The organism is uncultured Streptococcus sp., assembly GCF_963545685.1.
Classification (GTDB): Bacteria; Bacillota; Bacilli; order Lactobacillales; family Streptococcaceae; genus Streptococcus.
Genome location: NZ_CAUUKN010000002.1, coordinates 1 through 57,671, shown reverse-complemented (window position 1 = coordinate 57,671; position 57,671 = coordinate 1). Strand labels below are relative to the sequence as shown.

General features: G+C 41.2%; 53 protein-coding genes and 1 pseudogene (1 of these 54 running past the window's edge). 9 read left to right on the top strand and 45 right to left on the bottom strand.

Annotated elements, in window-relative coordinates; all coding sequences use genetic code 11:
* From RWZ99_RS00955 to dinB, 12 genes are all read right to left on the bottom strand, one after another.
* Nucleotides 1–96: the start of a class I SAM-dependent methyltransferase gene (locus RWZ99_RS00955; protein ID WP_314675816.1), read on the bottom strand. It extends 453 nt beyond the left edge of the window; 96 of the gene's 549 nt are visible here — the first part of the coding sequence; the start codon lies at nucleotides 94–96; its stop codon lies off the left edge, out of view.
* On the bottom strand, nucleotides 93–1,037 hold the full coding sequence (locus RWZ99_RS00950) for a TIGR01212 family radical SAM protein (protein ID WP_314675815.1): 945 nt from the start codon (nucleotides 1,035–1,037) through the stop codon (nucleotides 93–95). The genes RWZ99_RS00955 and RWZ99_RS00950 overlap by 4 nt, the downstream gene beginning before the upstream one ends.
* An 85-nt stretch (nucleotides 1,038–1,122) precedes the next feature.
* A complete protein-coding gene (locus RWZ99_RS00945; protein WP_314675814.1) occupies nucleotides 1,123–2,199 on the bottom strand; it encodes a SepM family pheromone-processing serine protease in 1,077 nt (358 codons plus the stop codon).
* Complete coding sequence (coaD, locus tag RWZ99_RS00940) at nucleotides 2,177–2,674, bottom strand: pantetheine-phosphate adenylyltransferase (RefSeq protein WP_314675812.1); 498 nt, start codon at nucleotides 2,672–2,674, stop codon at nucleotides 2,177–2,179. Before coaD ends, RWZ99_RS00945 begins: the two co-directional genes overlap by 23 nt.
* 31 nt (nucleotides 2,675–2,705) lie before the next feature.
* Nucleotides 2,706–3,305 (bottom strand): 16S rRNA (guanine(966)-N(2))-methyltransferase RsmD, encoded by a 600-nt coding sequence (gene rsmD / locus RWZ99_RS00935; protein ID WP_314675810.1) that lies wholly within the window; start codon nucleotides 3,303–3,305, stop codon nucleotides 2,706–2,708.
* Between the two features lie 90 nt (nucleotides 3,306–3,395).
* The gene (trxB, locus tag RWZ99_RS00930) at nucleotides 3,396–4,349 is read right to left on the bottom strand and encodes a thioredoxin-disulfide reductase (RefSeq protein ID WP_314675850.1); all 954 of its coding nucleotides are present in this window, start codon (nucleotides 4,347–4,349) and stop codon (nucleotides 3,396–3,398) included.
* 32 nt (nucleotides 4,350–4,381) lie between these two features.
* Nucleotides 4,382–4,606: a DUF4059 family protein gene (locus RWZ99_RS00925; RefSeq protein ID WP_002884393.1), complete on the bottom strand. Its 225-nt coding sequence runs from the start codon at nucleotides 4,604–4,606 to the stop codon at nucleotides 4,382–4,384.
* Between the two features lie 214 nt (nucleotides 4,607–4,820).
* On the bottom strand, nucleotides 4,821–5,564 hold the full coding sequence (locus tag RWZ99_RS00920; protein ID WP_314675809.1) for an amino acid ABC transporter ATP-binding protein: 744 nt from the start codon (nucleotides 5,562–5,564) through the stop codon (nucleotides 4,821–4,823).
* Nucleotides 5,564–6,310 carry an amino acid ABC transporter permease gene (locus RWZ99_RS00915; protein ID WP_314675849.1) on the bottom strand — a complete coding sequence of 249 codons (747 nt, stop codon included), beginning with the start codon at nucleotides 6,308–6,310 and terminating at the stop codon, nucleotides 5,564–5,566. Before RWZ99_RS00915 ends, RWZ99_RS00920 begins: the two co-directional genes overlap by 1 nt.
* Nucleotides 6,311–6,906: 596 nt before the next feature.
* Nucleotides 6,907–7,737 (bottom strand): transporter substrate-binding domain-containing protein, encoded by an 831-nt coding sequence (locus RWZ99_RS00910; RefSeq protein ID WP_314675808.1) that lies wholly within the window; start codon nucleotides 7,735–7,737, stop codon nucleotides 6,907–6,909.
* 281 nt (nucleotides 7,738–8,018) lie between these two features.
* The gene (locus tag RWZ99_RS00905) at nucleotides 8,019–8,909 is read right to left on the bottom strand and encodes a peptidase (protein ID WP_314675806.1); all 891 of its coding nucleotides are present in this window, start codon (nucleotides 8,907–8,909) and stop codon (nucleotides 8,019–8,021) included.
* Between the two features lie 107 nt (nucleotides 8,910–9,016).
* Nucleotides 9,017–10,120, bottom strand: coding sequence for a DNA polymerase IV (dinB, locus tag RWZ99_RS00900; protein WP_314675805.1), 1,104 nt, complete (start codon nucleotides 10,118–10,120; stop codon nucleotides 9,017–9,019).
* A gap of 265 nt (nucleotides 10,121–10,385) precedes the next feature.
* Here dinB and pflB point away from each other — a divergent pair, with 265 nt between their 5' ends.
* The 5 genes and pseudogenes from pflB to RWZ99_RS00875 form a co-directional block, all read left to right on the top strand.
* Nucleotides 10,386–12,698 (top strand): formate C-acetyltransferase, encoded by a 2,313-nt coding sequence (gene pflB, locus RWZ99_RS00895; protein WP_314675803.1) that lies wholly within the window; start codon nucleotides 10,386–10,388, stop codon nucleotides 12,696–12,698.
* A gap of 274 nt (nucleotides 12,699–12,972) precedes the next feature.
* Complete coding sequence (locus RWZ99_RS00890; protein ID WP_314675802.1) at nucleotides 12,973–13,755, top strand: carbonic anhydrase family protein; 783 nt, start codon at nucleotides 12,973–12,975, stop codon at nucleotides 13,753–13,755.
* An 84-nt stretch (nucleotides 13,756–13,839) separates the two neighbouring features.
* Complete coding sequence (locus tag RWZ99_RS00885) at nucleotides 13,840–14,220, top strand: GNAT family N-acetyltransferase (RefSeq protein WP_314675801.1); 381 nt, start codon at nucleotides 13,840–13,842, stop codon at nucleotides 14,218–14,220.
* A gap of 46 nt (nucleotides 14,221–14,266) precedes the next feature.
* A protein-coding gene (locus tag RWZ99_RS00880; RefSeq protein WP_314675800.1) for an IS3 family transposase occupies nucleotides 14,267–15,372 on the top strand; the annotation gives its coding sequence in 2 pieces (ribosomal slippage) (nucleotides 14,267–14,543 and nucleotides 14,543–15,372; 1,107 coding nt in all).
* Between the two features lie 35 nt (nucleotides 15,373–15,407).
* Nucleotides 15,408–15,515, top strand: a pseudogene (locus RWZ99_RS00875) (GNAT family N-acetyltransferase); the annotation flags it as partial.
* Nucleotides 15,516–15,531: 16 nt separating this feature from the next.
* Here the strand turns inward: RWZ99_RS00875 and RWZ99_RS00870 are convergent.
* The 3 genes from RWZ99_RS00870 to RWZ99_RS00860 all read right to left on the bottom strand — a co-directional run bounded on the left by RWZ99_RS00870 (nucleotide 15,532) and on the right by RWZ99_RS00860 (nucleotide 17,892).
* Nucleotides 15,532–16,077 carry a hypothetical protein gene (locus RWZ99_RS00870; RefSeq protein ID WP_314675799.1) on the bottom strand — a complete coding sequence of 182 codons (546 nt, stop codon included), beginning with the start codon at nucleotides 16,075–16,077 and terminating at the stop codon, nucleotides 15,532–15,534.
* Nucleotides 16,078–16,189: 112 nt separating this feature from the next.
* Nucleotides 16,190–17,137 carry a serine hydrolase domain-containing protein gene (locus RWZ99_RS00865; RefSeq protein ID WP_314675798.1) on the bottom strand — a complete coding sequence of 316 codons (948 nt, stop codon included), beginning with the start codon at nucleotides 17,135–17,137 and terminating at the stop codon, nucleotides 16,190–16,192.
* The gene (locus tag RWZ99_RS00860; RefSeq protein ID WP_314675797.1) at nucleotides 17,137–17,892 is read right to left on the bottom strand and encodes a CppA family protein; all 756 of its coding nucleotides are present in this window, start codon (nucleotides 17,890–17,892) and stop codon (nucleotides 17,137–17,139) included. Before RWZ99_RS00860 ends, RWZ99_RS00865 begins: the two co-directional genes overlap by 1 nt.
* 266 nt (nucleotides 17,893–18,158) lie before the next feature.
* Between RWZ99_RS00860 and RWZ99_RS00855 the strand changes: the two genes are divergently transcribed.
* The gene (locus RWZ99_RS00855; protein WP_314675796.1) at nucleotides 18,159–18,737 is read left to right on the top strand and encodes a CPBP family intramembrane glutamic endopeptidase; all 579 of its coding nucleotides are present in this window, start codon (nucleotides 18,159–18,161) and stop codon (nucleotides 18,735–18,737) included.
* Between the two features lie 88 nt (nucleotides 18,738–18,825).
* Here RWZ99_RS00855 and gla read toward each other — a convergent pair whose 3' ends face one another.
* Nucleotides 18,826–19,689 carry an aquaglyceroporin Gla gene (gene gla, locus RWZ99_RS00850; protein WP_314675795.1) on the bottom strand — a complete coding sequence of 288 codons (864 nt, stop codon included), beginning with the start codon at nucleotides 19,687–19,689 and terminating at the stop codon, nucleotides 18,826–18,828.
* Between the two features lie 120 nt (nucleotides 19,690–19,809).
* Here gla and RWZ99_RS00845 point away from each other — a divergent pair, with 120 nt between their 5' ends.
* Nucleotides 19,810–22,077: a Xaa-Pro dipeptidyl-peptidase gene (locus RWZ99_RS00845; RefSeq protein WP_314675794.1), complete on the top strand. Its 2,268-nt coding sequence runs from the start codon at nucleotides 19,810–19,812 to the stop codon at nucleotides 22,075–22,077.
* Here RWZ99_RS00845 and RWZ99_RS00840 read toward each other — a convergent pair.
* From RWZ99_RS00840 to RWZ99_RS00710, 27 genes are all read right to left on the bottom strand, one after another.
* Complete coding sequence (locus tag RWZ99_RS00840) at nucleotides 22,074–22,229, bottom strand: hypothetical protein (protein ID WP_314675793.1); 156 nt, start codon at nucleotides 22,227–22,229, stop codon at nucleotides 22,074–22,076. The two genes, RWZ99_RS00845 and RWZ99_RS00840, sit on opposite strands and share 4 nt — an antisense overlap.
* On the bottom strand, nucleotides 22,219–22,515 hold the full coding sequence (locus tag RWZ99_RS00835) for a bacteriocin immunity protein (RefSeq protein ID WP_314675792.1): 297 nt from the start codon (nucleotides 22,513–22,515) through the stop codon (nucleotides 22,219–22,221). The genes RWZ99_RS00840 and RWZ99_RS00835 overlap by 11 nt, the downstream gene beginning before the upstream one ends.
* A 782-nt stretch (nucleotides 22,516–23,297) precedes the next feature.
* Nucleotides 23,298–23,699: a hypothetical protein gene (locus RWZ99_RS00830; protein WP_314675791.1), complete on the bottom strand. Its 402-nt coding sequence runs from the start codon at nucleotides 23,697–23,699 to the stop codon at nucleotides 23,298–23,300.
* 1,461 nt (nucleotides 23,700–25,160) lie between these two features.
* Nucleotides 25,161–25,340 (bottom strand): Blp family class II bacteriocin, encoded by a 180-nt coding sequence (locus tag RWZ99_RS00825; protein WP_002891738.1) that lies wholly within the window; start codon nucleotides 25,338–25,340, stop codon nucleotides 25,161–25,163.
* Nucleotides 25,341–25,496: 156 nt separating this feature from the next.
* Nucleotides 25,497–27,242 (bottom strand): ABC transporter ATP-binding protein, encoded by a 1,746-nt coding sequence (locus RWZ99_RS00820; RefSeq protein ID WP_314675790.1) that lies wholly within the window; start codon nucleotides 27,240–27,242, stop codon nucleotides 25,497–25,499.
* Nucleotides 27,235–28,992, bottom strand: a complete 1,758-nt coding sequence (locus RWZ99_RS00815) for an ABC transporter transmembrane domain-containing protein (protein WP_314675789.1) — start codon at nucleotides 28,990–28,992, stop codon at nucleotides 27,235–27,237. The genes RWZ99_RS00820 and RWZ99_RS00815 overlap by 8 nt, the downstream gene beginning before the upstream one ends.
* A 49-nt stretch (nucleotides 28,993–29,041) precedes the next feature.
* The gene (locus RWZ99_RS00810; protein ID WP_314675788.1) at nucleotides 29,042–29,488 is read right to left on the bottom strand and encodes a hypothetical protein; all 447 of its coding nucleotides are present in this window, start codon (nucleotides 29,486–29,488) and stop codon (nucleotides 29,042–29,044) included.
* A gap of 102 nt (nucleotides 29,489–29,590) precedes the next feature.
* The gene (locus RWZ99_RS00805; RefSeq protein ID WP_314675787.1) at nucleotides 29,591–30,118 is read right to left on the bottom strand and encodes a VanZ family protein; all 528 of its coding nucleotides are present in this window, start codon (nucleotides 30,116–30,118) and stop codon (nucleotides 29,591–29,593) included.
* Nucleotide 30,119: 1 nt separating this feature from the next.
* Nucleotides 30,120–31,229, bottom strand: coding sequence for a 23S rRNA (adenine(2503)-C(2))-methyltransferase RlmN (gene rlmN, locus RWZ99_RS00800; RefSeq protein WP_096832658.1), 1,110 nt, complete (start codon nucleotides 31,227–31,229; stop codon nucleotides 30,120–30,122).
* Between the two features lie 63 nt (nucleotides 31,230–31,292).
* Nucleotides 31,293–32,021 carry a YutD family protein gene (locus RWZ99_RS00795; protein WP_314675786.1) on the bottom strand — a complete coding sequence of 243 codons (729 nt, stop codon included), beginning with the start codon at nucleotides 32,019–32,021 and terminating at the stop codon, nucleotides 31,293–31,295.
* Nucleotides 32,022–32,075: 54 nt separating this feature from the next.
* Entirely contained in the window at nucleotides 32,076–33,431 is a 1,356-nt protein-coding gene (locus tag RWZ99_RS00790; protein WP_314675784.1) for a metallophosphatase, read from the bottom strand.
* A 264-nt stretch (nucleotides 33,432–33,695) separates the two neighbouring features.
* Nucleotides 33,696–33,938 (bottom strand): hypothetical protein, encoded by a 243-nt coding sequence (locus RWZ99_RS00785; RefSeq protein WP_314675783.1) that lies wholly within the window; start codon nucleotides 33,936–33,938, stop codon nucleotides 33,696–33,698.
* A gap of 388 nt (nucleotides 33,939–34,326) precedes the next feature.
* Nucleotides 34,327–35,670: a DEAD/DEAH box helicase gene (locus RWZ99_RS00780; protein WP_314675782.1), complete on the bottom strand. Its 1,344-nt coding sequence runs from the start codon at nucleotides 35,668–35,670 to the stop codon at nucleotides 34,327–34,329.
* Nucleotides 35,671–35,744: 74 nt separating this feature from the next.
* Entirely contained in the window at nucleotides 35,745–36,767 is a 1,023-nt protein-coding gene (mraY, locus tag RWZ99_RS00775; protein WP_314675780.1) for a phospho-N-acetylmuramoyl-pentapeptide-transferase, read from the bottom strand.
* 1 nt (nucleotide 36,768) lies between these two features.
* Nucleotides 36,769–39,036 (bottom strand): penicillin-binding protein PBP2X, encoded by a 2,268-nt coding sequence (pbp2X, locus tag RWZ99_RS00770; RefSeq protein WP_314675778.1) that lies wholly within the window; start codon nucleotides 39,034–39,036, stop codon nucleotides 36,769–36,771.
* 3 nt (nucleotides 39,037–39,039) lie between these two features.
* Nucleotides 39,040–39,360: a cell division protein FtsL gene (ftsL, locus tag RWZ99_RS00765; RefSeq protein ID WP_314675777.1), complete on the bottom strand. Its 321-nt coding sequence runs from the start codon at nucleotides 39,358–39,360 to the stop codon at nucleotides 39,040–39,042.
* Between the two features lie 2 nt (nucleotides 39,361–39,362).
* Nucleotides 39,363–40,313: a 16S rRNA (cytosine(1402)-N(4))-methyltransferase RsmH gene (gene rsmH, locus RWZ99_RS00760; protein ID WP_314675776.1), complete on the bottom strand. Its 951-nt coding sequence runs from the start codon at nucleotides 40,311–40,313 to the stop codon at nucleotides 39,363–39,365.
* Nucleotides 40,314–40,427: 114 nt separating this feature from the next.
* Nucleotides 40,428–41,462 (bottom strand): hypothetical protein, encoded by a 1,035-nt coding sequence (locus tag RWZ99_RS00755; protein WP_314675774.1) that lies wholly within the window; start codon nucleotides 41,460–41,462, stop codon nucleotides 40,428–40,430.
* A gap of 17 nt (nucleotides 41,463–41,479) precedes the next feature.
* Nucleotides 41,480–41,914, bottom strand: coding sequence for a Wzz/FepE/Etk N-terminal domain-containing protein (locus RWZ99_RS00750; protein WP_314675772.1), 435 nt, complete (start codon nucleotides 41,912–41,914; stop codon nucleotides 41,480–41,482).
* A gap of 141 nt (nucleotides 41,915–42,055) precedes the next feature.
* The gene (locus RWZ99_RS00745) at nucleotides 42,056–42,451 is read right to left on the bottom strand and encodes a DUF805 domain-containing protein (RefSeq protein WP_314675770.1); all 396 of its coding nucleotides are present in this window, start codon (nucleotides 42,449–42,451) and stop codon (nucleotides 42,056–42,058) included.
* A gap of 87 nt (nucleotides 42,452–42,538) precedes the next feature.
* Nucleotides 42,539–42,937, bottom strand: coding sequence for a DUF805 domain-containing protein (locus tag RWZ99_RS00740; RefSeq protein WP_314675769.1), 399 nt, complete (start codon nucleotides 42,935–42,937; stop codon nucleotides 42,539–42,541).
* A 99-nt stretch (nucleotides 42,938–43,036) separates the two neighbouring features.
* Nucleotides 43,037–43,453, bottom strand: a complete 417-nt coding sequence (locus tag RWZ99_RS00735; RefSeq protein WP_314675768.1) for a DUF805 domain-containing protein — start codon at nucleotides 43,451–43,453, stop codon at nucleotides 43,037–43,039.
* A gap of 98 nt (nucleotides 43,454–43,551) precedes the next feature.
* Nucleotides 43,552–43,944 (bottom strand): DUF805 domain-containing protein, encoded by a 393-nt coding sequence (locus RWZ99_RS00730; protein ID WP_314675767.1) that lies wholly within the window; start codon nucleotides 43,942–43,944, stop codon nucleotides 43,552–43,554.
* 92 nt (nucleotides 43,945–44,036) lie between these two features.
* Nucleotides 44,037–45,287 (bottom strand): glutamate-5-semialdehyde dehydrogenase, encoded by a 1,251-nt coding sequence (locus tag RWZ99_RS00725; RefSeq protein WP_314675766.1) that lies wholly within the window; start codon nucleotides 45,285–45,287, stop codon nucleotides 44,037–44,039.
* Nucleotide 45,288: 1 nt separating this feature from the next.
* Entirely contained in the window at nucleotides 45,289–46,092 is an 804-nt protein-coding gene (gene proB, locus RWZ99_RS00720) for a glutamate 5-kinase (RefSeq protein WP_021146442.1), read from the bottom strand.
* Between the two features lie 118 nt (nucleotides 46,093–46,210).
* Nucleotides 46,211–47,800, bottom strand: a complete 1,590-nt coding sequence (locus RWZ99_RS00715) for an ABC transporter permease (RefSeq protein ID WP_314675765.1) — start codon at nucleotides 47,798–47,800, stop codon at nucleotides 46,211–46,213.
* A gap of 2 nt (nucleotides 47,801–47,802) precedes the next feature.
* Nucleotides 47,803–48,534, bottom strand: coding sequence for an ABC transporter ATP-binding protein (locus RWZ99_RS00710; protein WP_314675764.1), 732 nt, complete (start codon nucleotides 48,532–48,534; stop codon nucleotides 47,803–47,805).
* A 273-nt stretch (nucleotides 48,535–48,807) separates the two neighbouring features.
* On the opposite strand from RWZ99_RS00710, the gene RWZ99_RS00705 reads away from it, so the two are divergent.
* The gene (locus RWZ99_RS00705) at nucleotides 48,808–49,539 is read left to right on the top strand and encodes a DUF554 domain-containing protein (protein ID WP_314675763.1); all 732 of its coding nucleotides are present in this window, start codon (nucleotides 48,808–48,810) and stop codon (nucleotides 49,537–49,539) included.
* A 393-nt stretch (nucleotides 49,540–49,932) separates the two neighbouring features.
* Here the strand turns inward: RWZ99_RS00705 and addA are convergent, their stop codons facing one another.
* A complete protein-coding gene (addA, locus tag RWZ99_RS00700; RefSeq protein WP_314675762.1) occupies nucleotides 49,933–53,586 on the bottom strand; it encodes a helicase-exonuclease AddAB subunit AddA in 3,654 nt (1,217 codons plus the stop codon).
* A complete protein-coding gene (rexB, locus tag RWZ99_RS00695; protein ID WP_314675761.1) occupies nucleotides 53,576–56,896 on the bottom strand; it encodes an ATP-dependent nuclease subunit B in 3,321 nt (1,106 codons plus the stop codon). The genes addA and rexB overlap by 11 nt, the downstream gene beginning before the upstream one ends.
* Nucleotides 56,897–57,223: 327 nt before the next feature.
* Between rexB and RWZ99_RS00690 the strand changes: the two genes are divergently transcribed.
* Nucleotides 57,224–57,671: transposase family protein (locus RWZ99_RS00690; protein WP_314675760.1), on the top strand; the 448-nt coding region annotated here is incomplete at its 3' end.

Genomic DNA, 57,671 nt, shown 5'->3' with positions numbered 1-57,671 from the left:
ATTGCCATTTCCCATAGTCGCATCAACAGCTGTACTCTCATCATCCAGCACTTCTGCTAGAAAGTCATGAGACAGATGAATGGGACGCTTAATCATGCTTTTTCCTCCTTCTTGCTAACTACTTTACATCCTTGCCATGAGTCACGACGTTCCATCTCTTTGTCAATGGCATTAAGGACTTCCCACTTGTTGAGACTCCACATAGGCCCAATCAACATATCTCGCGGTGCATCACCAGTAATCCGATGAATGACGATATCCTTAGGGATGATTTCCAACTGGTCACAGATGATGGACACATACTCTTCCTGACTCAGCAATTTAAGACGCCCCTCGTGGTAGTCTCTCTGCATACGGGTATTGGTCATCAAGTGGAGCAAATGGAGCTTAATTCCTTGAATGTCATTATCAGTCACACAACGGCGGACATTCTCCACCATCATCTCGTGAGTTTCTCCTGGCAAGCCATTAATCAGGTGCGATACAATTTCAGCCTTGGGCGCACGCTCACGCACACGCTTAACCGTCTCTACATAGAGTTCATAGCTGTGTGCTCGGTTAATGAGCTCTGACGTTTCTTCATAAGTCGTCTGCAAGCCAAGTTCAACCGTTACATGCATTCGTTCGGTGAGTTCTGCCAGATAATCAATCACATCGTCTGGCAAACAGTCTGGTCGAGTACCGATATTGATCCCAACAACACCAGGCTCATTGATAGCCTGTTCGTAGCGGTCCTTGATAACCTCAAGCGGTGCGTGGGTATTCGTAAAGTTTTGAAAATAAACCAGATATTTTTGAACTTCTGGCCACTTGCGGTGCATAAAGTCAATCTCATGGTAAAACTGCTCACGAATCGGTGCCTCAGGAGCTACAATAGCGTCCCCAGACCCCGATACCGTACAAAAGGTACAGCCACCGTGAGCCACTGTTCCATCACGGTTGGGACAATCAAAACCAGCATCTATAGGAAGTTTGAAAATTTTTTCGCCAAAAAGCTCACGATAGTAATCATTGACTGTTCTATAACGTTTTTTCATAAGGACTATTATAACACTTTGACCTAAAAAAGAGGGTAAGACAGAGACAAAAATCATGGATTTCTGTCTGTCCTACTCCCTCTTCTTATTTAGTCTTTTTCAAATAATCAATGGCTTCCTGAGCTGTTTTAACAGGAACGATTTTCATCTTGGTTCCCAGTTTCTTGGCAGCTTCCTTGGCCTCTTGATAATTAGTCTTGGCATCCGGATCAGCCTTTTTCATTTCCTTCGTTACTGGATTATTTGGTACGAAGAAAATGTCTGCGCCACTATCAGCCGCTGATTTCACCTTAAGGTAGGCACCACCGATATCACCGACAGAGCCATCTTTTTCAATAGTTCCTGTGCCAGCAATCTTGCGGCCAGCCTTGAGATCTTGATCAGACACCTGATCGTAAATAGCCAAGGTAAACATAAGACCAGCACTTGGTCCACCGACACCATCAAGTTTAAACTTAACATTCTCAGGACTCTTGACCTCGGTATGGTCCGTTAGGCCGATACCAATACCATTTTTGCCATTAGCAATCTTAATAATCTTACCAGTAGCAGTCTTTTCTTTGTCATCTGCCGTATAAGTGACCTTGACCTTTGAACCCAGCTTAAGTCCCTGAACGTATTTAATCAAATCAGCCGAATTATCAAAGGTCTTGCCATTAACTGCCGTCACCGTATCAGCGATATTGAGGACGCCCTTGAAGCTAGAATCATCAGCAACCTGAAGCACATAGACGCCCATATACTCCAAACTAGCCTCTTTACCAGCCAGAGTCAAACCCTGATAAATCGCTTGGTTTTGAGAAGTCTCCATGTAAAATTGGTTGATTCGCATGAAATCTTCATCAGAGTAATTTCCGGTTGCCTCTTCAGCCGTTTGAAGCTTTGCAAAATCATTAAACTGAGCATAGAGCATCAAGGCCAAAGTCGCCTTGGTTTGAGCCACCGCCACAAAATTATAGGATCCCTTAGAATCATCAGCTTTCTTATCTACAGTCAAGACTTCCTTGGTATCAAAAGCACCACCCGGAAGCTCCACATAGTAACTATTGAGCGGGAAAAAGAGGGCAAAAAGGAGGAAAAGTACCGTAAAAATACCTAAGAGCCACCACTTAATCTGCCACAATTTTCCTAATAGCGATTTAGATTTTGTCTTGTTTGCCACGCTTGGCCTCCACTTCTTTAACAACTGCTTGCGGAACATAAGAGCTAATGTCCCCCTCAAAATAAATCAACTCACGTACACGACTCGAAGAGACTGGTGTCACTTCATGACTAGCAATCAAATAAACCGTTTCTAATTCAGGCGCCAAACCTTTATTGAAATAGTCCATATTAGCCTCATAGTCAAAATCTGTCGCATTGCGAAGGCCTCGAACCAGATAAGTCACACCAAGGTCTCTGGCGACATCTACAGCCAGACTATCGTGAGCCGTTATGACCTTGGCATTGGGAAAATCTGTCACAACCTCATCCAAAATACGCTTGCGAGTCGCAACATCCCAGAAGCCCTGCTTGTTTTTATTATAAAAAAGACCAATATAAAGCTCATCAAAGAGCTTGCTGGCTCTGGTAATAATATCCATATGCCCATTTGTAATCGGATCAAAAGACCCCGTAAACATAGCAATCTTGGTCATCGCATTTCCTTTCTACACCTTTTACAGGTACCTAGCGCACATAAACGGTCACCTTACTGATACCATAGGTTTTCTGCTTCCAAATCCCAAAGTTTGAAATTTCTTCAGGCAAGTCCACAGCCTTATCTGTCTCACAAACCAACATCACCTCTTCAGCCAAGAGCCCTTGCTCCTCTAACTGAGTAATATTGGCCACAATCTGCTCTTTGGCATAAGGCGGATCTAAAAGCACCAAATCAAACTGTCCTGTCAATTGTGTCAAGGCACGCGCCGCATCCATCTTCAAAAGCTGGAACTGCTTCTCACTCTTAGTCATCTTGATATTTTCCTGAATAACAGCCTGTGCTCGACGATCCTTTTCCACGAGGACAGCAGACGACATGCCACGACTAATGGCCTCAATGGCCAAACTACCACTCCCAGAAAAAAGATCCAAAACACGTCCTCCATCAAAGAAAGGACCAATCATATTGAAAATGGCACCTTTGACCTTGTCCGTTGTTGGACGAGTCGTTTTGCCTTCTAACGTTTTAAGCGGACGCCCGCCAAAATCACCTGCTACAACACGCAAGTCGATCACCTCGTTTTTACTGATTTTTAGTAAGACTTTTCTATTATAACAAAAAATCACACATAGATGTTGACTCAAAGGAATCTAGACAAACTAAAGACCATCACACAAACACAAAAAACTCGAGATTTTCCCGAGTTTCCATGCATGTTATTTATCACCAAGTGCAGTCACGTAGTTGTAAGCCTCGATACCGGCTGTGGCACCATCCCCTACGGCTGTTGTAATTTGGCGAAGGTCTTTCTGGCGCACATCACCAATGGCAAAGATACCTGGAATACTTGTCGCCATCTTATCATCTGTAATTACCCAACCATCTTGGTCAGTGATGTCGAGGCCTGTCAAATAATCTGAAACTGGATCAAGTCCAACATAAACAAAGACACCGCCAAATTCGTGGTTAGTCACCTCACCAGTTTTGACATTCTTGATATCAACACTGCGAACCTTGATGTCATCACCCTTGATTTCTTCAACGACTGAATCCCAGATAAACTTGACCTTTTCATTGGCGAAGGCTCGGTCTTGAAGGACCTTTTGGGCACGCAATTCGTCACGACGGTGAACAATGGTCACGCTATTGGCAAAGCGTGTCAAATAAATTCCCTCTTCAACAGCAGAATCTCCACCGCCAACAACCAAGAGGTCTTGATTGCGGAAGAAGGCACCATCACACACCGCACAATAAGAAACACCACGGCTATTGTACTCTTCTTCACCAGCAACACCAATGTGACGATGTTTGGCACCAGTCGCAATGATAACTGTCTTGGTTTGGTACTCCTCGTCACCAGTTTTGACAACTTTATAATCACCCTTGTCTTCGATACCAGACACGATACCATAAAGATTTTCAACACCTAATTTTTCCAAGGGCTCAAACATCTTCATTGACAATTCTGGACCAGAAATACTTTCAAAACCAGGGTAATTTTCAATATCAGATGTGTTATTCATCTGTCCACCAGGAGCACCTTGCTCCAAAGTTGCTACTTTAAGGTTGGCACGAGCTGCATAAAGTGCTGCAGTCATCCCCGCAGGACCAGCTCCAATAACAATTGTATCGTACATGAGTAACTCCTTATATGATTTTCTTGTAGAGATATCTTACACCTAATGTGCCAACAAAGCTAGAATTATGCATTCAGTACGATAAGAATCGCCATAAAAGCAAATGCCAAAACTGGAATCGAAACCATTGACATCATAATCGCATCATAGAGGGCACCTTGACGCTCCTTAACGGTTTTGTCTGCACGACGTAGAGCACGCCATCCAAGCCAAATGGCACCAATCACCAAGCAAACAAAGAAAGCAATCACAAGGCCTAAGAGATAAAATTTAAAAATATTTAATAACATAAATCATCCTAAAGTGAAAAATAGAAAAGGCTGAGATAACATTCTCCAACCTCTGAATCCGAATAGTAATAACTGCGCGGTGTAGTATCTGATTGGACTCCTTAGTCGCCTTTGAAGTATTCAAAAGTTCCTAATCATCCTCATGGGACTTTGACTATGAACTAGAAATATAGTCCTATCCCATCACCTTTTCTATTGTAACAAAAATCCCATCTTAAAGATATTGTTTTGAATAAGAAGCGAAAAATTCTTTTGTTCGCTCTTCTTTTGGATGGTTAAAGATTTCATCAGGTGTTCCTTGTTCAAGGATATGACCTTTTTCAAGGAAAAGCACCTTGTCAGCCACTTGATAAACAAAGTTCATGTCGTGACTAACCAAAATCATGGTTTGACCTGACTTAGCCGCGTCTGCGATTGATTTTTCAACCTCACCAACCAACTCAGGGTCAAGAGCAGATGTTGGTTCATCGAGCAAGAGCACATCAGGCTTCATAGCAAGAGCACGAGCCAAGGCCACACGTTGCTTTTGACCACCTGACAAATGACGTGGGAAGTGATTTTCACGATTTGAAAGCCCAACCTTAGCGAGCTCTTCTTTCGCAATCTTGGTAGCTTCTTCGTCAGAAAGTTTCTTAACAATCTTAAGACCTTCCTTAACATTATCCAAGGCTGTACGACGCTCAAAAAGGTTAAACTGTTGGAATACCATAGCCAACTTACGACGAAGGGTAAGGATTTGCTCCTTGGTAATTGTTTCGAAATCCACCTTGAAATCGTCAATGGTAATGGTACCAGAATCAGGCTGTTCCAAATAGTTCAAGCTACGAAGGATAGTTGACTTACCTGCACCAGAAGCACCGACAAGAGCCACAACTTCACCTTTTTCAATGTCAATATCAATGCCATCGAGAACCTTTTGTCCTGAAAATTCCTTGATCAAATTTTTGATGCTAATCATTAGCGGTCACCTCCAATGCCAGAAATGTCAGTCGCTTCAGGAGCCTTAATGGCCATATGATTTTCAACTGAACGACCAATGTTCTCAATCAAGATTGAAATTAGCCAGTATACAAGAGCTACTGAGATAAAACGTTCAAAGTAACGATAGTCGGCACCACCTAGGATTTGAGCCTGTGCATACATTTCGACGATACCAGCACTGAAGGCAAGTGATGTTCCCTTAGTCAAACCAATTAAACTGTTAATCAAACTTGGTGTCGCAATAACAGCCGCATTTGGAATAATGACACGACGGTAAACCTGTGCTGATGTCATCCCAAGTGACCGGGCAGCTTCAATTTCCCCAGCATCAACAGCCTGAATTGCCGCACGAATAGTTTCACTCATGTAAGCCGCTTCGTTAAAGGCAAAGGCAGTAATGGCGAAGATAGCTGGTGGAACATCATTAATATTCCAATCTAAGCCGAACTCCCCATTCAAGTAACGAAGAAAGAGTGGAATACCATAGTAGGTCAACATGAGTTGTACAAGAATTGGTGTCCCGCGCAAGAAACTCACAAAAATAGCTTGAATCGGATAAAGGATACGTACTCGATTGATCTTAACAACCGCAAAAACAAGGGCCAAAATCAAACCGAAGAAGGCACCTGCAATGGTCAAGCCCAAGGTTACAGGCAAGCGTTCCACAATCTGAGGAACTGCGTCGAAGACAGCCTTCCATGAGAATAACTTACCAGCTGGCATCCAAGATGAGATTGCTTTGAAGACAATTGTAACCAATTGCAAAACATAGCCCCAGAGAATCTCCACTAACCAAGACAAAGGAATGGCTAAAGCAACGGCAACTACCAAACCAACCAGACCAATAATAACTTGGAGATACCAAGGTGACCGATTAAATGCTTCTATACTCTTTTTCACAATGTCGCCCTTTCTTTCTAAAAAAGTAGGTTAGCCAAGCGCTAACCATCTTTATTTCTTATATAAATTCTATAGTATTCATTTTAGCACGACTCGGAAAGTCTGTGAAATAGTCTTTTCTTATCATAGTGATAAGGAAATCATATCACTGATAATTCTGCCTTATCAGGACCAAAAAAGATTTGAACTAATTTCTTATATTACGAATCAAGCGAACATCAACCGAGGCTTTCTGCCGTGAGAAAAACACCTGAAACGTTAACATTTCAGGTGTTCGAAAAGTTTTAAGTTCTTAGGCTCAAAACTTAGTCATGGAACTTTGAAGAAGGTCGCTGACATCCGTCATCACCTAAGGAAAGCCTCAAAAGAAAACTTTTTTCGATCTAAAGCTGAGACAGCGACCTCACCTTTTAACCGTCTTATTTCAAATCACTGACATAATCACCACCGAAGTATTCCTGACTGAGTTTAGCAAGGGTTCCATCCTTCTTGAGCTCTTTGATACGCTTATTGACAAAAGTCTTAAGTTCCTTACCTTGCTTATCATTTGAGAATAGAAGATATTCAAGACCATCAGTCTTCATACCGATATCGTCTTTAATCTTGTTTACAGCTAGCTTATAGCCTTGATCTTTAACAATGTACTCAGACGAAATGGCATCATAAAGGATAAAGTCAATTTTTCCTTCTTGAATGTGTTGAATACGTGTTGAAAGACCAGTTGAGCTAGAAGCGTAGTTGATTGTAATTGGTGTCTTGTCCGCATTGGCATGGTTCCAATTTTCAAGCAACTGAGCATAGTTAGAGCCAGGAAGTACCTCTGTCGTCTTACCAGACAAATCGTCTAGACTAGTGTATTTGGTGCCCTCAGCACTGGTGATGGCATAGTTAGAACGTGAAATCGGATCTGAGAAAGCATATTTCTGCGCACGCTCTTCATTGTAGTTGAAATCATTAGCTGCAATCTGATAACGTCCAGAATCTACCCCTGTCAAGATGGAATCAAAAGGCGTCGTCACAAACTTGACCTCATACTTGTCTGAATCCTTGAAAATAGCCTTGACCAAATCAATATCATAACCCTTGAAGTCGTCACCTTCTTTGAAAGTGAAAGGCGCCGTATCAGAGTCTGTCGCAACAGTAATCGTCTGTTTTTCACCAGATGCCTTACTGTCATTCTTATTTCCACAAGCAGCCAAAGTTAAAACTGACAAGCCAAGAATCCCTAAACCTGCAAGCCATTTTTTCATATCTATCATCCTCGATACTTTCATTAATAGTTAGTGATAACAGTTTACCATCTTCATCCAAACTCGTCTAATAATAAAAACCTAAGAGGCGATAGAAAATGGTTATAGGGGTGAGGCTAGAAATAACAAGATAGAAAAGAGCCGCCACTGATGTGACAACTCTTTTCGCCTTTAACTTATTACATTATATTGACTGTCTAGCATTCATGTGAAATACTATCAACCTATCACCCCTATATAATCCCAAGAGGAGAATAAATAAAAATAATCTATTATCCACACTACTTGTCCTTGCCTGATGACTTACTGCTTGAGTCGCTACTGTCTTCAGGTTGATAGTCTGACAAATTCTTATGGATACGTTCGGCGTAAACGGCTCTGCTTCCTGACTCGTCATGATCGACCAAGGCTTCGGCAAGTTCTTTATAATCGGTTACAGAAATAGTCCAGTTACCACCATCATCTTTAGTAAGTTTGAAAGTCTTTTCCAAATTATCTGCACCTGTCAAAGGTGTATAGGACATTTCTTTATCAATATCCTTAAATTGTGTCAAATCTCCGTTAAAGTTTTCACCATAAAGAAACTTACTTGTAAGATCTTTGGCTTTTCCTTTTTCCTCATCGTTCTTATCAGCTTGATTCCACTGTTGCAACTTATCAATGTCGTTATCATAGAGGCTCATAAGGAGAGTACGAACGGCAGCTGCAGCTCCATAGGCACTGACAGATCGTGATGTAAAAGTAACCGTCGCCTCATTACCACTAACTTTAACATCCTTCAGTTTATAGTCCTGAATTTTCCCAATCATATTACGGCGAACCTTAAGAAATTTAGAGAGGACTTGGGTTGGTGTCTTAGCATCATAGCCTTCGATGTACTTATAGGTGTAATTTTCTTCAGGAGTGTAGCCTTCCTTCTCAATAGTATCTGCAACCTGTTTTTCAAAGACATTCGTTTCGGTCCATGTTTCGTAATTTTCCCCGTAGAGTTTTGAAAAACCGTTACTTGATTTTCCAAGCATGGTGTCAATCAAAATCGTCGCATCAGCCTTGGCACGTTCTGTCGAAGTTGGTTCGGTCTTTTTCTTTTCCGCTGACTTATTTGAAGTACAGGCTACAAGAACCAAGCAGGTTGCTAAAATCAAACCCAGATAAGTAAAAACTTTTTTCATTACTTTTATTCCCTCATTTCTATTACTTACTAATTAAGATAGCATAGGTCTGATGATTCTTCAAGGTCAACTAGCAACGGAAAAGGCGAAACTCTACTATTATATAATCACGCCAAATCGTCTAAGTCTAACTGTCTACCTTCTTGATCTTCCAAGCCTGTCAGCGTAACACCTAAGAGGCGAACACCACTGCTATTTTCCTCCAGCTGGTCGAAAATGGTGTGAGCAATTCTTTCAATAGTATCAAAGTCCTGGGTCGATTTGTCCAAGGTCATACGCTTGGTTAGGGTTGAGAAGTCCGAATAACGAACCTTGATAACAATGATACGTCCTACTTTTTTATTTTTCTGGGCGCTTTCCGCTACCCGTCTAGCATTCTTAGTCAACTCAGCCTTGATGTCATCTTCATTATACAGGAGCTTACCGTAGGTTCTCTCACTTCCGATAGATTTACGGACACGATTAGATTTTACTGGGCTATTGGAAATGCCTCTAGCCTTGCGAAAGAGGTCAAATCCAAAACGTCCAAAGCGGTCAATCAAGTCCATTTCGGAAATCTTTAAAAGATCGGCACCAGTGTAAATGTCCATATTATGAAGACGTTCAACTGACTTTTTACCAACACCATGAAATTTTTCAATAGGTAGCTTTTCCAAAAATTCCTGGGCCTCCTCGGGAAGGACTACCGTTAAACCAGCAGGCTTTTGAAAATCAGAAGCCAGTTTCGCAATGAATTTATTGTAGGAAACACCTGCCGAACAAGTCAGATGAAGTTCCTGCCAGATATCATACTGGATGAGCTTAGCCACCTTAACTGCCGACTTGATTCCAAGTTTATTGGTCGTCACATCGAGATAGGCCTCGTCAATAGACATAGGCTCAACCAAGTCCGTGTAGCGTTTAAAAATCTCACGAATCTGCATCCCTACCTCACGGTAATGGCTATAATTTCCTGAAATGAAGACAGCATTAGGACAACGTTCGTAAGCTTCCTTAGAAGACATGGCTGAGTGGACACCAAATTTTCTAGCCTCGTAATTACAAGTAGACACCACACCACGACCTCCAGTTTTTCTGGGATCATGACCGATAATAACAGGTTTGTCTTTAAGACTAGGATCATCTCTCATCTCGACCTGAGCAAAAAAGGCATCCATGTCAATATGAATAATCTTCCGACTGGTATCATTAATTAGAGGGAACTCTAGCATGGCTTCTTGCCTCCTTTCTCAGATTCGTCTCATTGTAAAGCTTTTCACATAAAACTTTGGGCCTACAAAGCATTCTCCCCCTATGATACCAAAATCTATCAAAAAACAGAAATTTATAATACAGATTTCTACTTTTCAAAACTGTATTATAAAAGAATGTCACTAAAAACGCAGTTTTAAAATTGTGTAAGCGGTTACTGTGTGATAGAATACTCTTAGAGAATGTAACAGATTATTTGTTACTAGAATTATAGGAGTACAAACTATGGCAACCGTAAAAACTAACACTGATGTTTTCGAAAAAGCGTGGGAAGGCTTTAAGGGAACTGATTGGAAAGAAAAAGCAAGTGTGTCTCGCTTCGTACAAGCAAACTACACACCATATGATGGTGATGAAAGCTTCCTTGCAGGACCAACTGAACGCTCACTTAAAATCAAAAAAATTGTAGACGAAACTAAAGCTGGCTACGAAGCTGCCGGCCGCTTCCCTATGGACACACGTCCAACGTCTATCGCTGACATCCCTGCAGGTTACATTTCAAAAGAAGATGAACTTATCTATGGTATCCAAAATGATGAGCTCTTCAAATTGAACTTCATGCCTAAAGGTGGTATCCGTATGGCGGAAACTACTTTGAAAGAAAATGGATACGAACCAGATCCAGCTGTTCACGAAATCTTCACTAAATATGTAACAACAGTTAATGACGGTATCTTCCGTGCTTACACTTCAAACATCCGTCGTGCTCGTCACGCTCACACTGTAACTGGTCTTCCAGATGCATACTCACGTGGACGTATCATCGGTGTTTACGCACGTCTTGCTCTTTACGGTGCAGACTACTTGATGCAAGAAAAAGTAAACGACTGGAACTCTATCGAAGAAATAAACGAAGAAACTATCCGTCTTCGTGAAGAAGTTAACCTTCAATACCAAGCACTTCAAGATATTGTTCGCCTTGGTGACCTTTACGGTGTAGATGTTCGTCGTCCAGCCTTCGATACTAAAGAAGCTATCCAATGGACAAACATTGCTTTCATGGCTGTATGTCGTGTTATCAATGGTGCGGCTACTTCACTTGGTCGTGTGCCAATCGTCCTTGACGTATACGCAGAACGTGACCTTGCTCGTGGTACTTACACTGAATCAGAAATCCAAGAATTCGTCGACGATTTCGTTATGAAATTGCGTACAGTTAAGTTTGCTCGTACAAAAGCTTACGACCAATTGTACTCAGGTGACCCAACATTCATCACAACTTCTATGGCTGGTATGGGTGCTGACGGACGTCACCGTGTTACTAAGATGGACTACCGTTTCTTGAATACTCTCGATAACATCGGTAACTCTCCAGAACCAAACTTGACAGTTCTTTGGACTGACAAATTGCCATACAGCTTCCGTCGCTACTGTATGCACATGAGCCACAAACACTCTTCTATCCAATACGAAGGTGTAACTACTATGGCTAAAGACGGATACGGTGAAATGAGCTGTATCTCATGTTGTGTATCTCCACTTGACCCAGAAAACGAAGAACAACGCCACAACATCCAGTACTTCGGTGCTCGTGTAAACGTGCTGAAAGCTCTTCTTACTGGTTTGAACGGTGGTTACGACGACGTTCATAAAGACTACAAAGTATTTGACATCGATCCTATCCGTGACGAAGTTCTTGAATTCGAATCAGTTAAAGCGAACTTCGAAAAATCTCTTGACTGGTTGACTGACACTTACGTAGATGCTTTGAACATCATCCACTACATGACTGATAAGTACAACTACGAAGCTGTTCAAATGGCCTTCTTGCCAACTCACCAACGCGCTAACATGGGATTCGGTATCTGTGGATTCGCCAACACTGTTGATACATTGTCAGCAATCAAATACGCTACTGTTAAACCAATCCGTGACGAAGATGGCTACATCTACGACTACGAAACAATCGGTGAATACCCACGTTGGGGTGAAGATGACCCACGTTCAAACGAATTGGCAGAATGGTTGATCGAAGCTTACACTACTCGTCTTCGTAGCCACAAACTTTACAAGAACGCTGAAGCAACTGTTTCACTTCTTACCATCACTTCTAACGTTGCTTACTCTAAACAAACTGGTAACTCTCCAGTCCACAAAGGGGTATACCTCAACGAAGATGGTTCTGTGAACTTGTCTAAATTGGAATTCTTCTCACCAGGTGCTAACCCATCTAACAAAGCTAAAGGTGGTTGGTTGCAAAACTTGAACTCACTTGCAAGCCTTGACTTCGGTTATGCAGCTGACGGTATCTCACTTACTACTCAAGTATCACCTCGTGCCCTTGGTAAGACTCACGACGAACAAGTTGATAACCTCGTAACTATCCTCGACGGATACTTCGAAAATGGTGGACAACACGTTAACTTGAACGTAATGGACTTGTCAGACGTTTACGAAAAGATCATGAATGGTGAAGATGTTATCGTACGTATCTCTGGATACTGTGTAAACACTAAATACCTCACTCCAGAACAAAAAACTGAATTGACACAACGTGTCTTCCACGAAGTTCTTTCAATGGATGATGCTTTGGGATAAAATGAATAAAGAGCTCGCAATAGCGAGTTCTTTTCTTTTTGTAAAACACTAGTTTTTCATTATAATTTTCTAAATAAACTATAATTTATATTTGACTTTCTTTCAGATTAGCTATAAAATATAAGCATTTCCGTTTGGTTTCTCCAAACACTTCACTCTCAGAAGCACCTCAGAGACACAACACTCTGTCACCGTCTGACGGCTAGTTTACAAATAACAGGTCAACTAGCATGCATGACAAAATAATTAAAGCGTATACGTATAGGGAGGAAAGATGAATAAGAAAAGTTTTAAGCTAATTGGATTATTATCTCTCATAGCAAGTACCATCCTACTCGTAGCCTGCCAGTCTGAAACTAAAAGCGAAACCTCTAAGTCTAAAGAGGTCCAATGGGGCTATACGGGTACAACTGGTCCTGAACATTGGGGTGACCTTTCTAAAGATTATGAACTCAGCAAGACGGGTAAAGAACAATCTCCGATTAATATCACCGAAGCTGAGGACGTTGATCTTCCAGAACTAAACCTTAATAATCAAGAATCAGAAGCCCAAGTTGAGAACAATGGTCATACCATTGAAGTCAGCTTTAAAAATCCAAAGAATACCCTAACGATTGGTAACGAAGTTTACAAGTTGCAACAGTTCCATTTTCACGCACCAGCTGAGAATGAAATAGATGGCAAAACCTATCCTCTTGAAGGGCATTTCGTCTACAAGACGGATAATGGAAAAATCACGGTTGTCTCAGTTCTCTATAACTATGGAGATGAAAACCAAGCCTTGCAATTAATCTGGGATAACATGCCTCAAGCCGCAAATACTGAGACGGATTTATCTCAGGCTATCTCACTTGATGATTTCTATCCTGAAAACAAGGACTATTACAACTTTGAAGGCTCATTGACAACACCACCTTGTACTGAAGGCGTTAACTGGATTGTCTTCAAAAACCAAGAAACTGTCAGCAAGGAGCAGGTAGAAGAATTCACCCAAACTCTTGGATTTGAAAACAACCGTCCTATCCAAGATACAAACGGCCGAAAAATTAAAGAATAAAAGCTATCAAAAGCTGGATGACTACTCCTCTCATCAAGCTTTTTTTCATTGACTATAGACTATAATCTTTGTTACACTGGTCCTATGATTATCAAACATACAAGAGATACACTTTCAGAGACTTATCTAGATGCTGTGGCGATTCGAAACACCGTTTTCGTTAAGGGGCAAGGAGTTCCTCACTCTATCGAGATTGACGCAAATGAAGCCTACTGCATTCACTTTGTCCTCTATGATGACAAGGGCCAGGCTGCTGCAACCGTGCGCTTACTGCCCAACAAGGATTTGACTCAGGTCACCCTCCAACGCATGGCCGTACTTGATGACTACCAAGGTCAAGGTCTGGGTAGCATCCTCCTAAAAGAGGCTGAAGATTTCGCTCAAGGACAAGGCTTCCAGACTATTTCTCTCCATGCTCAACTAGGTGCACTTAAGTTCTACCTTGAATCGGTTACACTAAACTAGACAGATTTTATAAAGTGTTCTACACTAAAGAAAAGAGGAGAACAATATGTCTAGAAAAACTCGCCGTCACTTCACAGATGACTTCAAACAACAAATCGTTGATCTTCATAATGCTGGTATGAAACGAAGTGAGCTTATCAAAGAATATGATTTAACACCCTCTACCTTTGATAAGTGGGTCAAACAGGCAAGAACGACTGGTTCCTTTAAGTCTGTTGATAATCTCACCGATGAACAACGTGAGCTCATTGTTCTTAGAAAGCGAAATAAAGAGCTTGAAATGCAATTAGATATCTTAAAGCAAGCGGCAGTGATTATGGCACAAAAAGAGAAGTAATCACTGCTAATAAGGATAAATATTGCATTTCAGCCATGTGTCGTTGCTTGAACATCCCTCGTGCTAGCTATTACTACAAAGCCATAGAACCAAAGTCTGAGGCAGAGCTTGAAGAAATGATTAAAACCATTTTCCGTGAGAGCAAGTCTAGATATGGTGCTAGAAAACTCAAGAAATGTCTGGAAAACGAAGGAATTATCTTGTCTCGTCGGCGGATTCGTCGCATCATGAAGCGATTGAATCTCGTATCCGTCTACCAGAAGGCTGCCTTCAAATCGAATTCTAAAGGGAAAAATGAAGCACCTATTCCAAACCTATTGGATCGACAATTTGACCAAGAAAAGCCACTTGAAGCAATTGTAACAGATTTGACCTACGTCCGTGTTGGAAATCGTTGGGCTTATGTTTGTTTGATCATTGACCTCTTCAACCGTGAAATTATTGGTCTGTCAGTTGGGTGGCACAAGACTGCAGAGCTCGTCAAACAAGCCATTCAAAGCATTCCTTACGCGCTTACCAAAGTCAAGCTGTTCCATTCTGACCGTGGTAAGGAGTTTGATAACCAGCTGATTGATGAGATGCTAGAGGCATTTGGCATCGCTCGGTCTCTAAGTCAAGCAGCTTGTCCCTATGACAACGCCGTTTCTGAGAGTACTTACCGTGCCTTCAAACTCGAGTTTGTCAACCAAGAGACCTTCCATTCGCTGAAAGAACTAACCCTTAAAACAAAGGACTACGTTTACTGGTGGAATCATCATCGCATTCACAGCAGTCTTAACTACCAAACCCCAATCGCTAAGCGAATCAGCTCTTAACAAAAAACACTTTATAAATTTTGTATAGAAAAGTGTTGCCTTTTCACCTAAATAATGGCTATCAAGAAGTCGGCCAAATCTTTGAAGAAGGTGGAATCCAACATATTACCGTTGAAAAATCCTTAATAAGTAAAAAAGCTTAAGCAGTTGACCTACTGCTTAAGCTTCTTCTTTTGTTAAAAATATCGGATAACCATGCTCGACAGCAAGGACTGTCACATTTTCTCTTTTCTTTAATGACTCTACAATCTTTTTCCAGTATTTCTGCCCTGTAAAAAGAAGGACAAACACTCCCATGTAGACCAAAAAACCAAGAAATCGTTTATGTTCAGAAGATGACAGTTTTGATTCTAGTTCTAGGAGCTTGGACACTTCTCTCAATAGAACTGTAAAGGTAATCATTATAAGACTAAGTCCACTAAAGTATCCTAAACATATAAGCAAATACCCTATTTGAAGCTTCTTGGAACGCTTCTTGTAGAGCAACTTATAGTCCTGACCGTACTTTTCAAATACAGGAACGTGGATATCAAACCCTCTTCTCATACGAATGACTTTCAAATCAGGCTGGGCACGATAACCAAAGCAATGAATCAATTTGTATAGTATCTCTCTTATCAAGATATAAGAAGAAGCGATTATAGGGGATACTATACAAGAAAATACAAAACTAAATAAAGAGAAGTAATCTTTATCAAATGCCAATTGGCCTACCATCACCCCAAAAAACATACCACAGACAAAGAGATTACTCCCGTTAAGCATGCAAAAGAGCAGACTCAGAAACCGAGAGACAAGCTTTCTTTTCTTAGAGTGTCTACTCGACCGTTTCACGAACCAACTCCTTCTTCATTATCTCAATCAAAGCATCTCTATCCTTAATCCATTGAGCCCTCTCATCCTTATAATAAGTACGATTACTGAGGAAAATCGCCGCACGTTGACGAGGGATATTGATAAGCACAAAGGTACCTGTATAACCAGTATGAAGAATCCAATCTCCTTGAAGGTCCCAAGCGACACTGCGCTCCTTCTCGGAGTGACTGATATTTTGCGTCAGATTTTTAGCAAAATCATCCGTCAAATAATGGTTAACAAAGATTTCCAAGTCCTTCAGGGTTGAAAAGAGACCTGCTGAACCTGTATGCTCTTTGAGCACTCGAGCCTTGGGATCGTGAACAGTTCCTCCCGGAATGCCTTTAACCGTTGGAACAGCTACATCAACTGGACCAAACTGTGTTTCAGACATACCAAACGGTTGAAAAACTTCGGAGTCAAAGAGCTTATCCAGACTTTGTCCAGATAGTTTCTCGAGCATCAGCCCTAAGAGAATAAAGTTAATATCGGTATACAAGAAAGGTTTATCAGACTTAACTTTGATGGCATTTATAGCAGCAATCAAGCCCTTTTGGTCTAATGCATCACGATTTGGAATAAAAGGATCAACCCCGCTACTATGAGACAAGAGCTGACGAAGGGTTAGCGTCTTGTCTGCTACTTCGGGATAATAGGTAGACAACTTCTCATCCAAATCCAATTTTCCTGACTGTAAGTAGAAGATACAAAGAGTCCCAACTCCCACCACCTTGGAGACACTAGCTAAATCATAGGTTAAATCTGGAACTACTGGATTCTCCCCATCCTGAGTACCACAATAGTACTCTTGCCAATTCTTTCCGTCATAAAGTGCAAGGCTGGCACCTGGGAAGATGTCAGCCTTGATGTAGTCTGTAATTGTTGACAATGTTTGTTTAAAGTTAGTCATTATTTTGTTAACCAAATCTCAATATTACTCATATCAGTCAGTGCGAGTAGGTTTCCTTTAGGATCTAGATAACTTGAGAACTGTTCCTTTTCAAGTTTCTCATGCAAGGCAGCCAAGTCGTAGTCTTCAGCTACCTTAAATTCTAGAATTTCCAAATCCCAAGTTTGGTCTGGACTTACTTGAAGGTCAGGACCTTCTGCCTTTTCAAAGTGGATAGATAAAGGCAATTCTTCGCCAAACAGATTATCGTAGAAAAAAGCCGCTTGAGCCGTATCAACAACATTCAAGGTCAAAGACTGAACAGTAAAGTCTGACACTCCTTTGAAATCTTCTTTTTCTTCAACATCTGCGTACTCGACTGTCTTTAGAGTTGATAAATCATCTTCAGCATGCATCAAAATAAGACCATTTTCAGGTGAGATAGTCTCAAAAGCATAACCATTTTCCCCTTGGAAAATAGCCTTAGCTTGATGATCATCACGCGCCAAAAGGTACTCAATCTCAAGTGGATTTGAAACCTTAATGACCACTTTATTAATTTTCTTAGGACCTTCAACTGCACGGCAACGGTAAGCTGGAGACTCCTCAATTACAAAAAGTGAGTTACGATCTCCCCAGTCAGTGAAGACAGTAAGAGCATTTTCCTCAGTCAAAAGCTTAAATCCTAGAGTATTTTGGTAAAAATCGATATTTTCTTGTCTATTATTCACACGAAAAATTGGTGTGTGAAACTTAAAATTCCCTGATTGCGTCATGACACCCTCCATTCTTCTCTATTTTATCCGAAAAGAGTCTGTGTGACAAGGATTTTCCTAAGAAAAAACAGGATTGTAATTTTTTCACATTCTTTCACATAAATTATGAAAATCATTATATTATCTTCACCTTAGGACTAGCTATTTACTCATTTTAGAGTATAATAGAGACTATGAAAACTTTCGTCAATCATTTGGTGTTTAGACATACCTATCAGGGATTCTTTTTACTGCTGATGATAGCTATTCCAAACCTCGCTTTAGGTATGACAACGTCATATAACAATCAGACTGGGTTGACCTTCACTAGCCTTGAGAGCTGGGGAATTATCGCTGTCAATCTCATTATTTTTTATATTACCTATCTTTGGGCTAAAAGTGAAGGTTTAGTTACTCGCTTTAGACTAGACTGCAAGGACACTAAAGCTATTATCTGGGGCTTTGTTCTTATTTTTCTGATGGGAGTTATTGGGAGCAATCTTATGCTACTAACCAACTCCAACTACCATGCAGAACTTCAAAGAACCCTTACGACAACGCCTATCCTCCCGGTAGCCATTGGCATGATGACTACAGCTTTCTTGCAAGAACTACTCTTTCGCAAATGGATTTTCACTTGGTTGGCTCCTTATTCGACAGTTGCTGTTTTTGTGAGTACCGCTCTCTTTTGCCTATTCCATATGCCTACTAACCTCGCCCACCTCTTCCTCTATATTGGAATGGGCTTGGCTCTCTCTATGGTCTACCAAAAAAGAGAAAATTTATCAGCGGTTATCTCGCTTCATATCCTATGGAATCTTTTCACCTTAGGTGCAACAGTCCTAGTCATAACTACTCCTATGTAACTGAGAAAACTTTCTCAGTTTTTTGTTACTTTCGAAACTTTATGCATAAAAAAATCTGAAGCATTGGCTTCAGATTTCTTGTTATTGATTAAAGGTAGAGGAACTTGAACAGAGCTACTGCCGAAAGTCCTGCAAGGATTGGAGCCACAACTGGTACCCAAGCATACCACCATTTAGAATCACCTTTGTGCTCACCAAGAACTGATGTTGGCAAGATGTGGTGAAGAAGACGTGGCATCAAGTCACGGGCTGGGTTAAGGGCTGGTCCAGTAGGACCACCGAATGAAAGAACCAAAGCGGCAACCAAGAAACCAACACCGATATGAGCTGTTTCAAGTGCTCCGTGGAATTGTGCATCAACCATTTCTTTAGTGTAACCAGCAGCAAGAGCTTGTTGTGCAAGCTTGTGACCAAAGTAGTTGTTTGTCAAGGCAAGGGCACCAAAGAAGAGGAGGAATGATCCTGCAAACTCATTGACAAAACCATTAGCCCAGGCACGATTACGGTTTTCTGGAGTGTCATCATGTTCGTCAACTGCTGAGATAGTTGAGAAGGTACCAAGAATATTGTTAGGGTTCTCAGTTTGTACATAGTAAGGTTGGTGTACCCAAACCACGATAGCTTGTCCTAAGAAAGCACCGAGAAGTTGAGCAATCAAGTAACCTGGAACGCCTACCCATGGGAATATGCCAAATGTAGCAAGTCCAAGTGTGAAAGCAGGGTTGATGTGGTTACCAGAAACATCACCAAACATAAGGGCTGGCATCATAACACCAAAACCATAACCAAGGGCGATTACAATCCAACCAGATTTGTTACCTTTTGTTCCCGTAAGCTCAACGTTAGCAACAGCACCATTACCAAGTGCTACAAGAAAAGCAGTCGCGATAAACTCAGTGAGGTATTTCAAAACCCATTCACTGGTGAACGCTTCTTTTAAAAAATCATTCATTTGTCTCTTTATTTCCTTTCGATTTTACAATAATTTAGACATCTATCATTTTATCAAGTATAATGTCTGATGTAAAGATATTTCTGAAATGTTTACGTATTATTTTTGAGGTTTTTAAATATGAAATTTAACCAGTTTAGTTACATCCCTGTAAGCCCTGAAAAGGCTTGTCAGGAACTCCGTTCTTTGGGGTTTGAAGTCTCTCTAGATGCTAGTGCCAAAGCTAATTTTGAATCCTTTGTTCGCAAGCACTTCCTTTTCTTTGAAGATACTGATTTGGCTTTGAAAAATTGGATTGCTGATCCAGAGACTGACCTCCTGAACTTCTTCCAGTCAGACCGTCCTTTGACTGCTGAAGTCTTTGGCTTGGTAGCCCTTCAACTACTAGGTTTTGTCCCAAACGTGGACTTTACCGACAGTGTTACTTTCCTTGAGAAAATGGCCTTCCCAATCACTTTTGATGGTAGCCTTAATAACCTCCACCAGTTGTTAGCGACACGCACACAATCTGGCAATACCCTAATTGATCAGTTAGTAGCCCAAGATTTAATCCCAATAAGTAATGACTACGTCTTCTTTAATGGTAAGAGCTTGGCCACATTTGACACTAATCAGCTTCACCGTGAAGTGGTTTATATCGAAACACCTGTAGATACCGACAAAGATGGGCTGTTAGACTTGGTCAAGGTTACTATCTTACGACCTAATGTGGACTTCCCAGTTCCAGCCATGATGACCGCGAGCCCTTATCAACAAGGGACTAATGAGCCTGCCTCTGATAAGCTCACCCACAAGATGGAAGGTGATTTGCTCGTCAAACCAGCAGGAGATATCTCTCTTAGCCATCCAGAAATTAAAACACCAGAGACAGACCTTACGCCTATCCAGCCTGTCACAAAGGCACAGGAGCGTTTTGCTCACACTGATACCTATACGCTTAACGATTACATGTTGGCTCGTGGTGTGGCTTCTATCTATGTATCTGGTGTCGGTACCCTCAACTCGGAAGGTTTCATGACCTCTGGAGACTATCAACAAGTTCTGGCCTATAAAGCTGTCATTGACTGGCTCAATGGTCGTGCACGCGCCTTCACTAGCCGTAGTAGACAGCATACAATCACTGCTGATTGGGCGTCTGGAAAGGTGACTACTACTGGACTTTCATACTTGGGTACCATGTCCAACGCCCTTGCGACAACTGGCGTTGACGGTTTGGAAATGGTTATTGCTGAAGCAGGTATCTCTTCTTGGTACGACTATTATCGTGAAAATGGACTCCTCGTTAGTCCTGGAGGCTACCCTGGTGAGGATCTCGATACCTTGACTGAATTCACCTATTCTCGTGCCCTATTAGCTGGAGAATACCTACGTCACCAAAAAGACTACGAGGCCTACCTCAAGGAGCTAAGCACAGCTATTGATCGTAAGCATGGGGACTATAGCCAGTTCTGGCATGACCGCAACTATGTGCAATTCGCAGACCGTGTCAAAGCTACTGTAGTCTTTACACACGGTAGCCAGGATTGGAATGTCAAGCCGATTAATGTTTATCAAATGTTCAGAGCCCTTCCTGACTCTCTTGAAAAACACCTTTTCTTCCACAATGGTGCCCACGTTTACATGAATGCTTGGCAGTCTATTGACTTCCGAGAAAGCATGAACGCCTTGATTTGTCAGAAACTCCTTGGTTTGGATAATGGCTACACACTGCCTACTGTTATCTGGCAAAACAACCAGTCTGAACAGACCTGGGAAGTTCTCGATAACTTTGGTCATGATAATGGTAAACACATTCATCTTGGTGAGGCTGAAGCTAGTATCGCTAACCATTATGAAGAGGAAATCTTTGCTAAGTACGGTAAGACTTACCAAAGCTTCAAGGACGACCTCTTTGCGGATAAAGCCAATGCCATTACCTTGGACTTTGAACTGGACCAAGACATCCAAATCAATGGTCGTGTCCACCTAGAACTCAAGGTCAGATCTAGCACAAACCGTGGTCTTATCTCAGCTCAGGTTCTGGAAATGGGAGATAAAAAATACCTAGCTCCAATACCTGAATTAAAACGTATGAGCTTAGACAACGGCCGTCTCTTCAAGGAGGAAGCTCTACGTGAATTGCCATTCAAGCAGGCAAAATACCGTGTCATTACCAAAGGACACCTTAACCTGCAAAATCGCAAAGATCTCCTTAGCATTGAGAATGTCACTCCAGATGAATGGATGACTGTCGGTTTGGACTTGCAACCAACCATCTACAAACTCAACAAGGGCGACAAACTCCGACTCGTTCTCTATACCACAGACTTTGAGCACACTATTCGCGACAATAGTGACTATGAAGTAACTGTGGACCTAAGTCAAAGTCAAATGACATTGCCTTATTAATCTTGATCACAAAAATTCCCATAGGATGATAAGTCCCATGGGAATTTTTCATTAACAGGTTGGAAAAGAACCTTTTTGCCCCATCTTTCTTTTCTCAATGGACAACTCAACCTTAAAACCAAGAAATCCTCTCTAATGACATCAATAGCCATAACGAATCGCTAGCAATTTTCGCAACTCTGCCATTCGCTCCTCGATAAAGGGAGACAAGGTTAGCTGGTCTTTTCTGATCACTTCGGATATTTCCAGTGACATCCTGCTTAAGATATAGGGAGTGGCTGAACGAGAGTCTGCAAGTTCCGTTCGGTAGGAGTGCAGGACCTGCTTCAAATCAGCATAATCTGGCTTATCTCCAATAGTTTCAATTACTTCATTGATGATAGCTACTGCTTGTTCTCGTCTCTCTTTGCCTCCTGCAAACCATTTAAGTCCTGTCATTAAGAAAACCTCCTTACTTCTTTCAACTAATTTTTCAATCACATCTTTAGTATAGCACCCTGATAGTCATTTAAAAGCCAGCGTCCCAAAAGTGGTTATATGTCCTAAATGGTAGCCAAATCCAGATTGGATGCTGACTAGATAGAGGATTTAAAGCTATATTCCCAATGACTACTCCTAAGATTGCTGATAGGAAACGTAACGAACGTAACACAGCAGAACTAAATTTTTGTAATATCACCATGGTGATTCCTTTTCTACTAGAGTCATTTACATAAACTAAACTACTAGGGCGTTATCTAAAGAATGATTGGCTATTATTCTGAATCTAGCATGGCTAAAGACACGAATCTGTCACTTTACATGCTGCTTAAAACAAATACATCACTTCTCATTTCTAAAAAACAGCTGACTAAGATCATCAGAGAACGATAAAGAAACATAAAGTGACAAGGTATAAAATAAAAATGTTCTTTCTTGATGCCAGAAAAATGTTATCACACATTGAATACATACAGCCAAGATAACTTGTAGGATAAATTTTATGTATTTTCTAGAAATAACAGATTGTTCCAATAGTAATCCTCCTTTCATGACATTTTTTGAAAACCCAGACCTTGCAGGTTTTGTCTATACGATAGAAGAATATCCTTCAAGCCATAGAAATCCTACTCTAATTTTCACATTTTTCATTAATCACTTTCTTATTATAGCGCTTTTATGCACTTTATGCACTTTATGCAACGTAAATTGAATAATGTCACAAATGGTTACTATATTTTCTATCTTTTAAAATATTTTTTGACTTGCAAGTAAGCTAGAAAATCACAGAAGATTAACAAAAGCATTAATACGGCTAGTACTATACGGTCTGTGGTATCACTGAATGTTAGTAAGGTGTAAAACTCTACACTAAGCACTAGAAATGTGATGACAAGAAAGACAATGAAGGACTGCCGTATTGTTAACAGATTTACTGAATCTGGACGCTTCTTAAGCATACGGTAGAGCAGACCATTTACCAAAATGACTACTAAAGCTAGTGCTCCGACTGCTAACCAAATCTCTGGAGAAGTCTTGCTTTTGTAGAGAGAAATACTGGTACTTATAAGGAAAACTCCCAATATAGCAGTAGCGACCCTAAAAAATCGCAATACTCTCGGACTAATATTCTTTAACTTCATGATAAAACAATTAAGCTATGAATAACCTCAGTCAGTCTTGTAAACCGAATAAGCTATTACATTTAACTCTATTCCTTTCTGTATTTTTTTATACTGCTGTAAGATCTCAAGTAAGCCCTTAGCGATTAAATTCTACTGGAGATGTAATACAATAGCGTCATTAGCACTGATATTTTAAATAAGCGAATATACATATCTTTATTTTTTCTATTACAAAAATATGCAATCAAATATAATACAATCTCCACTATCATTAGCAAGAATAATTTTACTTCGGGAACATCAAAAATAAGCATTTGCAAACACCTTACGTTCAAAGGAGACAAAAGTCACTTTTTAAACTGTACCCATTTTTTAAAAAGAAGACTATAAATAAGCAAGGTTAGTCCTAGCAAGTTAATGGTATGGTGGACTGCATCTAAACTTCTAAATAGATTAGCAAGGCCAATTCCTATGAGAATGGTAGCCAGTAAATACGGTTTTGAGTTTTTGAACATACTTTTCTCCTTAAAGTGTTTTTAGCGTTCTGTGTTCAAGCTATGATTTTCATTATAGAGTTGACTCCGATAAAAAAATAGTGACATAAATGTCACTACTTGTCTGACCTTATATCCTTGATAATCGTACACATAAGAAAGAGAAAAAGACATAACCCAATAATATTTAGGCATTGAAGTCCAAAACTCAGTTTTTCTCCCAAGTTATGTAAAGCAACAAGGACGAAGCCCATAGACATCATTAGAGACAGTAGGCGTTTTTTAGTCATGAGTACAAATACCTCTTCTTTTATGTCGAAATTGTCAACCATTATTCACATGCTATTCACAGACCAACAATTGACAAGGTATCTTAATTAGGAATTCTTTTTAGAGGAATTGGTAGCTTTATGTTTTTCAAGAAATGACATAATAGGCTTATCTAAAAAACTCATCACAGCCATGAAAACCATCCCTACAATATAACTTTTCAAATCAAACATAAGCCATCACCACCTTCAACGTTCCCAAGTGCTTCAGGGTCAAGGAGTCTAAAATTGTTCATTTTTTTTGTTGTCATAGCAACAACCTCCTAAAATAATTTTTAGCATTTTCTCTCAAGCTATGATTTTATTATAGGGTGGAAACTGATAAAAAAGTAGTGTCATTCATTTCACTACTTTTTTAAGAACTTTATATTCCGGTTTCTTTTAGCTGATGTTAGAGAAATAATATCCAAAAATATAATTTCTCAACTTACACAACTAATTCAGTTCCTAGGTTACTACTCAAAGGAATCCACCTATTTTTTGAGTCGCTCCCATTTACTAAAAATCAAACTAAAAGTGATTAATGTTAACCCTACCAAATTAATGATATGATGAACAAAATCTAAATTTCTGAAAAGGTTAGCAATTCCAAATCCTAAAAGGAAGATTGCTAGTAAATACATTTTTTTATCTTTAAGCATAGGGTCACCTAAATATTAGCAGAATGTAGCGTAACCAACTAAAGCTCCTCCCCAGTAACCTACTGGGCCTCCTGCTGATCCTACTAGAGCAGATCCGATTGTGCCGGCATAACACTTAACCCATCCGCCACCTTCAACGTTTGCAAGTGCCTCGAGATCGAGTGTTTCAAAATTGTTCATTGTTTGTGTTGTCATTCTAACAACCTCCTAAAATTTTTTTAGCTTTTTGTCTCAAGCTATGGTTTTATTATAGGATGGTAGCCGATAAAAAAGTAGTGACATAAATGTCACCACTCGATTTTGATTTTTAAGAAATATTTTCGAATATAAGAAGCTATGGTCTAGATTAGCTTACTCTCCTTCCATAGCGCCTGCTTGTAGGCTGTACATCTTGTGATAGGTGCCGCCGAGGGCTAATAGCTCCTCATGGCTACCATGTTCGATGATGCGGCCCTTGTCTAAGACATAGATGCAGTTGGCATCTTGGATTGTCGATAGGCGGTGGGCAATGGCAATAGTTGTGCGGCCTTGACGCATTTTTGCGAGAGAGTTTTGGACAATAGCCTCTGTCTCCGAATCAATATTGGCTGTCGCTTCATCCAAAATCAAGATTTTAGGCTGGCTAGCAACGGTTCTAGCAAAGGCTAGAAGCTGGCGTTGACCGGTTGAAAAACTTGAACCCCGTTCGGAAACTGGGGAATCATAGCCTTCTGGAAGTTTTTCAATAAAGTGATTGGCATCCACAAACTCAGCAGCGGCTTTAATCTCTTCATCAGTTAAATCTTGATACATAGCAATATTGGATTTGATTGTACCATGATAGAGAAAGGGTTCCTGAAGGACAAGACCAATGTTCTTACGCAGCTCTGACTGACTATAATCGCGAATATCCACACCGTCTAGGAGAACTCGCCCTGATTGAAACTCATAGAATCGCATGAACACATTGATTATAGAGGATTTTCCAGAGCCTGTAGAACCCACAAAGGCGATGGTTTCACCTTTATTGACAGAGAAGGAAATATTATCCAAAATCTGGTGCTTACCATCATAGGAGAAGGAGACATTTTCAAAACGAATATTCCCCTCAGTAACCTTGGCAGCTGTGTCTCTCTGTTCAGGCTCATAGGTACGCTCGTCAATCAAGGCAAAGACCCGACCTGCTGAGACCATAGAGGTTTGCAAGGTTGAGAAGTTTTGTGTCACTTCAATCAAAGGATTAAAGAGGCGATTAATGTACTGGATAAAGGCATACATGGTACCTGCTGTAATACCCAGATAGATGCCTTGATAGCCAAAATAGGCCATGAGAACAGCATAACCCAAAAGCTTCAATAAACTCATGGCTGGGCGTAGAAAGAGAGAATCCAGTGACATAGAACGACTGGCATAAATCAGGTGTTCCTCATTAATGGCATCAAATTCTTTTTTGAGACGCTTCTCCTGGTTAAAGGCCTGAATGATGCGAATCCCTTCGATACTCTCTGACAATTTGGCATTTATATCTGAAAGCAAGGCTCTGGTCTTTTCAATGATGACCACTGATTTTTTACGGTAGAGGTTAACCAAAAGGACAATCAGTGGGAGAAAGAGCACAATAAGCCCGGTCAGACGAATGTCCAATATCATCATGGTAAAAAGGGTGGTAACAAAGATAAAGATAGCCGAGATAAAGCTAGACAGAATCCCCGAGAACATCTCGCTAATGGTCTCAGTATCATTGGTCAAGCGAGAAACGATAGAGCCTGCTGGAGTTTTGTCAAAGTAAGACATCCCCAGTTTTTCCATATTGGCAAAGGTATCTCGACGAATATCTCTGACAATACTATAGGACACGCGCGCAAAGAAAAGATTTCCCAGATACTGGACTAGCGTCTGCAAGAGGTAGAGACCATAGTATCCAATCAGAATCATACTTGCCGTCTGATTCATATCATGGAGATAATGGTCAATAAAATAAGAGGCCACCAGAGGAATGATACTCTTGATAACCGTTGTGGACAAGAGGAAGGTCAAAGCTAGAAAGGTCAAGAACTTGTAGGGCTTGAGATAAGTCAAGAGACGCTTAAACACAGACCATTGGTTTTGATTAGGCATGAGCTTCTCCTCCTTCCATTTCTAACTGTTGAGACTCATAGGTCTTAGCATACCAACCACCTTGAGCTAGTAAGTCCTCATGACGGCCACGTTCAATGATACGACCATCTTGCATGACTAGGATGAGGTCAGCGTGCACCACCGCACTGAGACGGTGGGCTGTAATGATAGTTGTCTTGTCCTTTCGAGTATGCTTGAGATTATCAATAATAGCATACTCTGTCTTGGCATCAACCGCAGATAAGGAGTCGTCCAGAATCAAAATATCGGGATTCAAAATCATGGCCCGGCTCATGGCTAGACGTTGTTTTTGACCACCTGATAGGCTAACACCCTTTTCACCAATGATTGTTTCAAAACCTTCAGGCATATCCTTGATATCATCATAAACTTGAGCCAACTTAGTCGCTTCTTCCACCTTATCAATGGAGAGATCAGGATCACCAAAGCGGACATTGTCTAAAATAGAACTGGCAAAGAGAAACTGGTCTTGAGGAACATAACCCATCAAGCTACGCAAGTCTGCTAGGCGATAGTCACGTATGTCATGTCCATTCAAATAGATGGCTCCTTGATTGACATCGTGTTCTCGCAAGAGTAGCTTGACAAGAGCCGTCTTTCCTGAGCCAGTCTGTCCAACCAAACCAAGGGTTTGACCCTTGTCCAAAGTGAAATGAATATCTCGCAAAGTATCCTCATCTTCAAAAGCAAAGTAGTCAATCGCATAGTCTAAACGACCATTTTTGATACTTGGGAGGGGATGTGTAGGATCTTGAACATCTGATTCCTGCTCCAGAAGATTTTCAATACGTTGGTAGGACACATTTCCCCTCTGTGTGATATTAAAGAGGAAGCCAATGGCCATTAGGGGCCAAACCAGCATGTCCAAATAGGTAATGAAGGTTACCAAATTTCCGACCGTTATCTGACCGGCCTGAATCATAAAGGCCCCGACAAGGAGGGTCAAAACATAAGATGAGCCAACAAAGAGTAAGACCAAAGGGTCAAAAAGGCTGTCGTACTTCATCGTATGCATATTCTTTTCAAAAGTCATCTTATTGGTCTCTTGGAAGGACTGGAGCTCAGCCTCCTGATAGCCAAAAGACTTGGTTACCTTGATACCTGACACCGATTCTTGAACCTTATTATTAAGTTCAGAAAAAGCTGCCTGGGATGCTCCAAAAGCTTTGTGGGTCTTACGTCCCAAACGACTAGTCGCAAAAGCCATGAAAGGTAGGGGTAAGACAGCCACCAGAGTCATCTGCCAGGAAATGCTGAAGAACATGGTGATTAAAGTTACCAAGGCTGTGATAGACGCATCCACGGCTGACATAACACCCCCACCAGCCAAGCGGGTTAAAGAGTTGATATCATTGGTGGCATGGGCCATGAGATCACCAGTTCGGTACTTTTGATAAAAAGAAGGCGACATCTTGGTAAAATGCTCAAAAAGGCGTGACCGCATAATCTGTCCCAAACGATAGGACGTTGCCAAGATATACATCCGCCAAACATAGCGCAAATAGTACATTCCAAAAGCTGCCAAAAGCAAATAAACGAGATTCAAAAGCAAGATCTGATTGGTCAATTTTCCCGATGTGATAGCATCAATGACCCGCCCCATAACCATAGGAGGAATCAGATTGAGTACCGAAACCAAACTCAGTGCCAATATCCCGACAATATAACGGCGTTTTTCTAACTTGAAAAACCACCAAAGTTTTGCAATGATTGATTCTTTAAAAAACAAGTTACTCCCCCTATACTTACAAACCGATGATTATAATTCTAACGGAAGGTTATTTCCAATAGCGATAAATTGTACCATCTTCTAACTGAAAGTAACCAATATATGTCAATTTCCCAAAATCAGTAGATTCTGGTAATTGATAAGCAAAGGAGTCAAAATTATAGACCTTGTGCCCATCATCAATAGAGTAGTTATCCTTATTGTGGATAACTGATTCGTCCTTCTTAGGGTTCCAAATGCGTCTGATTTCATCCGATGTCTTATACTCTCTGACGAAATTGTACAATTCAAAGTTAGTTGCCTCACTGAGATAGCGACCATCGGTGTTGTAGTTAGCTAATTGAGGCTCTCTCTTAACCTCAGAATAGTTCCAAACCTGCCCTCTTTGTCGCATAATATCGGCATCACTGCCACTTTGATAAGCATCTGCCTTAACCATTATCATCGTTACTCCTAGCGTCAATACAGTGATTACTGTCATCATAAAGTGTTTCATTGTTTCTCCAAAAGTGTTTATTCATTTTTCCCTCTTTTGAATGTGTTGTATTTGTATGATAGAAAATAAGTGAAACCTGAGACGCAAAGTGTCCCAGGTTTTTTACTCATTAAAATACGTTTGAATCAGTTTCACAAGGAGGCGGTAGGCACCTAGTGCCACAAAACCTCCCAAAGTGTTGGTCCATAAATCATCTAACTCAAAGACACGATTAGCATCAATGAGAAGGTCTAGAATGACTTGGCCAACCTCGATTGTCAAAGACAAGGCAAACGCCACTAAAAAGACCTTTTTCCAAGACCTAAATCTTGGGTACAAGGCTAAGAGCCCCAAAATCAGCGGACTCAGCAAGAAAATATTGGTCACATTTTGCCCAAGGACAAAGACAATCTCCTTAAGGCTATCCAGCTGATAAAAGTTGGTCAAACTATTGAATGGGGTCAAGAGGACCACCACACGACCAAAATGTTGAATTCCAGGAGTTTCAACACCTTCAACTAGCCCATACTGGGGGGTCCAACAAAGGAGTACTAAACAAAGGAGATAAGCACCAACCAAAACTCGGCTTACCCTTCTTCCTTTTGGTGTTAGTTCTCCATCCTTATCTACCCAAGTTGTCAGCTGAAACATCTTACTTACCTTCTGATTTACCAGAAGCTTCTGCCACAGCCTTTTGACGGTCACGTTTCATAGTGTTTGAGCGCAATTGTCCACAAGCAGCATCAATATCTGTACCGTGTTCTTGACGAACGACACAGTTAACACCATTTTTCTTGAGCACATCGTAGAAGGCAGCCACACGCTCTTTAGTTGAACGGCTATATTGGTCGTGCTCTGATACTGGGTTATAAGGAATCAAGTTGATGTATGACAACTTACGGATTTTCTTAGTCAAATCAGCCAACTCTTGAGCATTTTCAGGGTGGTCATTGACCTCATTAAGCATGATGTACTCAAAAGTTACACGACGGTTGGTTGTCTGGATGTAATACTCGATAGCTTCAAAGAGTTTTTCAAGTGGGAATGAACGGTTAATGCGCATGATGCTTGAACGAAGGTCATTGTTAGGCGCGTGAAGTGATACGGCGAGGTTAACTTGAACACCTTCGTTGGCAAATTCCTTAATTTTTGGTGCCAAACCAGATGTTGACACTGTAATGTGACGAGCTCCAATGGCAAGACCATTATCATTGTTAATGGTACGCAAGAAGCGAAGCACATTGTCATAGTTATCAAAGGGCTCACCGATACCCATAACAACCACGTGGCTGACACGTTCACCATCGCCACGGTCATCAAAGTACTTTTGTACCAACATGATTTGCGCCACAATCTCACCAGCAGTCAAGTCACGTTGTTTCTTAATCAAGCCACTAGCACAGAAAGTACAACCGATGTTACATCCAACCTGAGTTGTCACACAGACAGACAAACCATAGTGTTGACGCATCAAAACAGTCTCAATCAACATACCATCTGGCAATTCAAAAAGATACTTAACGGTACCATCTTTTGATTCTTGAACGATACGCTGTTTTAGTGGGTTTACGCAGAAATTCTCGTTCAATTTAGCAATGAAGTCCTTAGAAATGTTGGTCATTTCTTCGAAAGACTGCACACGCTTCTTGTAGAGCCAATCCCAAATTTGAGTGGCACGGAATTTTTTTTCACCGTGTTCCATAGCCCAGTCGATCAACTCATCACGAGTAAGACCGTAAATAGAAGGTTTGTAGCCCTCCATATCCTCCAATTTCTGACGTTTACGACGTTCTGGTTTTGCTTGTGTTGTTACTTCTGACATAGTTTAATTTCCTTTATTTCTGATTGTAAAATGCTGACCATCTGACTTGGCATTACTTTGTTTTTTTAATGAGGGGGGTTGATTTTTTGAGTTTGAAGCTTTCTTCTGACTCTTCTTGAAGTTAGACTTTCGCTCACGACTAGCATCCTCGGACCTAGATTTGAACTTAGGTCGACGCTTGATTTTCTCAAAGCTTGGTCCCTCTTGGTCCCTGTCTCTACGTTTGGACTTGTCTCGCTTTTGCTTAGCAGAAGCTTTTTGTCCCTTATTCTTTTGAGAAGCATTACGCTCCTTCTCTCTAGATTCCTGAGAAGAATTACGTCGATTATTAGAACGACGACGCTTGCGACGAGGCTCTGTCTCCTCTTCAAAGACGATTAATTGCGGCTCTTCATTTTTCAAAATAAAGTAGGCACAACCAAAGGCACAGTGTTCGCGTAAATACTCTGACAATCGGCTAATACGATCTGTCTTACGCGTATTAGGGCGCTCGTCCTCGTAAAATCCCTTAAGGCGAAGCTGGTCATTAGACCAATCCCCAACAATATAGTCATACTTGAGCATGATTTCAGAAAAACGTTGCCCAAAGCGGGTAGCGTCTAAAGCATCCTTGTGATTTTCAAGAACCGTAAACTGATAGGCATCTGATTTCAGAAGGTCGGCCACATACACAAAGTCTGGCCCTGGATATTTATTATAATTAAACATTTCTGGCAAGATTTCTTTACGCATGTGCCATCCTTTCTGCTCTCTCTTATTTTCTATCCTGATGCTGTGATAATGTGCTTATCTCTTATCCCAATCAGCACCATTTTTTCTTAAATACTTGGCCACAAGTTCCCTTAACAAATCCGGAAAAAGAAGAGTAACTTCCTTTTTCTTGATTGTAGGGAAGTAAGAAGCAAAGTAGTACTGATCCACAAGGACCAAACTAAACTTCTCATTGGAATCTACAACCCTACTATTATACAACAAATTATCGTTTTTGTAAGCAAAATTCCCTGTAATTAGCTCACCAAATACCTTGCCTCTAAAACCCATACCTTTAATAGCTTGGTTTTTAAGGAGTTCAGTCTTGGCAAAAACTTCACGACAGATTTCCTTGAGTTCTTGCCCTGTCACGACTAGACGCGCCATCCGCATCTGATGGGGAAGGGCTTCTTGAAGGTCCGCCATGGTCACTTGAGGACCTAACGTTTTCATGATAAGACCTGTATTTAAAAGCGTTAACTGGCTATCTGTCTCTTGACAAACAGCTTGTAAAACCAATTGACAGGTCTCATCAAAATCTAGTTTTCGACCTAGGTTAGCCACCTTTTCCTGCGCCAAACGACGATGGCCTTCCTCACGCATAGCCTTGATAAAGGCTTGGTCCTCCTTGTCCAAATCCAAGATGTAGGACTTGGTGGGAATAGCCGCGATCTGACACCCTATCAATTGCCCATTTTCCACAGTAAGGTCAATACAGCCAAGATAATAGCCATATCTATCAGCAGCTGCCAAATAGGTCTCATTAATCAATTTCCCCTCTTCAAAAAGGTGATGGGTATGGCTCCCGATAACAAGGTTTACTTGTGGATAAGTTTCTGAAATCTGCTCATCATAACGCACACCTAGATGGCTGAGTACTATGACTAGATCTGCAGCCCTAACCTCAGGGCGAGCCAAATCCTCTTCCAACCTAGCCATAGGCTCTAACACCTGCCAACCGTTGGGAGCATAGGTAATATAATAGGGAAAGGTATAGGCCAAGAAAGCCATTTTTGTACCTGCTTTAGTTTTGTGGATAAGATAGGGCTTGGCCCATTCAGGCTGTCTCCCCTCATCCTTGAGATTTCCTATGATTGGTTGAAACTGAGCCTGCTCATAAAGACAGTCTAGCTCCTTCTTAGCTAGACCAATCCCCTCATTATTTCCAATAGTCGCATAGTCTATCCCCAACTCATTCATCAGGGCTACATTAAAACGCCCAGCTGTCGCATCAGACAAGGGATGAGACCTATCCACATTATCCCCAAGATCTACCTTGATCAACTCTCTATCCGTCTGACTCAAATCATCCACAGCCCGCTTGAGTTGTGGGTACTGTTCAAAATGAGAATGCAAATCATTGATATGGAGAATTCGAATCTTGTCTTTCATGACTTCTATTTTAGCACAAAAAAACTTGACATTCATTTTGCCAAGTTTTCACATACTATTTTTCAAACAGGAACGTATTTCTAGTTAACTTTCTTTTTAACATATTCTTCTGCGAGATGATAGACATCATCTGCCAGGGATATACTGACATAGATGCACACAATTGAGAAAACTTCTCCTCCAAAGTGTTGCCAAGCAAGGAAGATAAGCCCATAAATTAGGAGCGCAAGTACTATTTGGCCAAAAAATTGACTCAGTAATCGCCTAATAACCACAAGTAAGGCCATAAGTAAGGCCATAAGTAATCCCACCTTTAATACCATAACCAATACCCTTTAAGGCTGCACCCTGCCAAGTACCTGTTTGAATCCCACCTTTAATGGCTCCTCCAACAGCCCCGACACCAACGGCAGCTGTAGCTCCCCAAAAACTACATGCTCCACCCTTAATAGTAGCAAGATCTTCGAAAGCAAGAATGTCCATCTTGTCAATTGTTTGTGTTGTCATGAAAACAACCTCCTTTAAAATATTTTATTTTAGCCTTTTCTCAAAAGCAATGATTTTATTATAGGTGGGAAGCCAACAAAAAAGTAGTGACATTAATGTCACCACTTGATTTTGAGAGTTGATTCAGCTTATAACTTAGGAATTACAGATTCTTTTACTTTTAGAGGACATCTGCTAAATACCGAGACTTTCTGTTGTGGTAAAACACCTAAAACTTTCTAGTCTTAGGCGTTGAGACCTTAGGCTCAAAAGAAGAATTCATCTTCAAACTAAATAAGGTCTTTTGACTTTCCAAAAAGTTTAATAGTAACCAAAAGAGGCTGAAACACATTGGTTTCAACCTCTTGAATTTTTTAATCTAAATTTGCTTTTACCTAAAAGCCTGAGCTTAGAAACTTTGCTTCTTAGCTTTACGCTCAGCACGTCCCTTAGCACGATTAGCTGCACGACGCTCACGTTTGCGTTTTTCGTCAACCTTCCACTGAATTTTCTTCTTGTAGCCAGGCTTGATTTTTTTCTTTTTCTTCTTAACCAAACCAATCATTTCCGTATCAAGTTTTTGATAGGCTTTTTCTCGGTTGGCACGACGGTCTCGGTCATAGGTATCTTGGAACTCACCATCTTTAAAGACCTTAGGTTCAAAGGTGATACCCATTTTTTCCAGCTCACGAATATCTGAGTCGTCACTTGGTTGATAAAGGGTGATGGCTGTCCCTGACAAGCCGTTACGTCCAGTACGTCCTACACGGTGAACAAAGAATGACAAATCTTGAGGAATAGCGTCATTGATAACATGGCTAACCCCTTCAATGTCAATTCCACGCGCTGCGAGGTCAGTCGCTACAATATACTCAAACTCAAGCTTCTTGACTTGATTCATGATACGCTTACGTTCACGTGGTGGAATACCACCGTGAATTTTCGCTACTTTAAGACCGTTTGATACCAAATAACTATGTAAATCATCCGCACGTTCCTTGGTATTGACGAAAATCATTGCCAAGTATGGCTGCATCCCCTTAAGCATCTCAAGAATTTGGTCATTCTTGTTACGCCCCTTGGTAGATACCAACCAGTTATCAATGGTATCTGCAATCACCGTTGAAGTCTTGATTTGTTCCATGACAGGATTAGTCAAGTATTTCTTCAAGAATGGTTGTAATTTTTGAGGAATGGTTGCTGAGAAGACCAAAATTTGAACTTCCTTAGGAAGACTTGCCGCAATCTTATCCACAGTATCCAAAAATCCCATATCCATGGTCATGTCGGCCTCGTCAACGACAAAAGTATGTGCTTTGTGGATAGCCAAGTCACCAGACTTAACCAGGTCATAAATACGCCCCGGTGTCCCGATAACGATATGCGGTTGGGCTACCTTAAGTTTCTCAATCTGGCGTTGTTTATCTGTACCACCTACGTAATTAACAACACGAATGTCTGTCGCAGAGTGTTTGGCAATCTGTTTTGTCGCCTGGTATATTTGAGTTGCCAATTCACGCGATGGGGCTGTGATAACAACTTGAACATCACCACTCTCTGGGTTAAGTTTCTCAAAAATTGGCAAGAGGAAGGTATGTGTCTTCCCCGAACCAGTCTTTGATTCACCCACTAAATCACGGCCAGAACGGACTACTGGAATCAATTTTTGTTGAACAGGTGTTGGCTCCTTAAATTTAATCTCGTCAAGAGCCTCTTGAATATAGGCTTTAAAATTAAAATCTTTAAATGACATTTTTACTTACTTCTTTTCTATCTAGTCTATCCTTACCATTATAACAGAAAAAGAGCATTTCTGCTCTTTTTCATTTATTTCATAACATTTTCAAGAATCATCCAAAGGGTAATGGCACTTGCAAGAACTCCAACAGTCCAAAGGAAAGCATCAACCTTCCATTCTGACCATTTGTCACCCTTACCCGAGATACCACCTAACTCGAGGTGATGGTGGAATGGTGTCATACGGAAAATACGACGACCCTCACCATACTTACGCTTAGTATATTTGAAGTAGCTGACCTGTAGCATAACAGAAGCAGTCTCAAAAACATAAACTATACCAATCAAGAGTAGTGTCCACTCCACACGTAGGGCAATGGAGATAACTGCAAGCATGGCACCAAGTGACAAGGAACCAACATCCCCCATAAAGACCTTGGCTGGCTTGTGGTTAAAGACGAAGAAGCCAAGAAGGGCACCAATCATAGTGATAATGATAGTCAAGATGGCGAACTCACTCTTGACAAAAGCGATGATTCCGTAGGCAATCAAGCTGATAACCACAGAGATGGAAGCTAAACCATCAATACCATCTGTCAAGTTCACAGCATTTGAGAAACCAACAATCCAGAAAAGGACAAAGAGAACATAGAAGACACCAAGGTGAATTGTCAATCCTCCAATAGCTAGGCTATCTGTCCCACTAGGCAGTACATGGATGAAGTAGAAAAGCAAACCTGCAATAATCTGTAAAGCCATCTTTTGCCAAGGTTTAAGACCCTCATTGATTTGATAGAAAATCTTAAGGAAATCATCAAGGAAGCCGATGATACCATAAATCAAAATGACAAAGAGAATCCCTGCTGTAGCCCCATAAGCTTGGGGCCCCCCAGTAAAGACGTGGAAGTTGAAAATCAAACTAACCAAGATGGCAACCACTAGGAAGACTGTTCCTCCCATTGTTGGTGTACCAACCTTAGCCAGATGCTGCTTCACATCTTCATGCATCTGTTGGCCACCGATTTTTTTGATTTTGTAGTAAGTAATAAAATGAGGCATGGCGAGCACCGTCAACACAAAAGCGGCTACGCCTGCTATCAGACTCATAGTCATCTTAGTCTCCTAAAGTAATGGTAATCTTTTTGGTTTTAGACAGGGCGTTTCCTGCCGCAACACTTTGTTTGGTAACAGTCCCTGACTTGCCACCCTTGTAAGTAATTTTAATGCCCTTCCATTTGGCAAAGGTTTCAACGTTCTTCTTGGTCCAACCATACATGTCTGGAAGTTCTGTGAAATCATTGGTCATGATAAGAATCTGTTCATTAGCCTTGATATTGGCTTTTGCATCTACAGAAACCTTCTCAATCTTATCACCAACACCCAGAACAATCGGATGAATCAGGTTTTGACGAAGAGTGTTAGCTATCTCTCCTGGTGTCTTACCAATGATATCGCCAGTTTGGTAGCCAGTCTCTTCAGTCTTTTCGCTCCCCTCAGAAACAGAAGTATCCAAGGTAGCACCCATTGACATGGCTTCTTCCAAAACCGGGTTAACCACAGTTGCATAAAAATTATTATCCCAAGTCTTAGGCTCCAGTACAGTCACATACATGATGTATTCTGGATTATCTTTAGGTACCATGGCTACAACTGAGTTGAGAGTCTCATTAGTCCCAACCTTATAGGTCCCAGTCTTTTCATCTGGCACTTGGGCAGTTCCTGACTTAACTGAAACATCATAATTACCAACCTGAATAATAGGCGCCCCTTCAGTTTTGTTGTAAAGAGTACCAAACTCAGGATCCGTACCAACGGAAATCATGTAATTAAGGGTTTCAGAAGCAGCCTGCTTAGAAACAGGCTTACCAATAACTTCTTTCTTGGATGTACGAACAGTACCTTGATTAGTATCGGCAACTTGTTTAATAAATTGAGGCTCTAACATAATACCATTGTTAGAGATTGCGGTAAAGGCTCGGAGCATTTGAACTTGAGTTACTGAAATCCCTTGCCCAAAGGATGATTGGGCAATATTAACTGAGTTTTGAGAGACAATACCTGAAGACTCACCAACCATCCCAAAACGGGTTGGAAGACCAAATTTGAAAAGAGATAAGTAGTTAGACCAAACTTTGTCTCCCATCTCTTGTTCCAGCATGGTCATACCAACGTTACTTGAATAAGAGAACCCTTGGGCAAATGACATGGTACGACCTGTTGATATACCTTCATTGATTGACCAGTCATTGATTTCAACGTCGTCAACCTTAATACCATTAGCATTACTGAAGGTCGCATTCGGGTTGAAACTTCCATTATCGATAGCTGCTGACAAGAGCATCACTTTCATAGTTGACCCTGGCTCATACTGAGCTTCATAGAGTCGGTTGACCCAGTCGTAACCTTTTTCAGTCTGTCCTTCTAGCGTATCCGAGTTATAGGTTGGACGTTGTGTTGTTGCAAGGATTTCACCTGTTTTCGCATTAACAACTGTTGCTGAAGCATTTACTCCTTTGGTCTGCTCCATAAACGTATCCATCTGCGTTTCTAGGAAGGTCTGAAGGGGTGCCGACAAGGTCGTATAGATATTTTTACCATCAATAGCTTCTTTGGTAATTGTTTCCGTACCCAGAAGCGTATTACCGTCTTTATCCTTCTCATAGATAGCTTCCCCATCTGTCCCAGTCAATAAGCTATTAAGCGAACGCTCCAAACCTGTTTGACCAACCAAAGAATAAGAGCCATCTTTTTTATTTTCAATAGCTTCAGCACGACCAAGAAACTCCGATGCAAAGGTGCCATTAGGGTACATACGTGAGGTTGTTGCCTCAAATGCCATCCCCTTAATACCCGCATCCTTAAAAGTCTTTTCTAGATCCTCTTTGACAGAGTAGGTGATTCCCTTACCTTTTAGTCCAAAGGATACTTGATAGGCGCCCTTGGTACGCAATTGAGCTAAAGCATCACTCTTTTCAATCCCTAGCTTGTCCTTTAAAATATCGGCAACCTTATCAAACTGGCTTTCTTGAACGTAGAGTTTCTCCTGCGTTGCTGACACATAGCTGGTCGATACAATAGCATAAATGGAATAACTGGTTGAATCCTCAGCCAAAACATTTCCATTTCGGTCATAAATCGTCCCACGCTTGGCAGGCACTGTGGTTTTCGTGTTATAAGACTTAGCAGCCTGAGTTGACAAATCAACACCAAACTTACTGTCAGCCCCAATAATTACCACAAAGTTGACAATAAACACGAAAAAGAGAAAAATGCTGAGAACCATCAGGTTCTGACCAACATGCTGTCGGTTTTGGGCTGGCTTTCTCCTATCCCTAACGGCATAGTTTAGAAATAAATGTTTAAGTTTTTTAAGTCTGTTCATTGGCTATTCCACACTCCTAATACTATCGTTATTAATAGACAGGCCTGCCTTATTGGCAATCTCTTTGATACGATCAGAGTTAGTCAACTCATTTACTGCCTGCTTAGCATTGTTAAGCTCTGTCTTTTCGTCACTAATCTTGCGATTAAGGTCTGTGATTTGATGCTTGATGGCCTGATTACGTCCTTGTAAAAAGACGACCGAGATACTCAACACAATAGCTGTCAAAATAATTGCCGAATAGAAGGCCTTTTCCATACGTGTCATAAAACGAATATGGTTTTTAATGGCCTTATTAACAATCTGACGTTCCTGATTTTCCATAGTTACTTCCTGATTTTTTTAGCCACACGCAACTTAGCAGAGTGCGAGCGGTTATTAGCTTCTAATTCTTCCTGACAAGGTAGGATAGGCTTGCGATTAACCAGAGCTACCTTAGGTTGTAAGTCTTCGGGAATAAAAGGTAAGCCTTTAGGTACATCTACCGTACTAGCTTCCTTAAAGAGCTGCTTAGTCAACCGGTCCTCCAAAGAATGGAAGGTAATCACCGAAATGCGACCATCCACAGCTAGGAGATCCAAGGCCTCCTGAATAGACTCATCCGCAGCACCAAGTTCATCGTTCACTTCGATTCGAATAGCTTGGAAGATTTGTTTGGCTGGGTGCCCCTTCTTCTTTAATTCCTTAGCAGGCTTAGCTGATTTAATGATTTCTGCCAGTTCCGTCGTCGTCTCGATAGGTTTTACCTGACGCGCTTGCTCAATCTTACGTGCAATTTGTTTAGAGAACTTGTCTTCACCATACTTGAAGAAAATACGTACCAAATCGCTGTAAGGATAGGTGTTGACCACATCATATGCGGTCAGACTAGCCTCCTCATTCATGCGCATATCTAGCTTGGCATCCTGTTTGTAGGAGAAACCACGCTCACGCTCATCCAACTGCGGGCTAGACACCCCCAAGTCATAGAGAATGCCATCGATTTCAGACACCCCCAAAGCCTCAAGGTTGGACTTGAGATTACGGAAATTATCCTTAATGAAGGTCACCATACCCTTATCAATATAGTCCTTGAGACGCACTTGAGCATTATCAATAGCCTTTTGGTCTTGATCAAAGCAATACAAATGTCCCTTTTCAGATAATTGTGACAAAAGATAAGACGAATGTCCTGCGCCACCCAAAGTCGCATCTACATAAATGCCATCGGGCTTGATATCAAGCATATCAACAGTTTCGTGTAAAAGAACGGTTACATGGTGAAATTCATTAGTCATAACTTTTATTATAGCACAAGAATAGAGAAATTGTCTCGCCTTGAAAGTTGTTAGGATGTCAAAAAAGCCAGACCCTAGGCCCGGCTTTATGATTGATATATTGGTTTCAAAAAATTAGTCTACTCTGTAATAATAATTTTCCTCTGAAGGCATCCCATTCGTCGCTAAGATACGGTCCTTGCTACTGTCTCCAGCATTTGTGAAATCAGCGACCCCTTTAGGATAGAACTGAATTGGGGTATTACCTGTTGGATTGGAATCAACATAAGTTAGGTTGAACCCACCCGAGTTAGATTGACTTGCACTCACTGAATCAATTGGGTAAGTATTCCCCCAGAGTTCCAATTGTCCATCCGAAGTAATTTTGATGGTCTTTCCATCTGAGGACTTCCATGTGCCTACAGCTGACTTGTAGTTCCCATTTTTCAGTTCATCAGCGTTAAGAGCTGTCGAACTGGTTTGAGCTTGTGACACTGTGCTAGAACTCCTATTACTTGAAGCACTACTCAAGTCCTTCCAATCCCAACTAGAAAGATCTGCTTTTTCAACACCTGAATCGCTGTCGTCTTTGATAAGAGATTGGCCGTCATCATTAAAGTGATAACCTGAACCACCGCCTGCCGTGGCACCGGCACTTCCATAGTAGCTAAAGGTCTTATCCTTGAGGTAAGTCAAAGTCATGCGCTCACCCAACATTCCCAATTGCGGACCTTCTGTCAGACGAATCACCTGACCACTATCCTTAGAAATAGTGTAGATATCCGTAATCATATAGTCTTTAAAGAGATTACCTGGTTTAAAAGCAAGAATCAACTCGTCAACCCCATTACCATCCAAATCACGATAAGTATAGACCGTTGAGACCGGACTCGTTTGAGAATTAGCATAGGTCACAACTAGAGAATTGAGCGAGGCATCTGTTTGATTGTTGGCCACAGCTGTTTGATACTTGCTGATGATGTCATCATAAGCAGAGGTATCTACTTTCTTCTCTTCACTTGAACTTGAACTTGAGCCATTGTCTGATTGGGACTGCTCTACTGATGAGGAAGAATTAGTTTGTGATAAATGATTAGACTGATTTGAACAAGCTGCCAAAAGGGCTAGGCTAGATAAGCCCGTTGCTAATAATAATAATTTCTTTTTCATGATAATCTGATTTCTATCTATTCGGCTACAGTAGAGCTAACATCTGCGCTGTAGGCAGGGGTTGTATAGCTTGAGGCATCACTGTTTGACTCGGTATAAGTTGTTGGTGGCACATAGTTATACTGAGGAGCTTGATAAGTCTCTTGTGCTGAAGATGGGGTTGGCGTTGACGCAACCGCAGGGGTAGAGCTCGCCTCTGTCTGACTAGCCACTCCTACCGTTGAGCTTGCTGACGAAGATTCGCTTGATGACTCACTTGAGCTTGTTGCAGATGACGATGAACTAGAGCTAGATGACTTGGATGAGGACTGCTTTGCAGCTACCTTGACTTGGACCTTAGCATGATTGTGTGCGGGCTGCAAAAAGACGATTGCCAAAGCCAAAAGGATAGCTGGTAGGGTAAATGCCAAAATAAGGTAACGTTTTTCTTTTAAATGACGAAGTAGTTTCATAGAATATTCACATTTCTTAAATATATTTTTAGTATCGATTAGTCTCAGGTAAGATTATATCAGAAATATTAAAATGTGCAACATTGACATAAAAGTTTTTTGACATCAGAAAAACCAACTCAAAGAGTTGGTTGGTTGTCATTATTGCCGTGGGTTATCGACGTTTTTAACTGGCACTTCTACTTCTGTTGGTTGGCATAGTAGAAAAACAAGGATAAAAATACCGACAAATGGGATTAAAGGAATAAAAATATATGCCCAATGATAGCCAGCATCACGCAAACGACGAACAGCTACAGCAATACAAGGTAAAACCGCAGCAATACAAAAAATAAATAGGATAAGATATAAAATAACTGAAATAGTAAATAAATCGCTTGATATTTCAGCTACCATACTTTCAAACACTGCATCGAGCCAATACCCAGCAAAAACAATCAATACATGTGCCAAATATGCAGACCATAAATCTGAGGGTGTTGATCGTCCCTTAAAATCAACATAGCCCTTCCAAAATTTTTTGTAGGCTTCAATCATAATAAAATCCCCCTTTATTTAGGATACCCCCAAGGGGCGCTTGACAAATCAACTAAAAAACAGCCTAACGAGGCTGTTAAGTCATTATTATTGCTGTGGATTATTGAAGTTGTTAAATGGATACTCAACTTTAGTTGGTTTACACAACAACACAATTAAGATAATACTACCTACAAATGGGATAAATGTAACAAAAATATACGGCCAATTGTAGCCAGCATCACGCAAACGACGAACAGTTACAGCAATACCAGGTAAAACCGCAGCAATACCATAGGCAAAAAAGATAAGTAGGAAGATGATTGAAATAACAGTTAAAAAGCTTGATTCTGTTGCACTTGCAATTCCTCCAAATACTGCTAGCAACACATAAAAAGCAAAGACAGTCAACATATTTGCCAAATATGCAAACCAGTAATCTGAACGTGTTGAACGGCCTTCAAAATCTACATAGCCCTTCCAAAACTTCTTATAAGCTTCGATCATAATAAAATCTCCTCATTTTTTGATACTACTACTATACCAAAAGAGCTGTCTTCTGGCAAATCGCCTCGAGATGTTCTTAAAAATTGGGGTAACTATCATTTAGTGTCGGGGTGTATCAAAGTTCTGGGATGATACTTCTACCTTGGTTTTTCGTAAGGTCAGAATAAAAATAACAAAAGCTCCAAGATATGGAATCAACGATAAAAATATCAAAGCCCAATGATAGCCGACATCACGTAAGCGACGTACGATTATTGCAATAGTAGGTAGTATAGAGGCCAACATATATGCTCCCAAAGCAAATAAGACAACAAATATGGAAATCATTTGCCAACTCGATAAGTCAGAAGTATAAGCAGATGAATCTCCCCCTAAAATCATGATTAACACGAGTAAGAAACCAAAGAATAAGTAAGCCAACCATTGCGCAAGGACAAGAAACCAATAGTCTGTGCGGGTTGAACGTCCCTTAAAATCTACATAGCCCTTCCAAAATTTTTTGTAGGCTTCAATCATAATAAAATCCCCCTTTTTATGATACTCCCAGTATCCCAAGAGAAGGGAAGATTGACAAATCAACTAAAAAACAGTCTAGCGAGGCTGTTAAGTCATTATTATTGTTGTGAATTATTGAACTGGTTGAAAGGAAATTCTACTTTTGTGGGTTGACAAGACATAACCAATAGTACGATATCACCTATAACAGCCGCAAAGCGTAAGAAAATCAATGCCCAGTGAAAACCGGCATCACGTAAGCGACGCACCTGAAGGGCAATAGATGGAATATAGTTAGCAAACCAATATAGCATTACAAGCCCATACAGTAAGTTGAGAATAAGATGATAATGACTACCTGGACTATCAAAAACAATTACAACTATAACTATGCTAAATAAAATGATACTTACTATAGTATTTGCTAAAACTGCCAACCAATAATCTGAGCGGCTTGAACGTCCTGTGAAATCGACATAGCCCATCCAATACTTTTTATAAGCTTTAAACATCACTAAAACTCCTCATTTTGATACCCCCAGTATATCAGAAGCTTCATACTCTAGCAAACTAACCAAAAAAGCCCCTCATGGAGCTTTATGGTTTATTCTCTAATTTGACCTTGGCCATTAATATAGAACTTGGTTGAGGTTAGGGCCTCAAGTCCCATTGGACCACGGGCGTGCATTTTTTGGGTTGAGATTCCGATTTCAGCACCCAGTCCAAAGACGAAGCCGTCTGTGAAGCGGGTTGAGGCATTAACATAGACAGCTGCAGCGTCTACGTCGTCTTGGAATTGCTCAGCACGACTGATATCCTGAGTTACTATAGCCTCTGAATGCGATGTCGTGTATGTATTAATCCATTTAATAGCCTCATCAAGGCTGTCTACTACTTTAACAGACATGATATAGTCAAGAAACTCTGTCGCAAAATCTTCGGGTGAAGCGGGTACGGCTTTTTCCATAAGTTTCAAAGCTCTTTCATCTGCACGGAACTCGACAGACTGAATTTTTGAAATAGCTTTTTCCAACTTAGGCAAGAATTCTTCTGCAATATCAGCATGAACGACGAGAGATTCTGCCGCATTACACACACTTGGTCGTTGAGTCTTGGCATTGATGACAATCTGTGTCGCCATATCTAAGTTAGCATATTTATCCACATAAATATGACAGTTACCAACACCCGTTTCGATGACTGGAACCTTGGCTTTTTCTTTAACAGTTTGGATGAGACGGGCTCCACCACGAGGGATGAGCAAGTCAACATACTTGGTCGCCGCCATGAGTTCCTCGGCTACCTCATGAGAGGTATCTTCAACCAACTGAACGGCATCTGCTGTAATTCCCGCATTTTCCAAAGCCTTACGAGCCACCGTAACCAAAGCCTTATTAGAATTGATAGCATCACGTCCTCCACGAAGAATAATGGAATTATTGGTCTTGAAGGCTAGGCTGAAAGCATCAATTGAGACATTTGGACGGCTTTCAAAAATCATAGCGATAACGCCCATGGGAACACGCTTTTGAACGATTTTAAGTCCATCTAGATTTGTATAGCCACGAACCACTTGGCCGATGGGATCTTGGAGATCTGCGACCTGACGAACACCTTCAGCAATTCCTGCGATACGGTCTTCCGTTAAGAGCAAACGGTCTTGCATAATCTCTGAAATGCCATTTTCCTTGGCATTGGCCATATCCTTAGCATTTTCAGTGATAATATAGTCACTCTCAGCTACTAGAGCTTTAGCTACCTGATTTAAAAGGTCGTTTTTAGCTGCTGTTGATAATTTAGCAATTTGACGACCCGCCACTTTGGCCTGCTGGCCCAATGTATCAATATATGTCATATTAGTCCTCCTGTTTAAAGAGTGTACCGATTTTGGCTCCTTCTAGGACACGAAGAATGTCACGTGGATTTTCACCATTCATTAAAACCATTTGGCTTTGATTTTCAAAAACCATCTGGGCTGACTTAATCTTACTCATCATACCACCCGTACCAAATTTACTACCAGCACCACCAGCTGAGGCTAGAATTTCCTCGGTAATCTCTGGTACATAGCTACGAAGGGTTGCATCCTCATAGACATTTGGGTTCTTATCAAAGAGCCCATCAATATCTGACAACATGATAAGTAAGTCCGCACCAACAATCTTGGCTACAATAGCTGACAAGCGGTCATTGTCCCCAAACTTAGTTGCATGATCCATTTCATCTACGCTGACAGCGTCATTTTCATTAACTACTGGAACAACGCCAAGTTCAAAGAGGCTTTCGAAGGCATTGATGGCATTGGCCAAACTCTCGGGATACTCGACCACATCACGGGTCAAAAGAAGCTGAGAGACCTTGGTTTGGTAATGTGAAAAGACCTGAGAATAAAGGCTCATCATGGCCACCTGTCCTACACTCGAGACAGCCTGTTGCTTACCAACCTCTGCTGGTCGCTTTTCAAGATCTAGAACATTAAGACCAAATCCCATAGCTCCAGAGGATACGAGGACAACCTCAATCCCTTTATTATGTAAGCTAGAAATAACAAAAGCTAGCTGGTCGATTTTTTCAAGATTAATTTTCCCTGATGGCAAAACCAGGGAGCTGGTCCCGATTTTGATAACTAGGCGTTTTACTGAGTCAAAATTTCGTTTCATGTTTATGATTATACACTAATTTCTTGTATTTAACATATATAATGCATAACTTTACATATCCAGCATTATCATCAAAAAAGAATACCTCCAATAGGAGAGACTCTTTAAACAATTTATCCTAGGCAAAAAACATAGCTCTAATGCGTTTCCAACGTCTACGATCAACAAATAGATAAATGATTAGAGCAATTAAAGCTAGAATCACAGCTGCTATAATATTAACTACTAGGGCAATCCAGAACTTACTTGCAAAGAAGACAACAGCACCCAGCAAGGCTGCAATAAAAACGGTAAGGAAAAAGATACCCATATAAAGCCACTGGCCGCCACCTCGATTGAAGAGCTGGGTAACTTCTTGCCAATTTACTTCCAACAATTTAAGGTCACGTTCAAAGAAATAGCCACCTACAAGATAGGTTGTTACAAGGAAACCAATGATGAAACTCAGCACTAAAAGCGGATGGAGATGTGCAAGGAATATTAAACCAAGTCCTCCTAATAAAAGGGAAACACTGACTTGCAAGCCATAGAAAAGCCAAAACTTTTGACGAAGATAGTCACCAGTATTGATTGGCAAGCTACGAATAAAATCAAAGTTTGTTCCCTCTAAGGAAGTTGCCACACCAAGAAAACTTGTTGGTTGGGCTGAAAAGAAACCAAAAGCCATCCCGATTAAAAGCATGAGTCCGAAATAGTCTGGGCCTAGATCTTTCAAAAAGATCGCACCTCCACCTAGCATAATCATATATAACACTGGTACCACATAGGTATTGATAATGAGGGTTGGATTTCCCAAAGTAGATAAATGATGGCGAATCAAGACCTGTCTTTGACTTCGAGTAACAGCTTTGGCCTGAGTCTTTCTAGCCTTTTGGTTATAAATGGCTTCGTGAAAATAACGAGGCATTCTAACCTTATAAAACCAAAAGGCTAAGATGACTACTAAAACAAGAGGAAGATAGAAATTTAGTAGAGCCTCCGGAGATAGAGGGGCAGCTACAACATCATAGTAACCTCTTAGATAAGGCAACAAGGGAAAATCGACATGTCCAGCCCCCTTAATGTAACCATTAAGAAAACTAACCAACATAATAGGCAGCATAATCAATATGGTCGACAGGGTCATCAAAATAGCTGAATAGAGCTTTTGACGAGAGCTGCGAACAATCAACGTTCCAATACTATTAGACAGAATCACCGAGAAAACGAGATTTACAAAGAGGGATATGAGAAAGACCACAATCCCTACAGGTATCGCAAGTAGCCCAATAAATTGCCAGTAAGCTAGAATCATAAGACTAAAGATAGGTACCATGAAGGTCATACCAACCATAAAGCCTGACAAGGTTTTGGCGAGGAAGACTTCTGATGGTTTCAAGGGTAGAGGTAGATAGACCTTGCTATCCTTACTATCATAAAAGGTACTATAGAGAGCTGTAAATGCCTGGAGAAGTCCCATCACTGAAAATGTCAAGAGATATAGGGATAGGACACCAGGGTTAGCCTTATAATCAACACCTATAAAAAGATAGCTATAGATAAGCGTAAAAATAATTAAAATCAAGAGTTGCTGCCTAAGCATGGCATTAACGATGGAGAAATTGGCTTTTTTCTTTTTGTCCTGACGTTTCTGCAGGCTTGTAACTGCCTGGGGATTCGCATAGAGGAGATTAATTTTAAAAAGCTCCCAAACATGGTTCCAGTTCATGACTACACCTCCTCGACCTTACGTCCAGCCATTTCTAGATAAATGGTTTCCAAATCCTTGTCAGGGTACTGATGCTTAAGTTCAGCTATAGACCCTTGGAAGATGAGTTTTCCTTTCTTCAGAATACCGATGCGATCACAGAGCTGCTCAGCTACACTTAGAACGTGGGTTGAGAAGAGCACACTATTGCCCTCCTTAGCATGGTTACGCATGGCTTCTTTCAAATCATAAGACGCCTGTGGGTCCAGACCAGTCAAGGGTTCATCCAAAACCCAAATCTGTGGATTAACCAGAAGAGCACCGATAACAACAACCTTTTGACGCATACCGTGAGAGAAGGATGAAATGAGGTTATAGCGATTTTCAGTCAAGTCAAAGGTGGCCATGAGATCTGTCAAACGTTCCTCAACCTGACTAGCTTCCAAATCATAAATACGCGTCAAAAAGTACCAGTAGTCATTGGCAGTCAAATTTAGAAATAAGTCCGGTGAATCTGGCACATATGCTATTTTCTTCTTAATAGTATCACGATGCTGGCTGAGGGCCATATCATCGACGTAAACTTCTCCGTAACTGGCTTCAATAATAGACGTCAAAATAGAAATAGTCGTGGTTTTACCAGCTCCGTTGTGACCAATCAAACCAAAGATTTCACCATCTCGAATCTCGAGATTAAGATCTGAGAGAGCATCCTTATTTTCATAACGTTTCGTTACATGTTCAAAACGAATCATCTTTTATCCTTTCTTGAGAACCTATTTAACGATAGTCTCATTTTACGCTTTATATTAGAATATAAATTAGAGTTGTTCCCTTATTTTTTATGAACAATACTCTAAGAACACAGGCAATAGATTTAGATAAGGCTATTTGTTACCTTCTCATTTATTGTATCACTTCAAAGATACAATTTCAAGAAAACGTTTGATAACACGAGACAATTTTGCATTCAGCTTTTGATAATGCTAAACTTATAGTATTTAGAACAAATAGGAGGAAAATTACTGGTGCCAACTGGAATTATCATCAACTCGCTATCCATTATCCTAGGAGGAATCGCTGGAGGTCTCTTCGGCGACTATCTTAGAGAAGACTTCAAGGAGAACCTTAATCTCATATTTGGCCTAGCCTCTATGGTGATGGGGATTAGTGCTATTATGAATATGGTTAATATGCCTGCGGTTATCTTCACGGTGGTTATCGGTACTATCATCGGCCTCTTGTTGAAGTTTGAAAACCTTATCAACAAGGGAGCTGGGCTCATGGAAAAAGGCTTGTCCAGGATTACGCCTAGCAAGAAAACCGGACTGGCTCACGATGAGTTCTATGCTCAACTGCTGACAGTTATCGTCCTCTTTTGTGCGAGTGGGACAGGAATTTACGGGAGTCTTGAGTCTGGAATGACTGGTGATGCTTCTATCTTAATTTCCAAGTCTATCCTAGATTTCTTTACAGCCATGATTTTTTCTTGTAGTCTGGGCTACATCGTTTCCATGATTGCCATTCCACAATTTATCATTTTTTTCCTTCTCTTCTTGAGCGCTGGGTTCATTCTTCCTCTAACGACAAAAGACATGATTGGAGACTTTAAGGCTTGTGGGGGATTCCTCATGATTGCAACGGGTTTTCGTATTATGAAACTTCGTCAATTCCCAACAGCAGATATGATTCCAGCCATGATTCTGGTTATGCCTATTTCTTGGGCTTGGGTTAATTGGGTCTTGCCATTTATTGGCTGAGATTACTATTGACATAAGGAAATACCGTCAGTGATTAACTCCTGGCGGTATTTTATCTGTTGGGAAATTGGGGTAAAAAGTAATTTTGCAGAGAATTATTCTGCCGATTATTGCAGGTTTGGATAATTATAACTTTATAATCTGTGTGGTTGTAGTTTTAATTTTTCTAACCTTGTTTAGACTAAGGTTGGTTTGTTATAATAGCCCTTGTAGGCCTAAGCAACCTACAAGATACTTTTTTTCATAACTATTTCCATCCTCTAATATTTTAACGAACTTACAATACTGATGGAAATCTATCAGAAAAGACCGGTGTGCATACATCGGTCTTTTTTGGTGGGATCGGGACACAAAAACCACTCTCTCACTTTGAAAGAATGGTTATGTGATAACCTATACTTCTACAACTTCCAAATCTTTTCCACCTAAGAGGATAAGATATTTATCGACCTTTTCCATTTGATAGGCTTGGCTAAGCGCTTTCGCATAGAGGCTCATTTGGCCTGTGTAGCGTTCTTTAATCTCACTTGAGTGAGTGAAGCGGTCCGTCTTGTAATCAAAGAGGACAATACGGTCTTCAAGAAGAAGATAGCCATCGATGATACCACGGACGACGAAGTCCTCCTTACTAGCTGGGTCTTCTGCCAACATGGCAAAAGGTGCTTCACGACGTAGTTTATCTCTATTAGCTAGAATGAGCTTCCCAAGCTCTGTATCAAAGAATCCTAAAAGTTTTTCTAACTGCACACGCGCCTTGACTTGATCATCTGCCGATACCCGACTCAGTGCCTGAGTCAAATCTTGGAGAGTCACTGTATCAGAAAGAATCAAGCGTTGCATGAGTTCATGGGTGGCTGAACCAACTTCAGCTCCAGTGACCTTAATTTTTTGCCCAAAGTCTGGTAGCTCAAAAGTGGTAGCCGTCTCAAGAGGTTGCACTTCCTCTTTCTTGTCCATAATATCCACGCCCTCTGTATCCATAACTGGTTCGTAGAAGGCCTTGAGCTGACTTGGGGTACGCACAGATGGTAGGTCAATCGCTGGTGCATAGAGGTGGTTGAGTTTTTCAACACTTTCCAAGACAGTCAGGGCACGCTTAATCTCTTCCGTCTGACGGTTGTTAGATAAATCATCGGCATCTACTGCCGCCTTGACCTCAACCTGACCAATAGCCTCTGGTGTCAAATCCTCAGCCTCAACAAAGCGAACAGTAAACTTGAGGTCCTTTCTCTTAAAAGCAGTGTCAAGTGCCATGATCCAATCCTGATAAGTAGCGATTTGGTCACGTAGAGCTACTGGTAGGCGATTATTTTCGACATCAGTGCCATATTGCTGGGTTAAGGTTTCCTTACTGCCCTTACCAACTAGGTAGAGTTTTTTCTCTGCACGTGTCATTGCAACATAGAGTAGACGCATCTCTTCTGAGATACTTGCCCTGCGCTCTTCCCTACGATTTTCCTGGAAGGTTAAGGTCTCAAGAACAACATTTAACTTAGGCAAATTGGTGTTTATCTGATCTTTGAGGTCGGCTAGGTACTTAATACCAAGCCCTTTTTCACGATTAATAATATACTTACCACTTAGTCCATCCTTACTGTGACCAATGAACTTGCGATTCATCTGAAGGACAAAGACATACTTGAACTCTAGCCCCTTAGACTTGTGAATGGTCATGAGGCTAACGGCATTTTTGGGAACCAAATCTGTTACTTCCTCTAGGTCGTTACCGCTAGCAATAATCTTATCAATCATACCAATAAAGCGAGAAAGTCCCTTAAAGCCTGTCTTTTCATAAGCATTGGCACGCAAGGCAAGAGCGTAAAGATTAGCCTGGCGTTGCTCAGCTCGTGGGAGACTTCCGACGTAATCATAATAGAAACGATCGTTGTAAATCTTCCAAATGAGGTCGTAAAGGGAGTGCCACTTACTGTAGTCACGCCAATCTGCCAGAGTCTCTGTGAAGAGAGTCAACTTGGCATCAAGTCCTTGCGTCACAACTTCCGGATGAAGACCTGATTTGGTATGAGCTGCAAGGAGCTTGTCATAGAATTGTCCTTTGTCAGCCTGGACAGCGATACGAGCCAGGTCATCCTCGTTGAAGTTAAACATAGGTGAACGTAGGAGAGCAACGAGAGCATAGTCGTTAAGAGGATTATTGATAGCACGAAGGGTGTCCAGCATAATCATAACTTCTAGTGACTCTAGGTAGCTTGACTTGTACTCGTCAGGAACCAAAGGAATCCCGTGTTCCTCGAAACTTGCCATTAAGTCAAGATAGGTGTTACGTGTAGGCGCTAGGAGGGTGATGTCCTCAAAACCTACACCCTGCTCATGAAGTTTGATGATTTCTTTGATAACCAAGGAAATCTCACCGCTGCTGATAGGTTGGTCAGAGCTTTCTTCATCGGGACTCGTACTAGATTCATCACTATTATAAATCAGAACCTCAGTCTCATTTTCAGGATGGGGCTCTTTTTGCTTCTCGCTACCCGCTACCAACATATGCGTCTTGTCATAGAGGATGTCCCCGATTTCCTGGTCCATGAGGTGGCTGAAAACACCATTGGTCGCATCAAGAACTTCAGATTGACTACGGAAGTTCTCCTTGAGAAGGATAAGTTTACCGGCATCTGAATTTTCAAGGAAGAGCTGGAACTTACTATTAAAAATCTGAGGGTCTGCCTGACGGAAACGATAAATGGACTGCTTGATATCTCCCACCATGAATCTGTTGTGGCCGTTAGATAGGAGTTCCAACATACGTTCTTGAGTATGGCTATTGTCCTGATACTCATCCACCATAACTTCATGGTAACGGTCACGGTAGCTAACTGCCACCTCTGGATTTTCCTCCAAAATACGGATGGCAAAGTGGGCAATATCCGAGAATTCAAAGGCATTTTCCTGAATCTTTGCCTGTAAATACTGATCCGAAAAATCAAGTACAAAGGACTGAAGTACCTCCAACAGAGGTAGGATGTCATTATTATGCTTGGTCAAAACCTCGAGGACCGTTAGTTGAGTATTGACTTCTCGCAACTGGGCCACAAACTCATTTTTGGTCTTGTTGTAAGCTTCCTTGTAGGCCTTGAGTTCCTCGTCTTTAGGACGGGTCATATTGGTCAAACCAGTACCTCCTGACAGAGTCAAGACTTGTTTGAGGAGATCCTCCATATCAGTTTGGTCATTAGCCAAGGATGCCTCAAGAAGACTAATGGCATCTGACACATTATTCAGATACTTGGCCTTGGCAAATTCACGCTGAGCTAGACCTAAGTGGTCTCTTAAGAAAGCTAGGAAATCAGCCAACAAGCCATCTTTAAGACCGTCTAAAAGCTCATTTTTAGCCTGTTCTGGCTTGGCCTCTGTCTGTCCTTTCAAGAGATTTTGTCGCAGCCATTTTTCAGGACCTGCAGTGGCTTGAGAAAAGCTATAAATAGCGTAAACCAAATCACGAAAAGCCTTACTGGTCTTGCCATTTCCAGCGAAATTCCGGACTAATTTTTGGAAAAGTTGGGCATCCTTTCCTTGCATGTAATCGTTGAAGAGGTCTGCATAAACCTCATTTTTCATAAGTGTCTGCTCAGCAGGGTCTGTCATAATACGGAATATAGGTGACACACCCAGGAGATAGCCATACTGATTGACCAATTTCTGGGTAAAGGCATCCATGGTTCCAATATCAGCTGTCCCAATTTTGCCAATCTGGTCTGAAAGAAAGGCCCGCTCTTCATCCGTCTCTACCTGTCCTAGCTGCTCTGTCAGACGCTTTTCCAAACGCTCCTTCAACTCACCTGCAGCCTTTACCGTAAAGGTTGAGATAAAGAGTTGATCAATACCAACGCCACGTCCAATCATATCAAGGATACGTTCAACCATGACAAAGGTTTTTCCTGACCCAGCTGAGGCTGATACCAAAATATTGGTACCATTACTGTAAATAGCCTCAATCTGTTCTGGTGTTAACTTTCGGTCCTTGTCAGAAGCTGCTTCTTGGGCAATGCGTTCCATAATCTCTGCTGGACTTAAAAAAGCTTTAGTCAACATGGTTATCCTCCTGGTCTTTTTTGTCTGCTTTCACAGCTTGATCAGTGACTGGAAAGGGGATACTATTTTCAGCAACTAGCATCTGATGATTGTCCTCATATGTTGCCATCAACTCCAAATAGGCTTCCTTCTTGCCCTTCTTTGGTAAACGCAAGAGCTTTCGAGCCTGTCCCATGTGGCGGTCGGCCTCGAAGTGAGTAATTGACTTGATTTGTTCTCCTTGAACAGACTTGCCATCCTCAGTATAGGGATTGACTGCAAAATTCCCACTTCGGATAATCTTCGCAGCACCCGTAAAGAGCTTAAGATTATAGTCTAGCAAGGTTTCTAGATCCTCCTTGTCATAGGTGACAGTCTTTTGCAAATCATAGTTTCCACCAGCCAGATGCTCTGTTTCAGAAGCCACAAAAAGTCCCTTATAGGTCAATTCCTTATGAGCCTGAGCCGCTAGCTTTTCCAAACCAAACTGAGCTAGATTAAGCTGTGGGTCCTGCATGTGAAGATACATGGCCCCAAAAAGTTGATCAGCATCAACCTTATAGGTTTGACGGAGAGCCTCCAGATAGGTCACCAATTGCGGACTGAGGCCATTGTAGAATTTCTGAATGTCAAAGACATTTTTTCCTGATTTATAGTCAACGACACCCAGAGCACCATCTGTTAAACGGTCCACTCGGTCAATAATCCCAGTAATCTTAATGCTATTTTCTAAAAGCAAGTCAAACTTGGCTTCCTCACGCTCAACCTTAACCGCCGCATTGTCACGCAAAACACTGGCAGTTGAACGGGCGATATCTTCCAAGATCTGACGAGACAAGCGACTCTCTTGGTCCTCGGTATAGAGAATTTCAAAAGGTTGCTCCTGATTGGTCTGAGCAATGGCCTTTTCCAATTTATCATCGAAGTTTTCTGACGAAGAATCACCCATCACACGCTCAAAGACACGGTGTAAATAAGTCCCGTGGTGTCGAGCATCCGGATGGATAGACTCCAACTCCTCCAGTCCCAAAACATAGCGCAAGAAATAAAGATATTGGTTGTTATAGAAGGTCGTCAGAGCCGAAGCTGACAATTTCAGTGGTTCTTCTCCTGGGAAGACCAGCTGCATGACCTTATCGTCCACCTTGGTCGTCGTCACATCGTCAATCACCTTTGGAATCAAGACTTGGTCCTTATCAAGTCGCTTACGGAGATAACGAACAGCAACTGACCAGAAAGTCTGGGTTTCCTTATCCAAATCAAGATCCAAATGACTACTGTTAAGGGCAACGACAGTCGACAGGAGGTCTTTATAGTTCCCAATCTGGTCACCCTTAGCTTCGAAACGATTGCGTCCCTTTTCAACCAAAGGAAGACCAAGGTCAAGAAGCTCCTTCAAATAAACCGACATATCATCTTGACTCTCATTGAGAATTTGTGGCTGACTAAGCACTAATTGTTCACTAGCTGAATTGAAAAGCGACATGGCCACGAAATGCCCTCGCTGACTATTGCTCTGAGTAACAATATCCAAGCTCCTGTGTTCATCCGTCGCCTCATTGATACGACTACGCTCCTCGTCAGATAGGAGACTCTTATTTTGTCCTACCTTAGGAAAATGTGACTGGGTCATACCCAAGGCAAAAACATAGGGAGCCGAATGTGGCTGTATTAAGTCGTATTTTTTCACATTGATCACATCAACAGTGGCTGGGACCGTACGGTAATCACAAGCCAACATTCCCGAACGCAAAATAGACAAAAAGTCGTCCACTGAGAGCGTTTCATCCCCAAAAATAGTCTCAACCTGCTCCAAGAGGTGAGTGAAGGCCTTCCAAACCTGTTCATTCTGTTCTTTTTCAGCCTCACTGGCCTTGGCAGTCAAAGCAAGCATCTGACTTGGCAGTTGCACAGCCTCTAAAAAGACCACCAGTTTCTTGAGTAGACTAGATCCCTTTTGTTTGCGACTTTTAAGCAACTTGTCCAAGGGCTCTACCAATTGTGATCGCAAAGCATTGATTTGGTCTAAATCATATTTGTCACGACTATTAGCTGTAAAATCAGATAAGAACTTGTGACGCCCCTTGATATCTGCAAAATTGACATAATACTCAAAAAGGTCTAAATCCTCTTGAGTAAAACCACCATAGAGACCGGTTTTTACGAGGTTAAGCAAATCCTCAGCACGGTAGTTATAGCGCTTGATACGCTCTAGCGAATCCACAAACTGTACCAAAGGATGGCTAGACATGCTTTCTTCCTTACCGAAATAATAGGGAATATCAAATTTTCGGAAAATCTGGCCCACCTGAAGCTTGTAACTCTCCTCATCACCAAGTAAGACCAAGATATCCTTGTAACGCTTGCCATCTGCCAGCAATTGACGAATACTCTTGGCAACCTGAGCCACTTCTTCTTTCTGGTTAACCACTTCCCAAACCTGCAGGGCATGCTTATCCTGCTCAGTAACCTTCTCATCTACCGTACTAAAGTCATGACGGCTCTCCAAAAGACGACTAATACGCGCAAAAGAAGGATTGCCCTCCTTGTCCGTCGTCACGTAGTCGGGTGTCACCTTATAGGTCTGAGCCAAAGTCCTCAAAAAATCCACCGAGGCCTGATAAACATTGCCATAGACAAAATTGGCCTTATAAGCTTTTTGACTGGCATAGGTTCCCACTACAATCTGATGGCACTTGTCGTTCAAGAGTGCAACCAGAGCCTCCTCCTCAGCCGAAAAACGGGTAAAGCCATCAATGACCAAAACCGTGTTACTCAAGGCCTCATCCAGATGTCCTGAGGTAATTTCCTTAAAGAAGGCACTAAGCTTTGATTGATTGTCAAAATCCCCTGCCAACAAGAGGTCCTGAGCTGCACTGAAAATCCTTACCAAATCCTCTTGTTTTTCAACCTGATCCAAATGCTGCAAATCCAGAACTGTCATATTGGCCTGCTGCAACTCTTTATAAAGATCCACCAATTGATTAATAAAGTTGCTGTCCTTACGTAAACGGCCATAAACCTTGAGTTCATCGTCGCCCATGTGCGACAACACCTTATAAAAAATCATGGCCAAACCTGTATCATCCAATTGAGTCTTTGGGTTGCTCGTATTGAGAATAAAATACCTAGCCATCTGAGTAAAACGAGTCACCGTAATCTCAAAAGATGCTGACTGAGGCAGGTATTCTAAAACCTTTCGCTCCTTCTCAAACGATAGGGCATTAGGAGCAATATAAAAAACCCTCTTTCCCTTTTGAGCATAACTAGTTGCCTGCTCCGTCAGAATTTCTGTTAAATCCTGAGACATATCCGTATAAAGTAATTTCATAAGACGTCCCTTTCTTGTCTCTACACCAGTCGTTGGAGCTACAATTCACTTAGCGCTAACAACCACTAATCCTTGCTATTATAACACAGAATTAAGCAACAATCAGACTCCTCCCTCATCCCTTTCTATCCCTCTGACCTATAGGCCAGACATAAGCTTATTCCTTACAGTAAAAGTCCCCAATATCTGGTCCTATAGCCAAAAAAGGCTCTATAATTTCTGTAGTGGGTAAAACCACCGTAGAGATTATAGAGCTTTTTGAGACTACACAAAAAGTCCCATAAGAACTATAATGAAAAGCGACCAAACCATCATTAGGGAGAACTTATGAGACTTATTAAGAATACCACAGAATTAATCGGAATTAAAGACCCTAACATCATTATTTCTCTTGTTTTTGAAAAAGATACTTACATCGAGGTTCAAGCAAAACTGGATTATCCTGCACCCCAATGCCCTCATTGCCAGGGAAAGATGATCAAATATGACTTTCAAAAACCTTCTAAAATCCCTCTTCTCGAACAAGCTGGAACTCCAACACTACTACGTCTGAAGAAACGTCGCTTCCAGTGTAAAAATTGTAGGAAAGTCACGGTGGCTGAGACATCAATCGTTGAGAAAAATCACCAAATCTCAAACCTTGTCCGACAAAAGGTTGCTCAACTCCTAACTGAGAAGCTATCATTAACGGATATTGCCAGAAGACTTCGTGTATCGACGTCCACTGTCTATCGTAAACTTGACCAGTTTACTTTCAAGGAGCATTATGACAACC

What these genes read in the sequence shown, in the direction of transcription:
- RWZ99_RS00950 (WP_314675815.1), bottom strand. Translation starts at nt 1,037, where the DNA reads ATGAAAAAACGTTATAGAACAGTCAATGATTACTATCGTGAGCTTTTT.
- coaD (WP_314675812.1), bottom strand. Translation starts at nt 2,674, where the DNA reads ATGACCAAGATTGCTATGTTTACGGGGTCTTTTGATCCGATTACAAAT.
- RWZ99_RS00925 (WP_002884393.1), bottom strand. Translation starts at nt 4,606, where the DNA reads ATGTTATTAAATATTTTTAAATTTTATCTCTTAGGCCTTGTGATTGCT.
- RWZ99_RS00920 (WP_314675809.1), bottom strand. Translation starts at nt 5,564, where the DNA reads ATGATTAGCATCAAAAATTTGATCAAGGAATTTTCAGGACAAAAGGTT.
- RWZ99_RS00915 (WP_314675849.1), bottom strand. Translation starts at nt 6,310, where the DNA reads ATGCCAGCTGGTAAGTTATTCTCATGGAAGGCTGTCTTCGACGCAGTT.
- RWZ99_RS00910 (WP_314675808.1), bottom strand. Translation starts at nt 7,737, where the DNA reads ATGAAAAAATGGCTTGCAGGTTTAGGGATTCTTGGCTTGTCAGTTTTA.
- RWZ99_RS00905 (WP_314675806.1), bottom strand. Translation starts at nt 8,909, where the DNA reads ATGAAAAAAGTTTTTACTTATCTGGGTTTGATTTTAGCAACCTGCTTG.
- dinB (WP_314675805.1), bottom strand. Translation starts at nt 10,120, where the DNA reads ATGCTAGAGTTCCCTCTAATTAATGATACCAGTCGGAAGATTATTCAT.
- pflB (WP_314675803.1), top strand. Translation starts at nt 10,386, where the DNA reads ATGGCAACCGTAAAAACTAACACTGATGTTTTCGAAAAAGCGTGGGAA.
- RWZ99_RS00890 (WP_314675802.1), top strand. Translation starts at nt 12,973, where the DNA reads ATGAATAAGAAAAGTTTTAAGCTAATTGGATTATTATCTCTCATAGCA.
- RWZ99_RS00885 (WP_314675801.1), top strand. Translation starts at nt 13,840, where the DNA reads ATGATTATCAAACATACAAGAGATACACTTTCAGAGACTTATCTAGAT.
- RWZ99_RS00865 (WP_314675798.1), bottom strand. Translation starts at nt 17,137, where the DNA reads ATGACTAACTTTAAACAAACATTGTCAACAATTACAGACTACATCAAG.
- RWZ99_RS00860 (WP_314675797.1), bottom strand. Translation starts at nt 17,892, where the DNA reads ATGACGCAATCAGGGAATTTTAAGTTTCACACACCAATTTTTCGTGTG.
- RWZ99_RS00855 (WP_314675796.1), top strand. Translation starts at nt 18,159, where the DNA reads ATGACAACGTCATATAACAATCAGACTGGGTTGACCTTCACTAGCCTT.
- gla (WP_314675795.1), bottom strand. Translation starts at nt 19,689, where the DNA reads ATGAATGATTTTTTAAAAGAAGCGTTCACCAGTGAATGGGTTTTGAAA.
- RWZ99_RS00845 (WP_314675794.1), top strand. Translation starts at nt 19,810, where the DNA reads ATGAAATTTAACCAGTTTAGTTACATCCCTGTAAGCCCTGAAAAGGCT.
- RWZ99_RS00840 (WP_314675793.1), bottom strand. Translation starts at nt 22,229, where the DNA reads ATGGCTATTGATGTCATTAGAGAGGATTTCTTGGTTTTAAGGTTGAGT.
- RWZ99_RS00835 (WP_314675792.1), bottom strand. Translation starts at nt 22,515, where the DNA reads ATGACAGGACTTAAATGGTTTGCAGGAGGCAAAGAGAGACGAGAACAA.
- RWZ99_RS00830 (WP_314675791.1), bottom strand. Translation starts at nt 23,699, where the DNA reads ATGAAGTTAAAGAATATTAGTCCGAGAGTATTGCGATTTTTTAGGGTC.
- RWZ99_RS00825 (WP_002891738.1), bottom strand. Translation starts at nt 25,340, where the DNA reads ATGACAACACAAACAATGAACAATTTTGAAACACTCGATCTCGAGGCA.
- RWZ99_RS00820 (WP_314675790.1), bottom strand. Translation starts at nt 27,242, where the DNA reads ATGCCTAATCAAAACCAATGGTCTGTGTTTAAGCGTCTCTTGACTTAT.
- RWZ99_RS00810 (WP_314675788.1), bottom strand. Translation starts at nt 29,488, where the DNA reads ATGAAACACTTTATGATGACAGTAATCACTGTATTGACGCTAGGAGTA.
- RWZ99_RS00805 (WP_314675787.1), bottom strand. Translation starts at nt 30,118, where the DNA reads ATGTTTCAGCTGACAACTTGGGTAGATAAGGATGGAGAACTAACACCA.
- rlmN (WP_096832658.1), bottom strand. Translation starts at nt 31,229, where the DNA reads ATGGAGGGCTACAAACCTTCTATTTACGGTCTTACTCGTGATGAGTTG.
- RWZ99_RS00795 (WP_314675786.1), bottom strand. Translation starts at nt 32,021, where the DNA reads ATGCGTAAAGAAATCTTGCCAGAAATGTTTAATTATAATAAATATCCA.
- RWZ99_RS00790 (WP_314675784.1), bottom strand. Translation starts at nt 33,431, where the DNA reads ATGAAAGACAAGATTCGAATTCTCCATATCAATGATTTGCATTCTCAT.
- RWZ99_RS00785 (WP_314675783.1), bottom strand. Translation starts at nt 33,938, where the DNA reads ATGACAACACAAACAATTGACAAGATGGACATTCTTGCTTTCGAAGAT.
- RWZ99_RS00780 (WP_314675782.1), bottom strand. Translation starts at nt 35,670, where the DNA reads ATGTCATTTAAAGATTTTAATTTTAAAGCCTATATTCAAGAGGCTCTT.
- mraY (WP_314675780.1), bottom strand. Translation starts at nt 36,767, where the DNA reads ATGACTATGAGTCTGATAGCAGGCGTAGCCGCTTTTGTGTTGACGGTG.
- pbp2X (WP_314675778.1), bottom strand. Translation starts at nt 39,036, where the DNA reads ATGAACAGACTTAAAAAACTTAAACATTTATTTCTAAACTATGCCGTT.
- ftsL (WP_314675777.1), bottom strand. Translation starts at nt 39,360, where the DNA reads ATGGAAAATCAGGAACGTCAGATTGTTAATAAGGCCATTAAAAACCAT.
- rsmH (WP_314675776.1), bottom strand. Translation starts at nt 40,313, where the DNA reads ATGACTAATGAATTTCACCATGTAACCGTTCTTTTACACGAAACTGTT.
- RWZ99_RS00755 (WP_314675774.1), bottom strand. Translation starts at nt 41,462, where the DNA reads ATGAAAAAGAAATTATTATTATTAGCAACGGGCTTATCTAGCCTAGCC.
- RWZ99_RS00750 (WP_314675772.1), bottom strand. Translation starts at nt 41,914, where the DNA reads ATGAAACTACTTCGTCATTTAAAAGAAAAACGTTACCTTATTTTGGCA.
- RWZ99_RS00745 (WP_314675770.1), bottom strand. Translation starts at nt 42,451, where the DNA reads ATGATTGAAGCCTACAAAAAATTTTGGAAGGGCTATGTTGATTTTAAG.
- RWZ99_RS00740 (WP_314675769.1), bottom strand. Translation starts at nt 42,937, where the DNA reads ATGATCGAAGCTTATAAGAAGTTTTGGAAGGGCTATGTAGATTTTGAA.
- RWZ99_RS00735 (WP_314675768.1), bottom strand. Translation starts at nt 43,453, where the DNA reads ATGATTGAAGCCTACAAAAAATTTTGGAAGGGCTATGTAGATTTTAAG.
- RWZ99_RS00730 (WP_314675767.1), bottom strand. Translation starts at nt 43,944, where the DNA reads ATGTTTAAAGCTTATAAAAAGTATTGGATGGGCTATGTCGATTTCACA.
- RWZ99_RS00725 (WP_314675766.1), bottom strand. Translation starts at nt 45,287, where the DNA reads ATGACATATATTGATACATTGGGCCAGCAGGCCAAAGTGGCGGGTCGT.
- proB (WP_021146442.1), bottom strand. Translation starts at nt 46,092, where the DNA reads ATGAAACGAAATTTTGACTCAGTAAAACGCCTAGTTATCAAAATCGGG.
- RWZ99_RS00715 (WP_314675765.1), bottom strand. Translation starts at nt 47,800, where the DNA reads ATGAACTGGAACCATGTTTGGGAGCTTTTTAAAATTAATCTCCTCTAT.
- RWZ99_RS00710 (WP_314675764.1), bottom strand. Translation starts at nt 48,534, where the DNA reads ATGATTCGTTTTGAACATGTAACGAAACGTTATGAAAATAAGGATGCT.
- addA (WP_314675762.1), bottom strand. Translation starts at nt 53,586, where the DNA reads ATGTTGACTAAAGCTTTTTTAAGTCCAGCAGAGATTATGGAACGCATT.
- rexB (WP_314675761.1), bottom strand. Translation starts at nt 56,896, where the DNA reads ATGAAATTACTTTATACGGATATGTCTCAGGATTTAACAGAAATTCTG.